Origin of the sequence: Streptomyces sp. NPDC048415 (assembly GCF_040651675.1) — a bacterium.
In the GTDB taxonomy this organism is placed as follows: Bacteria; Actinomycetota; Actinomycetes; order Streptomycetales; family Streptomycetaceae; genus Streptomyces.
This window is the reverse complement of the sequence record NZ_JBEZKJ010000057.1, coordinates 1-54347: the sequence shown is the minus strand read 5'-3', so window position 1 is coordinate 54347 and position 54347 is coordinate 1. Positions and strand designations below refer to the sequence as shown.

At 70.2% G+C, this 54347-nt stretch carries 54 protein-coding genes and 2 pseudogenes; 32 read left to right on the top strand and 24 right to left on the bottom strand.

Annotated elements, in window-relative coordinates:
• Nucleotides 1–471: 471 nt before the first annotated feature.
• Nucleotides 472–1077, bottom strand: a complete 606-nt coding sequence (locus AB0D27_RS30115; RefSeq protein WP_362515152.1) for a TetR/AcrR family transcriptional regulator — start codon at nt 1075–1077, stop codon at nt 472–474.
• A gap of 183 nt (nt 1078–1260) precedes the next feature.
• Here AB0D27_RS30115 and AB0D27_RS30110 point away from each other — a divergent pair, with 183 nt between their 5' ends.
• The 8 genes from AB0D27_RS30110 to AB0D27_RS30075 all read left to right on the top strand — a co-directional run bounded on the left by AB0D27_RS30110 (nt 1261) and on the right by AB0D27_RS30075 (nt 11175).
• Nucleotides 1261–2268, top strand: coding sequence for an alpha/beta hydrolase (locus tag AB0D27_RS30110; protein WP_362515150.1), 1008 nt, complete (start codon nt 1261–1263; stop codon nt 2266–2268).
• Between the two features lie 379 nt (nt 2269–2647).
• Entirely contained in the window at nt 2648–3580 is a 933-nt protein-coding gene (locus tag AB0D27_RS30105; protein ID WP_362515160.1) for an alpha/beta hydrolase, read from the top strand.
• A 157-nt stretch (nt 3581–3737) separates the two neighbouring features.
• Nucleotides 3738–4895 (top strand): acyltransferase, encoded by a 1158-nt coding sequence (locus AB0D27_RS30100; protein WP_362515158.1) that lies wholly within the window; start codon nt 3738–3740, stop codon nt 4893–4895.
• A gap of 247 nt (nt 4896–5142) precedes the next feature.
• Complete coding sequence (locus AB0D27_RS30095; protein WP_362515156.1) at nt 5143–6453, top strand: sensor histidine kinase; 1311 nt, start codon at nt 5143–5145, stop codon at nt 6451–6453.
• A complete protein-coding gene (locus AB0D27_RS30090) occupies nt 6450–7130 on the top strand; it encodes a response regulator transcription factor (protein WP_362515148.1) in 681 nt (226 codons plus the stop codon). The genes AB0D27_RS30095 and AB0D27_RS30090 overlap by 4 nt, the downstream gene beginning before the upstream one ends.
• Before the next feature lie 554 nt (nt 7131–7684).
• On the top strand, nt 7685–9037 hold the full coding sequence (locus AB0D27_RS30085) for a histidine kinase (RefSeq protein WP_362515146.1): 1353 nt from the start codon (nt 7685–7687) through the stop codon (nt 9035–9037).
• Nucleotides 9034–9708 carry a response regulator transcription factor gene (locus AB0D27_RS30080; protein ID WP_362515144.1) on the top strand — a complete coding sequence of 225 codons (675 nt, stop codon included), beginning with the start codon at nt 9034–9036 and terminating at the stop codon, nt 9706–9708. Before AB0D27_RS30085 ends, AB0D27_RS30080 begins: the two co-directional genes overlap by 4 nt.
• Nucleotides 9709–9954: 246 nt before the next feature.
• The gene (locus AB0D27_RS30075; RefSeq protein WP_362515142.1) at nt 9955–11175 is read left to right on the top strand and encodes a cytochrome P450; all 1221 of its coding nucleotides are present in this window, start codon (nt 9955–9957) and stop codon (nt 11173–11175) included.
• Between the two features lie 128 nt (nt 11176–11303).
• On the opposite strand, the pseudogene AB0D27_RS30070 reads toward AB0D27_RS30075, so the two are convergent.
• Nucleotides 11304–11471 (bottom strand): annotated as a pseudogene (locus tag AB0D27_RS30070) (ABC transporter permease); the annotation flags it as partial.
• 199 nt (nt 11472–11670) lie between these two features.
• A complete protein-coding gene (locus AB0D27_RS30065) occupies nt 11671–13200 on the bottom strand; it encodes an APC family permease (protein WP_362515140.1) in 1530 nt (509 codons plus the stop codon).
• A gap of 206 nt (nt 13201–13406) precedes the next feature.
• Between AB0D27_RS30065 and AB0D27_RS30060 the strand changes: the two genes are divergently transcribed.
• Together AB0D27_RS30060 and eutC are read left to right on the top strand one after the other, a co-directional pair.
• Nucleotides 13407–14801: an ethanolamine ammonia-lyase subunit EutB gene (locus tag AB0D27_RS30060; protein WP_362515138.1), complete on the top strand. Its 1395-nt coding sequence runs from the start codon at nt 13407–13409 to the stop codon at nt 14799–14801.
• Nucleotides 14798–15583, top strand: a complete 786-nt coding sequence (gene eutC, locus AB0D27_RS30055; protein WP_362515136.1) for an ethanolamine ammonia-lyase subunit EutC — start codon at nt 14798–14800, stop codon at nt 15581–15583. The genes AB0D27_RS30060 and eutC overlap by 4 nt, the downstream gene beginning before the upstream one ends.
• Before the next feature lie 108 nt (nt 15584–15691).
• Here eutC and AB0D27_RS30050 read toward each other — a convergent pair whose 3' ends face one another.
• Nucleotides 15692–16528 carry a diacylglycerol kinase family protein gene (locus tag AB0D27_RS30050; RefSeq protein ID WP_362515134.1) on the bottom strand — a complete coding sequence of 279 codons (837 nt, stop codon included), beginning with the start codon at nt 16526–16528 and terminating at the stop codon, nt 15692–15694.
• Nucleotides 16529–16728: 200 nt separating this feature from the next.
• Here AB0D27_RS30050 and AB0D27_RS30045 point away from each other — a divergent pair, with 200 nt between their 5' ends.
• Nucleotides 16729–18012, top strand: coding sequence for an adenylosuccinate synthase (locus AB0D27_RS30045; RefSeq protein ID WP_362515132.1), 1284 nt, complete (start codon nt 16729–16731; stop codon nt 18010–18012).
• A gap of 320 nt (nt 18013–18332) precedes the next feature.
• Here AB0D27_RS30045 and AB0D27_RS30040 read toward each other — a convergent pair.
• A pseudogene (locus tag AB0D27_RS30040) lies at nt 18333–18566 on the bottom strand (RICIN domain-containing protein); the annotation flags it as partial.
• A 39-nt stretch (nt 18567–18605) separates the two neighbouring features.
• Here AB0D27_RS30040 and AB0D27_RS30035 point away from each other — a divergent pair.
• Together AB0D27_RS30035 and AB0D27_RS30030 are read left to right on the top strand one after the other, a co-directional pair.
• Nucleotides 18606–18818, top strand: a complete 213-nt coding sequence (locus AB0D27_RS30035; protein ID WP_362515131.1) for a substrate-binding domain-containing protein — start codon at nt 18606–18608, stop codon at nt 18816–18818.
• A gap of 202 nt (nt 18819–19020) precedes the next feature.
• A complete protein-coding gene (locus AB0D27_RS30030) occupies nt 19021–20829 on the top strand; it encodes a 5'-nucleotidase C-terminal domain-containing protein (RefSeq protein ID WP_362515130.1) in 1809 nt (602 codons plus the stop codon).
• Here the strand turns inward: AB0D27_RS30030 and AB0D27_RS30025 are convergent.
• Nucleotides 20826–21065: a DUF397 domain-containing protein gene (locus tag AB0D27_RS30025; RefSeq protein ID WP_362515128.1), complete on the bottom strand. Its 240-nt coding sequence runs from the start codon at nt 21063–21065 to the stop codon at nt 20826–20828. The genes AB0D27_RS30030 and AB0D27_RS30025 overlap by 4 nt on opposite strands.
• Entirely contained in the window at nt 21062–21910 is an 849-nt protein-coding gene (locus AB0D27_RS30020; protein ID WP_362515127.1) for a helix-turn-helix transcriptional regulator, read from the bottom strand. The genes AB0D27_RS30025 and AB0D27_RS30020 overlap by 4 nt, the downstream gene beginning before the upstream one ends.
• Nucleotides 21911–22026: 116 nt before the next feature.
• Between AB0D27_RS30020 and AB0D27_RS30015 the strand changes: the two genes are divergently transcribed.
• The 5 genes from AB0D27_RS30015 to AB0D27_RS29995 all read left to right on the top strand — a co-directional run bounded on the left by AB0D27_RS30015 (nt 22027) and on the right by AB0D27_RS29995 (nt 24009).
• Nucleotides 22027–22431 carry a hypothetical protein gene (locus tag AB0D27_RS30015; RefSeq protein WP_362515125.1) on the top strand — a complete coding sequence of 135 codons (405 nt, stop codon included), beginning with the start codon at nt 22027–22029 and terminating at the stop codon, nt 22429–22431.
• A gap of 65 nt (nt 22432–22496) precedes the next feature.
• A complete protein-coding gene (locus tag AB0D27_RS30010; RefSeq protein WP_362515124.1) occupies nt 22497–22787 on the top strand; it encodes a hypothetical protein in 291 nt (96 codons plus the stop codon).
• A gap of 170 nt (nt 22788–22957) precedes the next feature.
• Nucleotides 22958–23167 carry a hypothetical protein gene (locus AB0D27_RS30005; RefSeq protein WP_362515123.1) on the top strand — a complete coding sequence of 70 codons (210 nt, stop codon included), beginning with the start codon at nt 22958–22960 and terminating at the stop codon, nt 23165–23167.
• A gap of 117 nt (nt 23168–23284) precedes the next feature.
• Nucleotides 23285–23551: a hypothetical protein gene (locus AB0D27_RS30000; protein WP_362515121.1), complete on the top strand. Its 267-nt coding sequence runs from the start codon at nt 23285–23287 to the stop codon at nt 23549–23551.
• Nucleotides 23548–24009: a hypothetical protein gene (locus AB0D27_RS29995; protein WP_362515120.1), complete on the top strand. Its 462-nt coding sequence runs from the start codon at nt 23548–23550 to the stop codon at nt 24007–24009. Before AB0D27_RS30000 ends, AB0D27_RS29995 begins: the two co-directional genes overlap by 4 nt.
• Before the next feature lie 63 nt (nt 24010–24072).
• Here AB0D27_RS29995 and AB0D27_RS29990 read toward each other — a convergent pair whose 3' ends face one another.
• The 3 genes from AB0D27_RS29990 to AB0D27_RS29980 form a co-directional block, all read right to left on the bottom strand.
• Nucleotides 24073–24723, bottom strand: a complete 651-nt coding sequence (locus AB0D27_RS29990; protein WP_362515118.1) for a hypothetical protein — start codon at nt 24721–24723, stop codon at nt 24073–24075.
• 168 nt (nt 24724–24891) lie between these two features.
• Entirely contained in the window at nt 24892–25605 is a 714-nt protein-coding gene (locus tag AB0D27_RS29985) for a GntR family transcriptional regulator (protein WP_362515117.1), read from the bottom strand.
• Nucleotides 25606–25861: 256 nt separating this feature from the next.
• Nucleotides 25862–27217, bottom strand: a complete 1356-nt coding sequence (locus AB0D27_RS29980) for an aspartate aminotransferase family protein (RefSeq protein ID WP_362515116.1) — start codon at nt 27215–27217, stop codon at nt 25862–25864.
• A gap of 181 nt (nt 27218–27398) precedes the next feature.
• On the opposite strand from AB0D27_RS29980, the gene AB0D27_RS29975 reads away from it, so the two are divergent.
• The 3 genes from AB0D27_RS29975 (at nt 27399) to AB0D27_RS29965 (ending at nt 30617) form a co-directional block, all read left to right on the top strand.
• Nucleotides 27399–28001, top strand: coding sequence for a type 1 glutamine amidotransferase family protein (locus AB0D27_RS29975; protein WP_362515114.1), 603 nt, complete (start codon nt 27399–27401; stop codon nt 27999–28001).
• Complete coding sequence (locus AB0D27_RS29970) at nt 27998–28447, top strand: MarR family transcriptional regulator (protein WP_362515113.1); 450 nt, start codon at nt 27998–28000, stop codon at nt 28445–28447. Before AB0D27_RS29975 ends, AB0D27_RS29970 begins: the two co-directional genes overlap by 4 nt.
• An 85-nt stretch (nt 28448–28532) precedes the next feature.
• Complete coding sequence (locus AB0D27_RS29965) at nt 28533–30617, top strand: protein kinase (RefSeq protein WP_362515111.1); 2085 nt, start codon at nt 28533–28535, stop codon at nt 30615–30617.
• Between the two features lie 153 nt (nt 30618–30770).
• On the opposite strand, the gene AB0D27_RS29960 is transcribed toward AB0D27_RS29965, so the two are convergent.
• Complete coding sequence (locus AB0D27_RS29960) at nt 30771–31514, bottom strand: SLATT domain-containing protein (RefSeq protein ID WP_362515109.1); 744 nt, start codon at nt 31512–31514, stop codon at nt 30771–30773.
• A gap of 268 nt (nt 31515–31782) precedes the next feature.
• Between AB0D27_RS29960 and AB0D27_RS29955 the strand changes: the two genes are divergently transcribed.
• The 7 genes from AB0D27_RS29955 (at nt 31783) to AB0D27_RS29925 (ending at nt 38473) form a co-directional block, all read left to right on the top strand.
• A complete protein-coding gene (locus AB0D27_RS29955) occupies nt 31783–32127 on the top strand; it encodes a YbaB/EbfC family nucleoid-associated protein (protein WP_362515108.1) in 345 nt (114 codons plus the stop codon).
• A 69-nt stretch (nt 32128–32196) separates the two neighbouring features.
• A complete protein-coding gene (gene recR, locus AB0D27_RS29950; protein WP_362515106.1) occupies nt 32197–32796 on the top strand; it encodes a recombination mediator RecR in 600 nt (199 codons plus the stop codon).
• Nucleotides 32789–33448: a DUF5063 domain-containing protein gene (locus tag AB0D27_RS29945; RefSeq protein WP_362515105.1), complete on the top strand. Its 660-nt coding sequence runs from the start codon at nt 32789–32791 to the stop codon at nt 33446–33448. The genes recR and AB0D27_RS29945 overlap by 8 nt, the downstream gene beginning before the upstream one ends.
• Before the next feature lie 428 nt (nt 33449–33876).
• Nucleotides 33877–35169, top strand: a complete 1293-nt coding sequence (locus AB0D27_RS29940) for an aspartate kinase (protein WP_362515103.1) — start codon at nt 33877–33879, stop codon at nt 35167–35169.
• The gene (locus tag AB0D27_RS29935; RefSeq protein ID WP_362515102.1) at nt 35169–36233 is read left to right on the top strand and encodes an aspartate-semialdehyde dehydrogenase; all 1065 of its coding nucleotides are present in this window, start codon (nt 35169–35171) and stop codon (nt 36231–36233) included. The genes AB0D27_RS29940 and AB0D27_RS29935 overlap by 1 nt, the downstream gene beginning before the upstream one ends.
• A 468-nt stretch (nt 36234–36701) precedes the next feature.
• The gene (locus tag AB0D27_RS29930; protein ID WP_362515100.1) at nt 36702–37277 is read left to right on the top strand and encodes a SigE family RNA polymerase sigma factor; all 576 of its coding nucleotides are present in this window, start codon (nt 36702–36704) and stop codon (nt 37275–37277) included.
• Nucleotides 37274–38473 (top strand): hypothetical protein, encoded by a 1200-nt coding sequence (locus AB0D27_RS29925; RefSeq protein ID WP_362515099.1) that lies wholly within the window; start codon nt 37274–37276, stop codon nt 38471–38473. The genes AB0D27_RS29930 and AB0D27_RS29925 overlap by 4 nt, the downstream gene beginning before the upstream one ends.
• 80 nt (nt 38474–38553) lie before the next feature.
• On the opposite strand, the gene AB0D27_RS29920 is transcribed toward AB0D27_RS29925, so the two are convergent.
• Nucleotides 38554–39468, bottom strand: a complete 915-nt coding sequence (locus AB0D27_RS29920; protein WP_362515098.1) for an SURF1 family protein — start codon at nt 39466–39468, stop codon at nt 38554–38556.
• Between the two features lie 44 nt (nt 39469–39512).
• Complete coding sequence (locus tag AB0D27_RS29915; protein WP_362515096.1) at nt 39513–39887, bottom strand: nuclear transport factor 2 family protein; 375 nt, start codon at nt 39885–39887, stop codon at nt 39513–39515.
• A gap of 153 nt (nt 39888–40040) precedes the next feature.
• Here AB0D27_RS29915 and AB0D27_RS29910 point away from each other — a divergent pair, with 153 nt between their 5' ends.
• Entirely contained in the window at nt 40041–41867 is a 1827-nt protein-coding gene (locus AB0D27_RS29910; RefSeq protein WP_362515095.1) for a prolyl oligopeptidase family serine peptidase, read from the top strand.
• 183 nt (nt 41868–42050) lie between these two features.
• On the opposite strand, the gene AB0D27_RS29905 is transcribed toward AB0D27_RS29910, so the two are convergent.
• Nucleotides 42051–43997 (bottom strand): NAD-binding protein, encoded by a 1947-nt coding sequence (locus AB0D27_RS29905; RefSeq protein WP_362515154.1) that lies wholly within the window; start codon nt 43995–43997, stop codon nt 42051–42053.
• 531 nt (nt 43998–44528) lie between these two features.
• On the opposite strand from AB0D27_RS29905, the gene AB0D27_RS29900 reads away from it, so the two are divergent.
• Together AB0D27_RS29900 and AB0D27_RS29895 are read left to right on the top strand one after the other, a co-directional pair.
• Complete coding sequence (locus AB0D27_RS29900) at nt 44529–44759, top strand: hypothetical protein (RefSeq protein ID WP_362515093.1); 231 nt, start codon at nt 44529–44531, stop codon at nt 44757–44759.
• A gap of 364 nt (nt 44760–45123) precedes the next feature.
• A complete protein-coding gene (locus AB0D27_RS29895; protein WP_362515092.1) occupies nt 45124–46251 on the top strand; it encodes a helix-turn-helix transcriptional regulator in 1128 nt (375 codons plus the stop codon).
• A 147-nt stretch (nt 46252–46398) separates the two neighbouring features.
• On the opposite strand, the gene AB0D27_RS29890 is transcribed toward AB0D27_RS29895, so the two are convergent.
• Both AB0D27_RS29890 and AB0D27_RS29885 read right to left on the bottom strand, forming a co-directional pair.
• Nucleotides 46399–46602 (bottom strand): cold-shock protein, encoded by a 204-nt coding sequence (locus tag AB0D27_RS29890; RefSeq protein WP_362515090.1) that lies wholly within the window; start codon nt 46600–46602, stop codon nt 46399–46401.
• A 247-nt stretch (nt 46603–46849) separates the two neighbouring features.
• The gene (locus AB0D27_RS29885) at nt 46850–47188 is read right to left on the bottom strand and encodes a MerR family transcriptional regulator (RefSeq protein ID WP_362515089.1); all 339 of its coding nucleotides are present in this window, start codon (nt 47186–47188) and stop codon (nt 46850–46852) included.
• A gap of 864 nt (nt 47189–48052) precedes the next feature.
• On the opposite strand from AB0D27_RS29885, the gene AB0D27_RS29880 reads away from it, so the two are divergent.
• The gene (locus AB0D27_RS29880) at nt 48053–48412 is read left to right on the top strand and encodes a hypothetical protein (protein ID WP_362515087.1); all 360 of its coding nucleotides are present in this window, start codon (nt 48053–48055) and stop codon (nt 48410–48412) included.
• A 126-nt stretch (nt 48413–48538) separates the two neighbouring features.
• On the opposite strand, the gene AB0D27_RS29875 is transcribed toward AB0D27_RS29880, so the two are convergent.
• From AB0D27_RS29875 to AB0D27_RS29840, 8 genes are all read right to left on the bottom strand, one after another.
• The gene (locus AB0D27_RS29875; RefSeq protein WP_362515086.1) at nt 48539–48868 is read right to left on the bottom strand and encodes an SCO5918 family protein; all 330 of its coding nucleotides are present in this window, start codon (nt 48866–48868) and stop codon (nt 48539–48541) included.
• Between the two features lie 51 nt (nt 48869–48919).
• Nucleotides 48920–49324, bottom strand: a complete 405-nt coding sequence (locus AB0D27_RS29870; RefSeq protein ID WP_362515085.1) for a CBS domain-containing protein — start codon at nt 49322–49324, stop codon at nt 48920–48922.
• 46 nt (nt 49325–49370) lie between these two features.
• The gene (locus tag AB0D27_RS29865; RefSeq protein ID WP_362515083.1) at nt 49371–50846 is read right to left on the bottom strand and encodes a DEAD/DEAH box helicase; all 1476 of its coding nucleotides are present in this window, start codon (nt 50844–50846) and stop codon (nt 49371–49373) included.
• 346 nt (nt 50847–51192) lie between these two features.
• Nucleotides 51193–51396, bottom strand: coding sequence for a cold-shock protein (locus tag AB0D27_RS29860; RefSeq protein WP_023586116.1), 204 nt, complete (start codon nt 51394–51396; stop codon nt 51193–51195).
• A 561-nt stretch (nt 51397–51957) separates the two neighbouring features.
• Nucleotides 51958–52533 (bottom strand): DUF5994 family protein, encoded by a 576-nt coding sequence (locus tag AB0D27_RS29855; RefSeq protein ID WP_362515081.1) that lies wholly within the window; start codon nt 52531–52533, stop codon nt 51958–51960.
• 319 nt (nt 52534–52852) lie between these two features.
• Nucleotides 52853–53134, bottom strand: a complete 282-nt coding sequence (locus AB0D27_RS29850; RefSeq protein WP_362515079.1) for a hypothetical protein — start codon at nt 53132–53134, stop codon at nt 52853–52855.
• Nucleotides 53135–53304: 170 nt separating this feature from the next.
• Nucleotides 53305–53484 (bottom strand): hypothetical protein, encoded by a 180-nt coding sequence (locus tag AB0D27_RS29845; protein WP_362515077.1) that lies wholly within the window; start codon nt 53482–53484, stop codon nt 53305–53307.
• Nucleotides 53485–53507: 23 nt separating this feature from the next.
• Nucleotides 53508–53864 carry a PRC-barrel domain-containing protein gene (locus AB0D27_RS29840; protein ID WP_362515075.1) on the bottom strand — a complete coding sequence of 119 codons (357 nt, stop codon included), beginning with the start codon at nt 53862–53864 and terminating at the stop codon, nt 53508–53510.
• Between the last annotated feature and the right edge of the window lie 483 nt (nt 53865–54347).

Below are 54347 nucleotides of genomic sequence, written 5' to 3'. Positions count from 1 at the left end.
GTGAGGAGTTCGGGGGGTTTCAGCCCGTCCGGCGCTTGAGATCTTTTAGCCCGTCCGGCGTTTGAGGACGAGCGCGAAGCGCGACAAGGGGGGTCTGGGGGCGCAGCCCCCAGGTACGGGACGGTAGGGGCGGAGGGGGCGAATTCCCTCTGCCCACACCACCGTGCAGGGCCACCTGGGACGTACATCCCGGCCAGGGGGTGGGGGCGGAGCGGTGTCTCCACCGCCCGCATCACCGAGGGGGTCGCCTGGGACGTACACCCCGGCCAGGGGGTGGGGGCGGAGGGGCGTCTCCACCGCCCGCATCACCGAGGGGGTCGCCTGGGACGTACACGCAGATCGGAGGCGTAGGGGCGGAGGGGGCGACCTCACCCGCCCGCATCACCGCGCGGGGGTCGCCCGGGACGTACTCCGGCTCGGAGCGGTAGGGGCGGAGGGGGGAAATCCCCGCCGCCACGGCGCCGCGCGGGGTCATCCGACGACGTACACCCCAGCCGCGGCAGCGGCAACCGCGGCCTCGGCCGCACGATCCGCAGCCGCGGCATCCGGCGCGACGCCGGTGGTCAGCAACGTGTAGTACAGCGGCGCCGACACCGCACGCACGACAAGCCCCGCATCCGTCCCCACCGGCAACTCCCCCCGAGCGACCCCCTGCTCCACACAAGGCGCCCACTCAGCGACCCGCACCTCATAGAACCGCCGCAACGCCTCCGCCGTACGCGAGTCGCACGCCCCCGCGGCGATGACCGCCCGGAACAACGCCCCCTGCCGAGGATCGGCCAGCGTCCGCCGCACCAGCGCGGCATTGGCCCGCAGATCCCCGAGCACGCTCCCGGTCTCCGTACGGGGCAACGACTGCTCGGCCATATCGCCGAGCAGGTCGGCGACCAGCCCCGCCACCGATCCCCACCGCCGGTACACGGTCGTCTTGCCCACCTCGGCCCGCCGAGCCACATCGGCCAGATCGAGATGCGCGAACCCCTGCTCGGCGAGTACATCCCCCGCGGCCCGCAACACGGCCGCACGGACACGCGCGGTACGCCCTCCGGGACGTACGGTGCCGGGCTCGGCGGACATGGGGGGCCTCCTTGTTCGGGTACGGGACGCTACCGCCAGCGTAACGAAACGACAGCACCGTTTACCCCTCACCGAGCGTCACAACCCCGTGTCGACGCACGTCACGGGCCTGATACCGTCCCCGCCAACGGCCGAATTCTCCCCTGGTCCGCGAAATCCGTTTCACCGCTGAGAGGTTGGAGCATGCAGGACGACGCCGCACCCCAGGACGAGGCGGCCGCGCAGCGCGACGCCGCGGAAGAGGCGTCAGCCTTCTCGCACTCACCCGTGGCCCCGGACGCCACCGCCGCGTACGGCGACCACCCCGACCAGGTGATCGACTTCTACGCCCCGCGCGACCTCGACCCCGAATCCACGGTCCCCGTCCCCGTCGTGGTCGTCCTGCACGGTGGCGCCTGGCGTGCCCCGTACGACCGCCGCCACATCACCCCGTTCGCGGACTTCCTGGCCCGCCGCGGCTTCGCGGTGGCCAACGTCGAATACCGCCGAGGCGGCGCGACGCCCACGCCGCATGGCGGCGCGACGCCCACGCCGCATGGCGGCGCGACGCCCATGCCGCATGGCGACGCGCCCCCCACGCACACTGAACCGGCAGGCCCGACCCCCGCCCCTACCGCCCCCGCCCCCATCGCAGGCCGCTGGCCGGACACCTTCGACGACATCGCGGCCGCGCTCGACGCCCTGCCCGCGCTGGTCCGGGCGGCGCTCCCGCAGGCCGATCCCCGGCGCATGGTGGTCACGGGTCACTCGGCGGGCGGCCACCTCGCTCTGTGGGCCGCCGCCCGCCACCTCCTGCCCCCGGACGCGCCCTGGCGCACCGACCGGCCCGCTCCCCTGCGCGGCGTCGTCGCCCTCGCCCCGATCGCGGACTTCCAGGTCGCGGAGGAGCTCGATGTGTGCGGTGGCGCGGCCCGTCAACTCCTCGGCGGGGAAGGCGGGTTCGCGGAGCGCCTGCCGTACGCCGACCCGGTGCGCCTGCTCCCCACCGGCATCGCCACCACCCTCGTACAGGGCCGCGCGGACATCGTGGTGCCGCAGGCGGTCGCCGAGTCGTACGCCGACGCGGCCGCGAAGGCGGGCGAGGTGGTCGGGCTGACGCTCCTGGAGGGCGTGGGTCACTTCCCCCTGATCGACCCGGCGGCGGACGCCTGCGCGGTGGTGGCCGAGGAGATCGCCCAGCTGGCCTGGTGACCTCTCAACCCGCCTCCTGCTAAGGCGACTTGACCCCAGCTTCACGCCACCCGGTCATACCCGTAATACCTGAGAGCTACCTCGCAGGTGAGCTCCTCAGCGGGACGCGGACGACACGTCACGATCCGTAACTTCCTTCCAGTGACGCCCGACGAGCGGGCGGACGGAAGGGAAGGACACCATGGGATTCCGGGCGAAGCCGAACGCGACGGGAAGAACTGACCACCCCGCGACCTCGACGCCGCCCGCGACAGAGGAACGAGGCTCGTACAAGCCCGACCCGGGAACCGGCGAAGGAACCGGAGTAGGAACTGGCGAAGGCACCGGAGTAGGAACTGGCGAAGGAGCCGGCGAAGGGGGCGGCCGATTCGCCCGGCGTCTGCGTCGCACCCTACTCGCCGCGCTCGTCATGGGCGCCGTAGTCGTCCCCGTCTCCGCCGCCGCCCGTCCCCAGATCCCCGCCCCACCGCCCGCGTCCGTCGCACCGGTGACGCCGTCGACGCTGCACAAGGCGTACGAGGCGAACCGCGCCAACGCCGCGCAGGCGTCCCGCATGGCCGCCGACCACGGCGACCGCACCCGCGCCGCCGCGGACCGCGCCATGGCCGACCCCACCCGCCACTTCCTCTTCTTCGACGGCCGGGCCTCCGGCCGGGCCGTCGAGGTCTTCGGCGACCTCGCCCACGCCAAGCACATAGCCGTCCTGGTCCCGGGCTCCGACACCACCCTGGAGACGTACGACCGCTTCCGCGCCGGCGCCGTCGCCCTGCACAACCGACTCGGCCCGCACACGGCCGTCATCGCCTGGCTGGGCTATGAGACGCCGGGCACGGTGAGCACCACGGCCCTGACGACGGGCCGCGCCCAGGACGCGGCCCCTCACCTCCAACAGTTCCTACGCGAACTGCGCGGCGTCGTCGGCCAGTCGGCGCAGATATCCCTCCTCTGCCACTCGTACGGCACGGTGGTCTGCGGCAGCGCGGCACGGGGCCTGGACGTGGACGTGGACGACATCGCCTTCGTCGGCAGCCCGGGCACCGGCGCGGACTCCGCGGCGGCGCTGCACACGTCCGCCCGCGTCTGGGCGGCCCGGGGCGCCGACGACTGGATCGCGAACGTTCCGCACGCGCGCGTCGACCTCTTCGGCGCGACCGTCGGCTTCGGCACCGACCCGGTGTCCCCGGCCTTCGGCGCCCAGGTCTTCGCGGCAGGCGACGGCGGCCACAGCGACTACTTCACACCGGGCTCGGTGTCCCTGGACAACCTCGCCCGCATCGTCCTCGGCGACACCTCGGAGATGCCCCGTGCGTGAAGTGAACGCAAAACCAACCACAGGCCTGGTGCCCCACCCCCGCTCCTCCCGCTCCTCCTCCCGCTCCTGCTCCCGCTCCTCCTGCTCCCGCTCACTCCGACCCCGCTTCGCCGGCCCCCGCTCCGCATGGAACGCCCTACGCGACGCGGCACAGCGCATCGACAGCGCGACCCCCGCCGGGCGGGACCGCGCTGTCGACGCCCTGCGGGCCCTCGCGATCCTCGGCGTCGTGCTCGGCCACTGGCTGGTGACGGCCCTGGTCACGGACGGCGGCACGCTGCACACCGCGAGCCCCTTGCAGCAGATGCCCTGGCTGGCCCCGATCTCCTGGGCCTTCCAGACACTCGCCGTGTTCTTCCTGGTGGGCGGCCATGTGGCGACGAGAAGTTACGCGTCGGCGCGGGCGCGCGGCACGACGTACGGGCAGTGGCTGCGAGCCCGTCTGGGCCGCCTGTTCAGACCGGTGGCCGCGGTGCTGGCCCTCTGGACGGCGGCCACAGCCTGCCTGCTCCTGTCGGGCACGGGCCTGGAGACGGTCCAGACGTTGGTGAAACTGGCCTTGTCCCCGCTCTGGTTCCTGGTGGTCTTCGCGGGTCTGACCGCGGCGACGCCGTTGGTGACGCGTATCAACCCGCTGTGGCCGCTGGCCGTCGTCCTTCACGTGGACCTCATTCGCTTCGGCCTCGGCGGCCCGTCCTGGCTCGGCTGGGTGAATGTCGCGGCGGGCTGGCTGGTGCCGTACACGCTGGGCGCGGCCTGGACGCGCGGTGAGCTGGAACGGCGGCGCGCGGGCTGGGTGCTGTTCACCGGCGGCGCGGCGGCGACGGCGGCGTTGGTGGCGTGGGCGGGCTATCCGGCGTCGATGGTCGGCGTTCCGGGCGCCGCGGTCTCGAACCTGAACCCGCCGACGCTGGCCGCGGTCACCTTCGGCCTGGCGCAGTGCGGCGTCGCCCTGCTGCTACGCGAACCGCTTCGCCGGGCGATGCGGCGCCGCGTGGTCTGGGCGGGGATCGCCTTCGCCAACCTCTCGGCGATGACGATATTCCTCTGGCACCAGACGTCCCTGATGGCGGTCACCGCCCTCGGCCTCCTCGGGGGGCGCCTGCCCGGCCTGCACACCACTCCCGACGGGCTGGGCTGGGTGGCCGCCCGCCTCGGCTGGCTGCCCGTCTTCGTCCTCGCCCTCACCCTCTGCTGGTGTGCCTTTCGCGCCTATGAACAGGGACCCCGCCGCCGTACCGGCCGCCCGTCCCGCGTGGTCCGTGTCCACCGCCGCCCCGGCCCGGCGGCAGCGAAGGCGGCTCCTCGTGCCTAGGGTTGACCCCGTGACCAGCGCGGAGCACCGGGACCCGAACGGCGAGCCCGCCATTCCTCCCACGTCCCATGATCCGCAGGAGACCCGGCACCACCCCAACTCGCAGGACGCCGCGCGCAACCCCAACGCGCAGAAGGCTGCGCGCAACCCCAACGCGCAGAAAGCCTTCGAGGCCGGCAGACCCCCTGTCACCCGCCCCGCCCGCCCCGCCCGCACCCACGGCGTCGGAACTCTCCTGCGCACGGTCCTGACCGATCTCGGGTCACCGTCGCCCGCGCCGCTGCCGCCGCTGTCCCGGCCGCGGTGGCTCAGGCTGCTGCCCCATGTCGTGGTGTGCTGGATCGCGCTGGGAGTCGCACTCGCGGGCGCGGACGAACTGAACTCCAACTATCACCTGGGCGCGCTGGGCACCGTCACCGGCGTCGCGCAGGGCGTGGCGATCGCCCTGGCCCTGTGGCGACCCGTCCCGGCCTGGTGGCTGTCGCTGGCCGCCACCGTGGTGGCCGCAGCGGCCACCAGCTCAGACATGATGACGGGGATCCCGTCCCTGGGCCCGCAGGGTCCCGACTGGCCGTGGAGCCCTCCCGCCCTCATCGCGCACGCCTTCGTGCTCTTCTTCCTCGCCCTGCGGGTGCCCGCGCGGGTGGCTGCAGGCGCGCTGTCCCTGACGGCCCTGGCCACCTACTTCCTTCAAGGCCTGGTCGGCGGACCGGCCTACCGTCCGACGGGGCTGCTGGCCGTCGTCGTGTTCGCCGCTGTCGTCCTTCTCGGCACCGCCCTCCGGGGCCGCCGCGAGGCCCGCACCCAGCTCGTCGAGCAGGCCTCCTTGACGGAGGAGGAGCGCGCCCGCCGCACGCTTCTGGAGGAGCGCAGCCGTATCGCCCGTGAGCTGCACGACGTGGTCGCCCATCACATGTCGGTGATTTCCATCCAGGCCCAGGTCGCCCCGCACCTGGTGGACAACCCGTCCCAGGAGCTGAAGGAGAACCTGGAGGGCATCCGGCACAACGCCCTCGAGGCGCTGACCGAACTGCGCCGCGTCCTGGGCGTGCTGCGTTCCGAGAACCCCGACGACCCTTACGGTCTCGGTGCCGGTACGGGAACCGCCCCGGATTCCCCGCAGCCCACGCTCGACCGCCTCGACAGCCTCGTCGAGAACACCCGCGCCGCGGGCCTCGACGTGACCACGGAGATCACCGGCGAGCAGCTCCCCCTCGCGCCCGGCGTGGAGCTGTCGGCGTACCGGATCATCCAGGAGGCGCTGAGCAACGCCCTGCGGCACGCGCCGGGCTCCGCGGTCCACGTCGAACTCTGGCACTTCCCCCGCGGCCTCCAGGTGCGGGTGGTCAACTCACGGCCCGAGCGCCCCGCCCCGCCGTCCCCGGGCGCCGGGCACGGCCTGCTCGGCATGCGGGAGCGCGTCGCGATGCTCGGTGGCACGCTCGTGACCTCGCAGACGTCGTGCGGCGGCTTCGCGGTGGCCGCCTTCCTGCCGCGCAACGGCACGGCTCCCGCCGACGACAACTCCACAGGCTCAACAGGAGAAGAGACCTCATGACGAGCGCGAACGGCGCCATTCGCGTACTGATCGCCGACGACCAGCAGATGGTCCGCCAGGGCTTCACCGTGCTGCTCAACACCCAGCCCGGCATCGAGGTGGTCGGTCAGGCGGTCGACGGCCTGGACGCGATCGCCAAGGTCGCCGAACTCGCCCCGGACATCGTCCTGATGGACATCCGCATGCCCGAGCTGGGCGGCATCGAGGCCACCCGCCGCATCACCGAGGACACACCCCGAATCAAGGTGCTGGTGCTCACCACCTTCGACCTCGACGAGTACGTGTACGAGGCTCTGCGCGCCGGCGCCTCCGGATTCCTCCTCAAGGACGCCTCCGCCGACCAGCTCGCCGATGCGGTACGGGTGATCGCCGCCGGTGACGCCCTCCTCGCGCCCGGCATCACCCGCCGCCTCATCGCCGAGTTCTCCCGCCTCGACTCAACCCCCCGAGCGCCCCTCAAACAGCGCATCGGCGACCTGACCGAACGCGAGACCGAGGTCCTCGCCCACATCGCCCAAGGCCTCTCCAACGCCGAGATCGCCCAGCGCCTGGTAGTCGCCGAACAAACCATCAAAACCCACGTAGGCCGCATCCTCGTCAAACTCGGCCTACGCGACCGCACCCAAGCAGCAGTCTTCGCCTACGAATCGGGCTTGGTCCGCCCTTCGGGCTACTGACCCCCACCCACCAGCACCTGCTGACACACAGAAGGCCCCACGCCGGCACCTCGCCCACCCCCACCCGCCAACGCACACAAGGGAGCCGCGCACTCCCACTGACCGGCACCCGCCGACGCACGCGAGGGGGCCGCGCACTCCCACTGACCGGCACCCGCCCCCCGGCGGAAGGGGCCGTGTCGGTACATCGAATGCGCGCATCCGGACGGATCCAAGGAAGACAGCACCTCCCAGCCCACAGCCGATCCGTCCGGATGCGGGCGGATGTACCGGCGCGGCCCCGACCCACCCACCGTGGGCAGGCGACCCCGCACTGCGGCGGGCGACCCCGCACCGAGGGCAGGCGCCCCCGCACCGAGGGCAGGCGACCCCGCGCCGTGGATAGGCGCCCCCGCACCCAGGGCAGACGCCCCCCACCGCCAGCACCCGAACCGCCAGCAGCAGCCCCCCCACAGACGACAGCTCGCCCATACCCGTAGTACCTGAGACGGACCCACAAGGACCCTCCTCACTGGTGACGCCCCAGCCCACCAACGCGGCCTACCGTTTTGAACGTGACCGAGACGACCACGACCCAGAGGCAGACGACGCCACCAGGCGGCGCCAAGCCACGCAGCCCAGAGTTCCGGCTGGCCGCAGACGCCCTGCGCGGCCTACGGCAGGACTTGTTCCACGACGCCTTCGCCTACCGCCCGCTGCCGAGGATGCGTGTCGACGGCCCCCTCACCCGACGCCTCCCCGAGGGGATAAAGGAGTACGCGGCCTGGACCCCGCACGCCACGATCGCGGCAGCCGGCCTGCTGGCAATGTCCGCGGCCTACGCCGCCGGCGACGGCAGCGGCAACATCAGGCCGCTGCTCTGCGCCCTCCTCGCCCTGCTCCCCGTCCTGGCCACCCTGATCCGCCCAGTCGGCGCTTTTTGGTTCTCGCTCGCGGCGACACCGGTAGTCGCCGTGTTCAGCAGCACCTGGAGCGACTGGCCCTGGCTCCCCGGCACGTTCGTAGCCCACGTGACGGTGCTGATGGTCGTGGCACTGCGCACCCGCCCACGCATCGCCGCGTGGATGTGGATGCTGACCGCGGCGTACGGAATGATCGCCGAGACGTTCTTCGGCTCGGGCCACTACGGCACCAACACCGTGCCGCTGCTGTTCATCTCCGCCGTCGCCCTCCTGGTCGTCACCGTCCTGCACATACGCCGCGAGGCCGAGCAGGAGGTGACCGCCCAGCAGTCGGAGACGGCGCAGGAGCGCTCCAAGCGCACGCTGCTCGAAGAGCGCACGACGATCGCCCGTGAACTCCACGACGTGGTCGCCCACCACATGTCGGTGGTCGCCATCCAGGCGGAGGCGGCCCCCTACCGCGTGGAGAACCCACCGCCGGAGCTGGAGCAGGCCTTCGTCACGATCCGGGAGAACGCGGTGGCGGCGCTGACCGAGCTGCGCCGCGTGCTCGGCGTGGTCAGGGCCGAGGACTACGAGGCTCCGGACGCCCCGCAGCCCACGCTCGCCGACCTCGACGCGCTCCTCGCCAATGTGAAGGACGCGGGCCTGACCGTGGAGAAGGCGGTCACCGGCGCCGTGCGCGAACTCCCGCAGGGGGTGGAGCTATCGGCGTACCGCATAGTCCAGGAGGCCCTGAGCAACACCCTGCGGCACGCGCCAGGCGCGGCGGCCCGCGTGGAGATCGCCTACGTCCTCGGCGGGCTCGGCCTGCGCATAGTCAACGGCCCCGCGCCGGCGACGAGCCTGACGAAGTCCACGCACGGCGCGGGGCACGGCATCACCGGCATGCGCGAGCGGGTCACGATGCTGGACGGCGAGATGACGACGGTCGGGACTGACGACGGAGGCTATGAGGTGACGGTGTTCCTGCCGGTGCAGGTGGTGGCGGAGGAGAGCGGATGACGGGCGGCATGATCCGTGTCCTGATAGCGGATGACCAGGTGATGGTTCGCGAGGGCTTCTCCGTGCTGCTGGGCGCGATGCCGGACATCGAGGTGGTCGGCGAGGCGGTCAACGGCCGGGACGCGGTCGAGCGGGTCCGTGAGCTGACCCCGGACGTCGTGCTGATGGACATCCGCATGCCGGAGATGAACGGGATCGAGGCGACCCGGGAGATCGTCGCCGCGGACGGCGCCGCGAAGGTGCTGGTGCTGACGACGTTCGACCTCGACGAGTATGTGTACCAGGCGCTGCGCGCCGGAGCCTCCGGGTTCCTGCTCAAGGACGCCTCGGCGCGCCAACTGGCCGACGGAGTAAGGGTGGTGGCGGCGGGGGAGGCGCTGCTGGCCCCCTCGGTCACCAAGCGGCTGATCACCGAGTTCTCCAAGCTCGCGGACGCGCCCCGGCTTTCCGCCACGGCGCAGGCGGCGTACGGGGATCTGACCGAGCGGGAGACGGAGGTGCTGGTCCTGATCGCCCAAGGCCTTTCGAACGCGGAGATAGCCGAGCGCCTGGTCGTCGCAGAGTCCACGATCAAGACACATGTGAGCCGCATCCTGGTGAAGCTGGGCCTGCGAGACCGGACGCAGGCGGCGGTGTTCGCGTACGAGGCACGACTGGTCACACCGAGGTGAGCTCCGAGCCGCCCCTGTTCAGACGAGACACCACACCCCGGTTGGGACGAGCCGCCCCTGTTCAGACGAGACACCCGGGTTGGGACGAGCCGCCCTTGTTAAGACGAGACACCCCGGTTGAGACAAGCCGCCCTTGTTAAGACGAGACACCCCGGTTGAGACAAGCCGCCCCTGTTAAGACAGGACACCTCTGTTCAGTCGAGACGCCCCTGGTCAGAGAGGGGCGTGCCGGGCTAGCGTCCGTTCATGGCAGCTTTGGAGACTCCGCAGGCCTTCGACCCGTGGGACCCGGCGTTCGTGGCGGACCCGTACCCGGCGTACGAGGAGCTGCGTGCGCGTGGCCGGGTGCACTACTACGAGCCGACCAACCAGTGGCTGGTGCCGCGTCACGCGGAGGTGTCGGCGCTGCTGCGGGATCGCCGGCTGGGCCGGACGTATCAGCACCGGTTCACGCATGAGGACTTCGGGAGGACGGCGCCGCCGCCCGAGCACGAGCCGTTCCACGTCCTCAATGACCACGGGATGCTGGACCTGGAGCCCCCGGACCACACGCGGATCCGGCGACTGGTGTCGAAGGCGTTCACACCGCGCACGGTGGAGCGGCTGAAGCCCTATGTCGACCGGCTGGCGGGTGAGCTGGTCGCCGGTCTGGTGGAGGCCGGCGGCGGGGATCTGCTGACCGACGTCGCCGAGCCGCTGCCGGTGGCGGTGATCGCCGAGATGCTGGGCATCCCCGAGCCGGACCGCGCGCCGCTGCGTCCGTGGTCGGCGGACATCTGCGGAATGTACGAGCTGAACCCGTCCGAGGGGACGGCGGCGAAGGCGGTGCGCGCGTCGGTCGAGTTCACCGAGTATCTGAAGGAGCTGATCGAGGCGCGCCGCAAGGAGCCCGCGGACGATCTGATCTCGGGTCTCATCGCGGCCTACGACGAGGGCGACCGTCTCACCGAGCAGGAGATGATCTCCACCTGCGTCCTCCTTCTGAACGCGGGGCACGAGGCGACGGTCAACGCCACGGTGAACGGCTGGTGGGCACTGTTCCGCCATCCCGAGCAGCTGGCCGCCCTGCGTGCGGACCACTCCCTGATCCCCACGGCGGTGGAGGAGCTGATGCGTTACGACACCCCGCTTCAGCTCTTCGAGCGTTGGGTCCTCGACGACATCGAGATCGACGGCACGACGATCCCCCGGGGCGCCGAGATCGCCATGCTCTTCGGCTCCGCCAACCACGACCCGGCGGCCTTCACGGCCCCCGGGAAACTGGACCTCACCCGCAAGGACAACCCGCACATCTCCTTCAGCGCGGGCATCCACTACTGCATCGGCGCCCCGCTGGCCCGCATCGAACTGGCCGCGTCCATGGAGGCATTGCTGACCCAGGCCCCCACCCTGACCTTGACCACCGAGCCCCAGCGCAAGCCGAACTTCGTGATCCGGGGCTTGGAGGCCCTGAAGGTGAACTTCTAGCCAGGCCCGGCAGGCCTCAGCCCGTCCGGCGTTTGAGGACGAGCGCGAAGCGCGACAGGGGGGTCTGGGGGCGCAGCCCCCAGGTACGGGGAAGGTAGGGGCGGAGGGGGCGAAAACCTCACGTGCTCCAGGTCCCGCCGTCGCAGGCCGGCCAGCCGCACCCCGGCCAGGGCGACCGCGATCGCGGTGAGGAGGACGACCGGCGTCCAGGCCAACTCGCCCCCGGGCAGCTTGGGAAGGTGGCCGGAGGGGGAGAGGTCCATGACAGCTGACGGCACGTTCAGGGCGGGGCCGATCCGAGATCGCCAAGATGATGGACCGCTGGCGCGTGCACTGCGAAAAACCTTCGGCGAAGGGTGACTCGCCGAAGGTCTGGGGTGGTGACTGTCGTCGGGGAACTGCGGACCGCCGTGGCTGGTCGCGCCCACGCGGCGGACCCGCATGTGTCAGTGCCCCGCGCCCCTGACGAGCGCTCTCCTCGACGGGGTCGGCCGGTTACCGCTCCTTCGTCTCCTCCAGCACCGTCCGGCCCAGCAGCGCGTACCGCTCCGGTGCCCGGCGCTTCAGGTACGTCGCGTACGCGAGTCCACCCACCGCGATGAGCGCGACGATCCACGGCGTGGACTTCAGGATGAGTGAGCCGGACTCCGTACCCGCCGCGGCGCCCATGTTGGACACCAGCAGGACCACCACGCCGAGCATCGCGAGGCCGCCGAGGAGCGGAGCGGTGAAGGTCTTGAACCAGTGCCTGCTCTCGGGGTGGTGGGTGCGGAAGTAGGCGAGGACCGCGAAGGAGCAGACGGCCTGGACGACCAGGATGGCCATGGTGCCGAGGATGGCGAGCAGGACGTACGTACCGGTGTACGGGTCCTTGCCGGCGATCCAGAACGCCCCGATCAGCACGGCGCTGACGACCGTCTGGACCAGGCCGGCGATGTGCGGGGAGCCGTGCCGTGGGTGGGTGCGCCCGATCGTCCTCTGCAGGGAGGGGAGTACGCCCTCGCGGCCGAGCGCGTACATGTAGCGGGCGGCGCAGTTGTGGAAGGCCATGCCGCAGGCCAGCGAGCCGGTGATCATCAGCCACTGCATGACGTCGACGGCCCAGTGGCCGACGTAGTGCTCGGTGGGGTTGAAGAAGAGGGCGAGCGGGTTGGCGGAGGAGGCGGCCTTCAGGGCCTCGCTCTCGCCGTTGCCGGTGATGGCCATCCAGGAGACGAAGACGTAGAAGACGCCGACGCCCAGGACGGAGATCATCGTCGCCTTGGGGATGATCTTCTTCGGGTCGCGGGACTCCTCGCCGTACATCGCCGTGGACTCGAAGCCGACCCATGACCAGAAGGCGAAGAAGAGACCGAGTCCGGCGCTGGTGCCCTTGAAGGCGTTGACGGGGTTGACCGGGCCGAAGGTGAAGCCGTGCGGGCCGCCGCCGTGCAGGGCCACGGAGATCGCCATCGCGGCGAGGACGGTCACCTCGGTACCCAGCAGCACGACCAGCAGCTTTTCGGCAACCGAGACGCCGAACCAGGTGCCCGTCGTGTTGACGGCCAGCATCAGGACCGCGAACGCCCACCACGGCACGTCAAGTCCCGTCTGGTCCTTGAGGGTTCCCGTGGCGAAGGTGGAGAAGATGCCGATCAGGGCCGGCTCGAAGACGACGTACGCGAAGGTGGCCAGCAGGCCCGAGGCGAGTCCGGCGGTGCGGCCGAGGCCGTAGGAGATGAAGCCGTAGAAGGCGCCGGTCGAGGTGATGTGCTTCGCCATCGAGGTGAAGCCGACGGAAAAGATCGCCAGGACGACCATTGCGACGAGATAGCTCGCCGGGGCGCCGATGCCGTTTCCGGCGGAGACCATGAAGGGCACGTTGCCCGTCATGGCGGTGATCGGGGCCGCGGTGGCGACGGCCATGAAGACCACGCCGAGCAGGCCGATCGCGTTGGGCTTCAGCCGGTGAACCGTCCCCGCGGCCTCTCCGGACACGGAATCCGTGCCCGCCGCCCCTGGGGCCACGCCCTCTTGTACTGCCATCGAGTGGCCCCTTTCCTCATGCGCTCAGTCGGTGATCGGGTGGTGTGCAACCAGCCGGAATCCTGCTGGGCGAATGAGTCGGCTTACCGGTCGCCGCGTTAAATGTTTGTCAATCAGACCTTTAGAATGGGGAGGGAGCGAACGTCTGCGTTAACTCTCGGTGCGGGCGTGGACCCGGCCCCGCGCCGCTTCGTACGGTCGCCCTCATGAGCACCTACTCCGCCACCCTCGGCGGCCGGAATCACACCTTCGCCGGCCTCGCGCCGCTGCTCGCCGCTGCGAGCCCCGAGCGGTCGGGCGACCGGCTCGCCGGGCTGGCCGCCGAGTCCGCGCAGTCGCGGGTCGCGGCCCGGTGGGCGCTGGCCGAGGTGCCGCTTGCGCGGTTCCTCGCCGAACCGGTGATCCCGTACGAGGACGACGACGTGACCCGGCTGATCGTGGACAGCCACGACACGGCGGCGTTCGCGCCGGTGGCGGCGATGACGGTCGGGGAGTTCCGGGAGTGGCTGCTGTCCGAGGCGGCGGACGCGGCGGCGCTCGCCGCGCTGGCCCCCGGGCTCACGCCCGAGATGGTGGCCGCCGTCTCCAAGCTGATGGGCAACGCGGACCTGGTGGCCGTCGCCCGCAAGGTACGGGTCGTCACGGCGTTCCGCTCCACGATCGGCCTGCCCGGCCGCCTCGCCACCCGGCTCCAGCCCAACCACCCCACCGACGACCCGGCCGGAGTCGCCGGGGCCCTCCTCGACGGACTCCTCCTCGGCTCAGGCGACGCGGTCATCGGCATCAACCCGGCGACGGACAGTCCGAAGGCGGTACGCGACCTGCTGGAGCTGCTCGACGGCGTGATCGACCGCTACTCGATCCCCACCCAGTCCTGCGTCCTGTGCCACGTCACCACCAGCGTCGACCTGATGGAACGCGGCGCCCCGGTCGACCTTGTCTTCCAGTCCATCGCCGGTACGCAGGCCGCGAACGCCTCCTTCGGCGTCACGCTGAGCCTGCTCGACGAGGCGTACGAGGCGGCGCGAGGGCTGGGCCGGGGCACCGTCGGCCACAACGCCCTGTACTTCGAGACCGGCCAGGGCAGCGCGCTGTCCGCCGACGCGCACCACGGGGTGGACCAGCAGACGGTGGAGGCACGGGCGTACGCGGTCGCCCGCCGCTACGACCCGCTCCTGGTGAACACGGTCGTCGGCTTCATCGGACCGGAGTACCTGTACGACGGCCGACAGATCCTCCGCGCGGCCCTTGAGGACCACTTCTGCGGCAAGCTGCTCGGCCTGCCCATGGGCCTGGACATCTGCTACACCAACCACGCCGACGCGGACGACGACGACATCGCCACCATGCTGACGATGCTCGGCGTCGCGGGCGCCTCCTTCGTGATCTGCACACCGGGCGGCGACGACATCATGCTCAACTACCAATCCGCCTCGTACCACGACGCGTTGTACCTGCGCGAGGTCCTCGGGCTGCGCCCGGCACCGGAGTTCGAGGCATGGCTGGAGCGGATCGGGCTGCTGGACGCCGGCGGCGGGATCAGGGATGTGTCGGGTACCGGGCACCCGTTGATGACGATCGGTAAGGAGCTCGCGGCATGACGGATCGCCAACTCGCCTCTCTGGTACGAGCTTTGGTGGCACCCGAGTCGGACGCCGCGCTGTGGGCGACCCTGCGCCGGCACACCCAGGCCCGGATCGGGCTCGGGCGGGCCGGGTCGGCGCTGCCCACCCGGCACCGGCTCGAGCTGCAGGCCGCGCACGCCGCCGCGCGGGACGCGGTGCACTCGCCGTTTCGGCCGGAGGCGGTCGCGGGGGCGTTGACGGGGGTGCCGACGGTACGGGTGCGCAGTGCGGCGGCCGATCGGCTCACCTATCTCCAGCGGCCCGATCTGGGGCGGCGGCTGGACGACGTCGACCGGGCGCATCTGCCCCGGGACGAGTGGGACGTGGTGTTCGTGGTCGCCGACGGGTTGTCCAGCCGGGCCGTGCACGAGCACGCGGCGCCGGTGATCCGGGAGACGACGGCGCTGTTGCCCTCGGGGTGGCGGGTCGCTCCCGTTGTGCTGGCCGAGCAGGCTCGGGTGGCGCTGGGGGACGATGTCGCGCATGCGCTGGGGGCCGAGCTGGTGGTGGTGCTCATCGGGGAGCGGCCCGGGATGTCCGCCGCGGACTCCCTGGGGGCGTATCTGACCCACACGCCGCGGCCCGGTCGCACCACCGACGCGGACCGCAACTGTCTCTCCAACATCCGGCCCCCGCTGGGGCTGTCCTACGCCGGGGCCGCCGCCAAGCTGGTCGCCCTGATGGGGCGGGCGCGGGAGCTGGGCGCCACGGGGGTGACCCTGAAGGACGACTCGGACCCGGCGCTGTCGGCCGGGTGAGCGTGGGGGTGTTTCGCCCCCTCCGCCCCTACCCGTCCCGTACACCTGGGGGCTGCGCCCCCAGACCCCCCTGTCGCGCTTCGCGCTCGTCCTCAAACGCCGGACGGGCTAAGGCCTGCCCGGCGGCAGTATCAACCCCCACGCCCCCTCCCGCACCGTCCACGTCCGGGTCCGTACCGGGCCGCCCACGACGGAATCCGCCCGGTACCGGAAATCCGCGCCGGACACGGTGACCCGGCGTCCGACCACCCGCAGCGGCGCGGCCTCCGCGCCCACGGACGCGGGCCGCACCTCCACCTCCGCACCCCCCGACACCCCCGGTGTCACCGACACGGCCTCGACGGGATGGTCGAGGTCCACCAGGAGCACCCCGTCGACCTCCACCCGAAGCCGCGCGGGCCCGGGCCTGGGCACGGTGGCCAGTCGGGTGGGCCGCACGGCGAGCGTCCGGACCAACGACTGGCAGGTCCGAAGCCACGGATGGGGCGGCGCCGAGGAGGCGCCGGGGGACGGCGAGGGTCGCGACGGGATCCGCAGCGTGCCCAGCACCACCCCGTCACTGTCGTCCACCAGCAGATCGAGCCGCCGCTCGGCCCCGTCGAGCACGGCCCGGGCCGCGGCCACGGCCCCCGTCGGCACGCCGAGCGAGCGGGCCAGCGACAGCGCACCCCCCACCGGCACCAGCGACAGCCCGCACACCGCGAGCTCCCGCCGCCGGTGGAGCAGGGCCACCGCCCGCAGCAGCGCCCCGTCGTCGCCGATCACGACCGGCCTGCGGGACCCCCTGCGGATCAGCGCCCGGGCAAATTCCTCGGGCCCGTCCGGCAGGCACACTTTCGTCGCCGCACCCCCGCTGAGCACGTCTTTCGCGATCCGTACGGACTCGCCGTCGGTCCGGCGGGCGACCGGGTCGATGACCACCAGAAGCTGGTCGGAAGGCGCCACCTCGGTCCTGCCTCGCTTCCTCGGGTAGCATCTTTGTGCAAGAGCCCCTTGCGCTATTGCGCCAGGGGCTTCGTCTATTCCGGGGCATCCGGTCCGACGGTCGCGGCCAAAGGAGGTCGCCGGCGTACGCAGCCGTATCGAAAACCAGCCGCGTACGTCCCCGACCTTGGACATGCCCCGCCCGGAAGGGGTGTACGCGCGTGCCCGCACTTGTGCTGCTCGGTGCTCAGTGGGGTGACGAAGGCAAGGGAAAGGCCACGGACCTGCTCGGTGGTTCAGTGGATTATGTGGTGCGCTACCAGGGCGGCAACAACGCCGGCCATACGGTAGTCGTGGGCGACCAGAAGTATGCCCTGCACCTCCTCCCTTCCGGAATCCTCTCGCCGGGGTGTACCCCGGTCATCGGTAACGGAGTCGTCGTCGACCCGTCGGTCCTGTTCTCCGAGCTGAACGGGCTGAACGAGCGAGGCGTCGACACGTCCAAGCTCCTGATCAGCGGAAACGCGCACATCATCACGCCGTACAACGTGACGGTGGACAAGGTGACGGAACGCTTCCTCGGGAAGCGGAAGATCGGTACGACAGGCCGCGGCATCGGCCCGACGTACGCGGACAAGATCAACCGCGTCGGCATCCGCATCCAGGACCTGTACGACGAGTCGATCCTGACGCAGAAGGTCGAAGCGGCCCTCGAGGTCAAGAACCAGCTGCTCACCAAGCTCTACAACCGCCGTGCCATCGAGGCGGGCCAGGTCGTGGAGGAGCTGCTGGGCTACGCGGACCGGCTGAAGCCGTACGTCGCGGACACCGTCCTGCTCCTCAACCAGGCCCTTGAGCAGGACAAGGTCGTGCTCTTCGAGGGCGGTCAAGGCACGCTCCTGGACATCGACCACGGTACGTATCCGTTCGTGACGTCCAGCAACCCGACTGCGGGCGGGGCGTGCACGGGTGCCGGTGTCGGGCCGACGAAGATCAGCCGGGTCATCGGCATCCTCAAGGCGTACACGACCCGCGTCGGCTCGGGCCCGTTCCCGACCGAGCTGTTCGACGCGGACGGCGACGCGCTGCGCCGCATCGGCGGCGAGCGGGGTGTGACGACCGGTCGCGACCGGCGCTGCGGCTGGTTCGACGCCGTCATCGCCCGCTACGCGACCCGTGTGAACGGCCTGACCGACTTCTTCCTCACCAAGCTGGACGTCCTGACCGGCTGGGAGGAGATCCCGGTCTGCGTGGCGTATGAGATCGACGGCAAGCGCGTCGAGGAGCTCCCGTACTCCCAGACCGACTTCCACCACGCGAAGCCGGTCTACGAAACGCTTCCGGGCTGGTCGGAGGACATCACCAAGGCCAAGACCTTCGCGGACCTCCCGAAGAACGCCCAGGCGTACGTCAAGGCCCTCGAGGACATGTCGGGCGCGCCGATCTCCGCGATCGGTGTCGGCCCGGGCCGCGACGAGACGATCGAGATCAACTCGTTCATCTAGAACGCGTGGTCGGATATGAGTGCGCCCCCGGCAGACATCCGGGGGCGTACTCGTCCCTGGGGGTCCGGCCTCAGCGTGCGGTCAGTTGCCGCAGGTGGTCGGCGGTGCCGTTGTCGTCCCACTGGAGAACCTGGGCGCCGGTCGTGGTGCTCATGCCGTCCACGCCGAGCAGCAGGCCGCTGTTGTAGTTGGCGATCTTGTAGTAACCGTCGCCGGTGGGGATGAGCTGCCAGAGGTGGTTGGTTCGTTCCGTTGTCGCCCCAGATGAGCGCGGTGCCGCCGTCGGCGGTGCCTGCGTCCTTGATGCCGAGGAGCAGACCGCTCGCCTTGTTCGTGATCTTGTAAAGGCCCGATCCGGCGGAGGCCAGGGTCCAGGACCGGGTGGTACCGGTGCCGGACGTCGCCTGCACGACGGACGTTCCCTGGGCCGTGCCGGCGCTCTGGGTGTCCAGGGCGAGCCCACTGTTCTTGTTGGTGATCCGGTAGGTCCCGGCGAGTGAGGTGGAACCGCCGCTGGGCGTGATCACCAGGTGGTAGCCGTCCGAGGCGTTCATCGCCACGGGGACCGTGATCGCGCCGTTCGAGAGCGGGGCGTGGACGTCCCCGGCGACATCGCGGTCGTCGGCTACGACAACTGGGACACCATGGCGCTGGCCTGCCGCCCGCCGCTGACCACCATCGACATGGACCTCGCCGAGATCGGCCGGATCGCCGCGCTGCGGCTGCTGGAGGCGATCGACTCCGACGAACCGGCGCCAGGGGTCCACACGGTTCCGTGCCGGCTGGTGGTGCGGGAGTCCAGCTGAACGGGCCCGAGCGGGAGCCCGCCGTGAGGGCGAGGACCCTTCCCGCCGGCGTCGGCGCGAACTGACCGTTAATTGACCGGGACATGGGGTGTTCCTGGTTTCGGAAGGGGTACGTCCGCGACCACGATCTACGCGTGTAGTCCCCGCACGGCTCGCACGGCCCGTTCCCCTGCCCGCGTCACCCCTCTCTCAGGAGCCCCGTATGCCCGTCAATCCCTTGAACCGCCGGGAGTTCGTGAAGAAGTCGGCCGTCACCGGTGCGGCCGTGGCCGTCGCGGGGACGGCCGCCGCGCCCGCGGCCCAGGCCGCGGACCGTAGGCCCCCGAAGGCGCCCCGCACCTGGTCGTTCTCCATCCTCGGCACCACCGACCTGCACAGCCACGTCTTCGACTGGGACTACTACACGGACGCGGCCTACAAGGACAAGGCGGGGAATTCGGTAGGCGTCGCGCGCGTCGCCACCCTCATCAAGCAGCAGCGCGCCGCCAAGGGCGAGGACCACGTACTGCTCGTCGACGCGGGCGACATCATCCAGGGCACCTCGCTGGCGTACTACTACGCCCGCGTCGACCCGATCACCGGCGACAACGCGCCGAAGCACCCGATGGCGATCGCCATGAACGCCATGCGGTACGACGCCGCCGCGCTCGGCAACCACGAGTTCAACTACGGCATCGAGACGCTCCGCAAGTTCGAGAAGCAGTGCCACTTCCCGCTGCTCGGCGCGAACGCGCTGGACGCCAAGACCCTCCGGCCCGCCTTCCAGCCGTACGCCGTGAAGCGCGTCTGCGTCCCCGGCGCCCCCGACATCAAGGTCGGCATCCTCGGTCTCACCAACCCCGGAATCGCCCTGTGGGACAAGGACAACGTGGCCGGGAAGATGTCCTTCACGGGTCTGGTCGAGCAGGCGAAGAAGTACGTGCCGCGGCTGCGCGCGCTGGGCTGTGACGTGGTGTTCCTGACGGACCACTCCGGGCTCGACGGCTCGTCCTCCTACGGCAGTGAACTCCCGTACATCGAGAACGCGTCGAACCTGGTCGCCGAGCAGGTCCCCGGCATCGACGCGATCCTCGTGGGCCACACCCACACCGAGGTCTCGTCCTACACGGTCACGAACAAGGAGACCGGCAAGGACGTCGTCCTCTCCGAGCCGTACTGCTACGGCATGCGGCTGACCGTCTTCGACTTCGAGCTCGAACTCGTCCACGGCCAGTGGAAGGTCACCAGCACCAAGGCGCAGACCCTCAACAGCAACACGGTCGAGGAGGACGCGGAGATCACCAAGCTCCTCAAGGCGGACCACGACCTGGTCGTGAAGTACGTCAACACGCCGGTGGGCACGTGTACCGCGGATCTCTCCGCGGCCGAGGCCTGCTGGAAGGACGTCCCGGTCATGGACTTCATCCACCAGGTCCAGATGGCGACGGTGGCCACCGGCCTGTCCACGGCCGACGCGGCGCTCCCGCTCATCTCGGTCGCCGCGCCCTTCAGCCGCACCGCCGACATCCCCCAGGGCGACGTCACCATCCGCGACGTCGCCGGCCTCTACATCTACGACAACACCCTGTACGGCAAGAAGCTCACCGGCGCCCAGCTCAAGGACTACCTGGAGTACGCGGCGAAGTACTACCACCAGGTGCCGAGCGGCACGAAGGCCGACACCGCGACGCTGACGAACGCCAACAACTTCTGGGACTACATGTACGACACCGCCGCGGGCGTCTCGTACGACATCGACATCGCCCAGGCCGAGGGCTCCCGGATCAAGAACCTCAGCTACAACGGCGCCGCGGTGACGGACGACCAGGTCTTCGTCGTCGCCGTCAACAACTACCGCGCCAACGGAGGCAGCGGCTACCCGCACATCGCTGCCGCCGACATCGCCTACAGCTCCACCAACGAGATCCGCCAGCTGATGATCGACTACGTCACGACCAAGGGCGCGCTGAACCCCGCTGATTTCGCCGCGACCAACTGGAAGCTGACGCAGGACGGCACGCCGGTGTTCTAACGGTTCCGGACGAAGGCGGCCCAGGCTTCACCGGTGACGGTGAGGGTTGGGCCGCCGGGGGTTTTTGAGTCGCGGATGTGGATGGAGGTGGCGTGGGGGCAGGGGGCGACCTCGACGCATTCGCCGCCGCTGTCGCTGCTGTACGACGACTTGCGCCAGGTGTAAGCGACTTCGAGGCACTGGCCGCCGCTGCTGTCGCTGTAGCTCGACTTGAACCACCGCAGTGTGCTGCTCATTTCCGTTCTTCTCCTGCCAGCCGCTCGAGCAGGCTCAGCGAGTCGTCCGGGCTCAGAGCCTGTGTGCGGATCTTCGCATAGCGGTGGGAGAGTTGGGCCACCTTGGCTGGATTGCTGACCAGGATGCTCTCGTCCTCGATCTCCAGGTAGACCACGTGGTGGTGCTCCTCCGTCTCGACCAAGACCATGTTGCCGCCAGATCCCGCGTGAGCGCCGCGCAAGCCGCGCTCCAGCGGCAGCACTTGGACGCAGACGTTGTCGCGCTGGGCATCCTGGGCGAGCGAGCGCAGCTGCCCGCTCTGCACCTCCCAGCTCCCGAACGGCCTCCGAAGCACGGCCTCGTCGAGGATCAGCTCGATCATGGCGGTCGGATCGCGGTCGAAGAGGGCCTTGCGAGCCATGCGCGCCTCGACCAGCTCCTCCGCCTTGGCCTCGGGCAGCTTGGGGAAGCCGCCCCCGATCAGCGCCCGCGCGTACGCCTCGGTCTGGAACAGACCGTCGACCACGTACGTCTGGTACGACGACAACGTCACCGCCCGCGCCTCCATCAGGGAGAAGTCCTTGAACTGCGGCGGATACTTGTCCAGCAGCACAAAGGTCCGCGCCTTCTCGAAGACCCCGAGCCCGCCCCCGATTGTCTCCTCCAGCTTGACGAGCATCTGGTCGCTCGCGGGCTGCGCGCAGGTCTCCATGGCGCTGACAGCCGAACCGGTGTAGCCGATCTTCTTGCCCAACTGGTCCTGGGAGAGCTGCTGCTGTTCACGCAGCGCCTTCGCCAGGGCGGCGACAAGATGCGCCGTACCGCCCGCCTCCGTCTTGTTCTCTGCTCGCGCCAACGCGGTCACCCCTGGACTCAACCGAACTCAACCGGCCTCAACTCACCCCCGCCCCCGCCCGACCGTGATCGACCGACGACGCAGAGTCATGGAAAACGCTAGCCCCCTCTCCGGAAACTGTCTCCATGAATACGCAAAGTGACTGGATCCCTCTCGCCGGGATCCAACTCCGCAAGGCGGGCGTCCAGTTCGACGCCGTACGGGTGGACGGCGACGAGGGCCGGGCTCTCGCGGACGTGCTCGCGCGGATGACGGGCGGGGATCCGGGGCCGGTGGTGGAGGAGGCGAACGGACGGCGGGCGGTGTACTTCCTGGTGCCGGTCGGCAGTACGTCGCACCGGGCATGGCCGGAGGGGATCACGCGGCTCACGGCGGGCCCGAACCGGGTCTCGTACGTCCCGGTGCCCGCCCTCGGAGGGCAGACGTGGCCGCTGAGTTGGCGCCACCGGCCGGCCGCCGACGGCCGCCTCGTCCACACGCTGCTCCTGCGCTCGGCGCTCCAGTCGCAGGAGTGGGCATGTGGAAGGTAAGGGACATAGCCTGAAAATGCACCTTTGATGCATATCTGTTCCCCGGTCAGGAGAAGGTGAGTGCGATGCGCGTCATGCTCAAGGCGTCCCTGGACACGGAGAAGGGCAACGAACTCATCCGCAGCGGCAAGCTGTCCGAGGTGATCAAGGAGGCGTTGGACCAGCTCAAGCCCGAGGCGGCGTACTTCGGTGCGGTGCGCGGTCGCCGTACCATTTTCCTGGTCTTCGACATGAAGGACAGCTCCGATTTGCCGCCCGCCGGCGAGCCGTTCTTCACCGAGCTCAACGCCGAGCTCGAAGTCTTCCCGATCATGAACGGCGAGGACCTCCAGAAGGGCCTGTCCCAGCTCCGCTGACGGCCGGGGCGTCCGCTTCACCCCTAGGAGTGAAGAACACGAACGTCCGCCTGGGGAAAGGTAGTTCGGCTTGCGCTCGTCGCTGTGCGTGCCCATAGAGTCACGCCAACGAAACGCCCCCGCGGTGCGCCAACACCCGGGGGCTCGACACCAGGAGCTAACGACTCCCGATGCGCATTCATCGTACGGCGCCCGGGTGCGCCATTTCAGTCTTCGTCGACACCCTCCCCCGCGACCGGAGCATCTCCCTGCGGGCGTCAGCCGTACCGACGTACCCCCTCGCCCTCCCGAACGGCGCCCGAGCCTCCCTCCGCACGCTTGCTGAGCTGAGCGGGCAACTCCTCGCCGCATGCGCGGTGTTCGGCACCGCGCCCGCCTAGGCGCACACAGACCCCCGGCTCGCATTCCGCGAGGCCGGGTCCTTCGAAAGAAACGGAGTGTCGATGACCGTCACACTCGTACGCCCGGAGACGGTATACCAGCGGTATACTGTGCTCATGGCTGACACCACGATCAAGGTCGATCCCGCCGTCCGAGACCGCCTTCAGGAGTTGGCCCGGGAGCGCGGGATCAGCATGCGGGACTTCGTGGCGGAGCTGGCCGGGGCGACGCCCACGAAAGAAGAGCTGCGCAAGCGGTACGAGGAGACCAGGGCGTACGTCGAGGAGCACTTCCTCGGCAGGCCGTACACCGAAGAGGACGAGAAGGCCGGCGAGAAGCTGTGGGCCGACCTCGAGGCCGGGCGCATCGGGGAGGTCCAGTGACGGACGACCACGGCAGGGACAGGTACCCGCTGCCGCGTGCCGTCATCTTCGACGACACCGCCGCGCTCGCGCTCGGCGCGGGGAACAGCATGGCCTCCCGGCTTGTCGTCGAGGCGGAGAAGGACCCCGCTCTACGGGTCTACATCCCGGCACTCAGCCTGGCCGCCGCCGAGCGTGAGCGAGCCGGGGTCGCCGAACATGTCGGCGCGCTGCCGTCCGTGAACATCGAGGGGCTCGACTTCGCGGCGGCGACCGCCGTGGGCAAGCGCCTGCGGACAGCGGCCTCCGGGGACGAGGATCAGACCGGCAAGGACGAGCCGGACTGGAGCGGTGCCCATGTGCTGCACCTCGCCCTGCCCACCGTCGAGTGGCCGCGCGGCCGCCCCGTGCTGACCAGGACGCCCACCCGCTACCGGGGAACGGGTATCCGGACGATCCGCATCGTCGAGCAGAGCTGACGACGAACGGTGCGGGGCCGGCGTCGGCCCGGCCTCGTACCGGCCTCGTACCGTCTCACCGTCTCAGCTGAAGATGATCATCGACCCTTGGGCCAGGCTGCGGGTCGCGGCAGCGTGCAGGCCCAGCCAGACGTGGCGTTCGCGGGCGAAGGGGCTGGCGTCGTAGGGGGCGGGGGCGGCCGGTTCCTCCAGCTCCGTGGGGGCCATGGGAGGCTCCGGGGCGGCCGGGGGGTTCGCCGGGTCGATGCCGATCGACGGGGCGACGAACTCGAGTTCGCGCAGCAGGGCGTGGGAGGAGCCCAGCGGGCCGCCGCCCGCGAGGAGTTCGTCATTGGCGAGCGGATGCGGGAAGTCGACGGGGACGTACGCCCCCGCGTGGTCGTAGTGCCAGACCAGGTGAGACTGCTGGGCGTTCGACTCGAACATCTCCAGCAACTGCTCGTAGTCCCCGCCCAGTTCGTCCACCGGCGTCACCGCGAGCCCGCACATCTGCAGAAGGTACGCGCGGCGCAGGAAGTGCAGCGCGTCGTAGTCGAACCCGGCGACCGGGGCGACGTCACCCGACAGCCCCGGCATGTACGCGTACACCGGCACCGGCGGGAGTCCGGCCTCGCCCAGCACCTTGTCGTAGAGCGCGAGTTCCTCGGCGAAGGGGTTGTCGGGGGTGTGGCACAGCACATCGACGAGCGGGACCAACCACAGGTCACAGGCCAACAGACGGCTCCTCTTACTCCTTGGAGTGCACGGTGGTCAGGGCAGCGTAATGCGCGCGGCGGTCTTGGGAAGGCCTCGGTGCGACTCGGGTTCCAGGTGATCCCCGGTGGGGGTGGCCGCCCTTGAGGGCTCCGCCCCCACACCCCCGATCGCCCGCAGGGCTCGTCCTCAAACGCCGGACGGGCTGGAACCTTTCGCCTGGCGCTCCATGAGCGCGAGAGAGTGATCGTTGTACGCCGTCACGATCGCGTGGGCCGCTTCCGGATCGCGGCGGGCGAGGGCGTCCACGAGCTCCGTGTGGCCGGACCACAGGCGGCCCTTGAGGTCGGCGACCTGGCGCAGGTGCTGGACCGTGCACACCCAGGACTGGACACGCAGCCGGTGCAGGAAGTCGGCGAGGTAGGGGTTGCCGAAGAGGCCGCTCAGCTCGCGCCAGAAGCGGAGGTCGTAGCCGATGAGGATGTTCAGCTCGCCGGCGATGGCCGCGCGCTGGGCCTCCTCGCCGCGGCGGCGGACGCCCGCGAGGGCGGCGACGGCGCGGGGATCCTTGAACTGCGGCATGCCTCCCGAGGTGAGGCGGCGGAACATGCCGTCCGTGACCAGGCTGCGGGCCTCGATCATGCCGCGGTAGTCGGCGGGGGAGTACTCGTGCACGCGGAAGCCGCGGTGCTGGTCCGCCTCCAGGAGGCCCTGGGCCGACAGGTCGACGAGGGCCTCGCGGACGGGGGTCGCGGAGACGCCGTACTGCTCGGCGATCTCCTTCACCGTGAACTCCTGGCCCGGCTGGAGGCGGCCCCCGAGCACCTCGTCGCGGAGCGCGTCCGCGATCTGCTGCCGCAGGGTGCTGCGGGTTACGGTGCCATTGCCGCCGGTGCCGGGCATGGTCTCGCTCCCCTTCGCGCGTAGGTCTTGGCGGACGTCACCTTACGCGGTGGGGCGCGGGGAGGGGGTTTTCGCCCCCTCCGCCCCTACCCGTCCCGTCCCTGGGGGCTCGCCCCCAGACCCCCGCGTCGCGCTTCGCGCTCGTCCTCAAACTCCCCCACGCTCGAGCGGGGGGACCCCCATGACGGGCTGAAATCAGCCCCTCCCGCCTTTGCGAGAGCGGGGTCTGGGGCGGAGCCCCAGGAGGGACGGACGGTCACGCGACGTGCTCGTCCGCCACCGACAGCGCCTCGTCCAGGGCGGCGAGCCCCTCCTTGGCCTCGGCCTCGGTGATGTTGCACGGCGGCACGACGTGCGTCCGGTTCATGTTGATGAACGGCCACAGGCCTTGCGCCTTGGCCGCGGCACCGAACGCGGCCATCGGCGCGTTCGCGGCACCCGCCGCGTTGTAGGGAACCAGCGGCTCCCGGGTCTCCCGGTCCTTCACCAGCTCCAGGGCCCAGAAGACACCGGTACCGCGCACCTCACCCACGCTCGGGTGGCGCTCGGCGAGCTCACGCAGACCGGGCCCGAGGACGGTCTCGCCGATACGCGCGGCCTGCTCGACGATCCCCTCCTCCTCCATCACGTTGATCGTGGCGACGGCGGCGGCACAGGCCAGCGGATGCCCGGAGTAGGTGAGCCCACCGGGGTAGGGCCGGGTGGCGAACGTCTCCGCGATCGCGCCCGAGATCGCGACGCCGCCCAGCGGCACGTACCCGGAGTTCACACCCTTCGCGAAGGTGATCAGGTCCGGCGTCACGCCGTAGTGGTCGGCGGCGAACCACGTGCCGGTCCGGCCGAACCCGGCCATGACCTCGTCGAGGACGAAGACGATCCCGTACCGGTCGCAGATCTCCCGCACACCGGCGAGATAGCCCTCCGGCGGCGTCATGATCCCCGCCGTGCCCGGGATCGTCTCGAGGATCACCGCGGCGATGGTCCCCGGCCCCTCGAAGGCGATCGTGTCCTCGAGGTGCTGGAGCGCGCGCTCGCACTCCTGCCGCTCGCTGTCGGAGTGGAAGGGCGAGCGGTAGAGGAAGGGCGCCCAGAAGTGGACGACTCCGGCCGCGCCGATGTCGTTCGGCCAGCGCCGCGGGTCACCGGTGAGGTTGATCGCGGTGGAGGTGGCACCGTGGTACGAGCGGTAGGCGGAGAGCACCTTCGGGCGCCCGGTGTGCAGCCGGGCCATCCGCGTGGCGTTCTCGACGGCCTCGGCGCCGCCATTGGTGAAGAAGATCTTGTCCAGGTCGCCGGGGGTCCGCTCGGCGATCAGCCGGGCCGCCTCCGAACGGGCCTCGATGGCGAAGGCGGGCGCGAACGTGGTCAGGGCCCCGGCCTGCTCCTGGATCGCGGCGACGACCTTCGGGTGCTGGTACCCGATGTTGGTGAAGACGAGCCCGCTGGTGAAGTCCAGATACCGCTTGCCTTCGTAGTCCCAGAAGTACGACCCCTCCGCGCCGGCGACGGCGAGCGGGTCGATGAGCTCCTGCGCGGACCAGGAGTGGAACACATGCGCACGGTCCGCGGCCTTCACGGCGGCGCCGACCTGGGGGTTGGGCTGAGGGGTCATGCGCCGAAGCGTAAATGTCCAGGGAGTGGACGCGATATCGGCGTCCTGTCTGCGGTCCGGGGCTTTCCGCGACAGTCTGTCGGGCTTGTCGCCGGGATGGCCGACATTGACAGTGTGCTGTCGAAGTGACAGCATACTTACATCGCCGACCAGGGCTTATATCTTCGGTCAAGGAGGAGCCATGAGCCGCAAGCCCGCGCATCTCGCCGTGTACGACACCTTCGCCGACTGGGAGACGGGGCACACGACGGCCCATCTCGCCCGCGCCGGGTACGGAATCCGGACGGTGGGCCCCACCCGGGAGCCGGTCACCACCATCGGCGGCGTCCGCATCCAGCCCGACCTCGCGCTCGAAGAGGTCCGCCCCGAGGACAGCTCCCTGCTGATCCTCGCGGGCGCCGACCTGTGGGACACGAGCGACGACCTGGCTCCCTTCGCCCGCGAGGCCCGCGCGTTCCTCGACGCGGGCGTGCCCGTCGCCGCGATCTGCGGGGCCACGGCCGGGCTGGCCCGCGAAGGCCTGCTCGACGACCGCGCGCACACCAGCGCCGTGTCCTTCTACCTCGCCGCCACCGGCTACCGGGGCGGCGCGCACTACGTCGACACCGACGCCGTCACCGACGGCAAGCTCGTCACCGCCGGTCCGACCGAACCCGTCGCCTTCGCCCGCGAGGTCTTCCGGCTCCTCGGGGTGTACGAGGGTGAGGTACTGGACGCCTGGTACCGGCTGTTCCACGATTCCGACGCCGAGGCGTACGCCGTACTGCAGCAGGCCGGGCAGTGAGCCGGGAACGCCAGGACCTGCTCAGCAGGAGCGCCCTCGGGGCGTTCCGCCTCAACGGTCAATTCCTCGCGGTGTCCGAGGAGTTGGCCCGGCCCGCCGGACTGACCGCCGCCTGGTGGCAGGTGCTCGGCGCGGTGCTCAGCGAACCGCTGCCCGTCTCCGGGATCGCCCGCACCATGGGCATCACCCGCCAGAGTGTGCAGCGGATCGCCGATCTGCTGGTGGACAAGGGCCTCGCGGAGTACCTCCCCAACCCCGCCCACCGCCGCGCCAAGCTCCTCACCCCGACCGACGAGGGCCGCGCCGCCGCGGCCAGGATCGGCCCCGGCCACGCGGCCCTCGCCGACCGCCTCGCGGACGCCCTCGGCGAGGACGGACTCGCCGAGACGGTACGGGTGCTGGAGCGGCTGTCCGCCGCGCTGGAGCAGACCAAGGACCGTTGCTGAACTGTGCAGAACTAACGGTTCCGCCGTCGTGGCCGCGCACTATCCTCGATCTGTTGCACACATTACGGGGGAAGGTGGCGCAGCCATGGAGAAACTGGGGGCCGGGGACCCGCATCGGATCGGGGCGTATCGGCTGCTGGCGCGGCTCGGCGCCGGCGGGATGGGGCACGTGTATCTGGCCCGGTCCGACCGGGGACGTACCGTCGCCGTCAAACTCGTACGCGAGGAACTCGCCGAACAGGAGGAGTTCAGGGCGCGTTTCCGCCAGGAGGTGCGGGCCGCACGGCGGGTCGGCGGGTACTGGACCGCACCCGTCCTCGACGCGGACACCGAGGCCGAGATCCCCTGGCTCGCCACCGGTTACGTCGCCGGACCGTCCCTGCAGACCGTCGTCGGCCACGACCACGGCGCGCTGCCCGAGCGTTCCGTCCGCATCCTCGCCGCCGGGCTCGCGCACGCGCTCCAGGACATCCACGCCGCGGGACTCATCCACCGCGACCTCAAGCCGTCGAACGTCCTCGTCACCATCGACGGTCCCCGCGTCATCGACTTCGGGATCGCGCGCGCCCTGGAGACCGTGACCGAGGGCGGCCTCACCCGCACCGGCGCACTCGTCGGCTCGCCCGGCTTCATGGCCCCCGAGCAGGTTCGCGGCGACAGGATCACGCCCGCCTGCGACGTCTTCTGCCTCGGCTCGGTCCTGTCCTACGCCGCCACCGGCGCCCTTCCCTTCGGGGCGGCGGGCAGCGGTGTGCACGCGATGATGTTCCGCATCGCTCAGGAGGACCCCGACCTCACCGACCTGCCCGAGGGCCTCGCCGACCTCGTGCGTGACTGTCTGCGCAAGAATCCCGCCGCCCGGCCCACCCTCGAACAGATCCTGGAGCGCACCGGCGCGGAGGACACCGTCTCGGACGGGCGCACCCGCGACCCGTGGCTGCCGAGCGCGCTGGTGGCCCAACTCGGGCGGCACGCCGTGCAGTTGCTGGACACGGAGAACCCCGACGAGGCGCCGGGCGCGGCTCCCGCGCCGGATGCGGCAGCCGTACCGGGTGCCCCAGCCGCCCCGGGAGCCCCAGCTGTACCGAGTGCCCCAGCCGCCCCGGGAGCCCCAGCAGTACCGGGAGCCCCAGCCGTACCGCCTGCCGTACCTTCCGCCGAACCGCTCGCCCTGCCGCCGGGAGCGGCGCCGGTCCCCGACTTGTCGAAGCCCCCGGCCACGCCCCCGTCCGCGCCGGACGCCGCCCCCGAGGTCCCCCCGGAGCACGCCCCCGCCGAGGAAGGCCCGACCCCGCCTCCACCGGGCAAGCCGGCCCCCATGAACCACCTCCCCACGATGATCGCGGGTTCGGGCCAGACGCCTCCGCCGACCGCCCCGCCCGCCGCACCGCAGCCCCACCCCGCATACGGCTATCCGCAGCAGCACCCCCAGCCCCCCGCGTACGGCTATCCCCAGCAGGGCGGCTGGAGCGGCCAGCCGGGACCGTACGGCTCGACTCCCCCGTACGGCCCGGGCGTCGCGTCTCCGTACGGCCTGGGCGGCGCGACACCCCCGTACGGTCCGGGAGTTGCCCCCCTCGGCCCCGAGCCCCCGCGTCGCAGCGGCCGTTCCACCGCCGTTCTGGTCATCGTGGCCCTGGTCGTCGCGCTCGGCGCGGGCGGCAGCGTGTACGCGCTGATGAAGGGCAGCGCGAGCGACAAGAACCACGACGACCCGAAGGCGTCGGCGGCGTCCTCCGGCGCGCCCACCACACCGGGCCCGAGCACGCCGGGGCCGTCCACGGCGTCCGAGTCGCCGAGCGCGCAGGCATCCTCGACCGGCACGGTCCCGGAGGCGTTCCTCGGCACCTGGAACATCGACAACGCGACGGGCCAGAACAGCCGCCAACTGACCATCCAGCAGGGCGAGGTCGGCGACACCGTGCTCTCGCTCGTCGCGGACGGGCCGGCCGGCAGCGGCACCTACCACTGCGTCTTCGAGGCCCCGCTGGCCGAGGCCCCGGCCGCCGACGGCCCCCTGGAGATCGGCCCCTCCGACGTCACCGTCGGCGAACCGGCAACCTCCTGCACCCCGGGCGCCGCCTCCGAGGTCACCCTCCTCTCGGACGGCCGCCTGCGCCGCGTGAGCAAGGACTCGGGCAAGGCCCTGACGTACACGAAGATCGGCTGAGCCTTTCAGCCCGTCGTGGGGGTCCCCCCGCTCGAGCGAAGCCGAGAGTGGGGGAGTTTGAGGACGAGCGCGAAGCGCGATAAGGGGGTCTGGGGGGCGGAGCCCCCCAGGTACGGGACGGGTAGGGGCGGAGGGGGCGAAAACCCCCCGCCCTCACCGAGGCTCCGGCGGCCGCTGCCGGGGCATGTTCGGCCGCGTACCCGGCGGCAACGGCGCCCGCCCCGGTGGCGCCCCCTCGATCCGCGGCGCCCCGCCCGCCAGCGACGACTGCATCCCCAACGGCGCCGCCCCCGTCCGGAACTCCACCATCCAGTCCGCCGTCTCGGCGCGGACCAGCTCCGTCACATCGTCGGAGAACCGCCGCAGCACCAAGAGACACCGCTCCGCCGCCTCACTGGCCGTCCCCTCCGCAGGCCCCAGCACCTCCCGCACACTCTCCGACGCCCAGTCGAACTGCAGCACCTGAAGCCGCCGCTGCACGGCCTGCGCGGTGGCCACATCCCTTATCCACCCGGAGGTCACCCCGAAGAACCGGTCGACTCCGACACAGGCGACCCCGAGCAGCAGGGCCAGATACCCCCACGCGGCCACCCCGCTCACCACCCCGGTGAGGTCGAGCAGCGGAAGCGCGGCCCCGCCCACCGCCCCCAGCGCCGCCCCGCACCGCAGCACCCGCGCCCCGCACCGCTTCCACACCCGGTCGGCGAGATACCAGGAAGCCGTGTCCAGCGCCCCCCGCTCCACCCACTGGTACAGCTCGTGCAGCCGTTCCGCGGGCTCACCCCAGTCCCCGAGCGGAAACGGCCGACCGGCCAGGTCACCCGGCCGCAGCCCCGGCGCCCCGTCGCCCCGCCCGTCCTGGGGCGGCCCCTCGGGCTGCATCTCCGGCTGGCTCACCCGGCACTCCCTACTGACGACGGTGATGACGTTACGTGACGCCATGTGACGCCTGGTGCGAAAGCGCCGCCCTCTTTCCTACCGCCCAATGGGTGGCGATGGCCCGGATTTCATCGCTTTTCCGCCCGGAAGGGGGCCTTGATCAGGTATAGGCGTCTCGACGGTGTCACTCGAAAGAGTGCTGGGGCGACGGGCCCGCCGACCACGTAGGCTCAAGCTGGACAGGAAAAACGGTCCACACAGCCGTACTCGAAACCAGGAGCTGATCGTGATTCCCGGTGGTGGCCAGCCCAACATGCAGCAGCTGCTCCAGCAGGCCCAGAAGATGCAACAGGACCTCGCGAACGCGCAGGAGGAGCTGGCGCGCACGGAGGTTGAAGGCCAGGCGGGCGGCGGCCTGGTGAAGGCGACCGTAACGGGTTCGGGCGAGCTCCGCGCCCTGGTGATCGACCCGAAGGCGGTCGACCCGGAGGACACCGAAACCCTCGCCGACCTGATCGTCGCGGCGGTCCAGGCGGCCAACGAGAACGCCCAGACACTCCAGCAGCAGAAGCTCGGCCCGCTCACCCAGGGCCTCGGCGGCGGCAGCGGTATCCCCGGCCTGCCTTTCTAAGACAGGCGGCGGCCAACTACCGTACGCACCAGGACGAAGCACGAATCAGGAACACGGAAAGGCAGTCCGTTGTACGAAGGCGTGGTTCAGGACCTCATCGACGAACTGGGGCGGTTGCCCGGCGTCGGTCCCAAGAGCGCGCAGCGGATCGCCTTCCACATCCTGCAGGCCGAGCCGACGGACGTCCGGCGCCTCGCGCAGTGCCTCATGGAGGTCAAGGCGAAGGTCCGCTTCTGCGCGACCTGCGGCAATGTGGCGCAGGAGGAGCTGTGCAACATCTGCCGCGACCCGCGCCGCGACCTGACGGTGATCTGCGTGGTCGAGGAGCCGAAGGACGTCGTCGCGGTCGAGCGCACCCGGGAGTTCCGCGGCAAGTACCACGTGCTGGGCGGCGCGATCAGCCCGATCGAGGGCGTGGGCCCCGACGACCTGCGCATCAGGGAACTCCTGGCCCGCCTCGCCGACGGCGTGGTCACCGAACTCATCCTGGCCACCGACCCGAACCTGGAGGGCGAGGCCACGGCCACGTACCTCGCCCGCATGATCAAGCCCATGGGCCTCAAGGTCACCCGCCTGGCCAGCGGCCTCCCGGTGGGTGGCGACCTGGAATACGCGGACGAGGTCACGCTCGGCCGCGCCTTCGAGGGGAGACGACTCCTAGATGTCTGACGCCACGCTGCACGCGACAAACCAGGACCCCGACGACTTCGTGGTCCAGATCGCGGATCAGGTAGAGAGCTTCCTGGTCGCCGTCACCGAGGTGGCCAAGGGCGACGAGCCGGACTCGGCCGTGCCCTTCCTCCTCCTGGAGGTGTCCCAGCTCCTCCTGGCCGGCGGCCGGCTCGGCGCACACGAGGACATCCTCCCCGACGAGCGCTACGAGCCCGACCCGGGCCCCGAGCCGGACGTGGACGACCTCCGCGAGCGCCTGGCGGTGATGCTGGAGCCGATCGACGTGTACTCGGAGGTCTTCGACCCCTACGAGCCGCGCAAGGCCCCGGTCCCGGCCCGTATCTCCGACGACCTCGCGGACGTCATCACCGACCTGCGCCACGGCATGGCCCACTACCGCGCGGGCCGCACCAGCGAAGCGCTGTGGTGGTGGCAGTTCTCGTACTTCTCCAACTGGGGATCCACGGCCTCCGCCACCCTCCGCGCCCTCCAGTCCGTAGTGGCTCACGTCCGCCTGAACCAGCCCCTGGAAGAGCTGGACGGCCTCGACACCGACCAGGATCTCGGCGAGGAAGCGCTCGCCGAGGAGGCCGGCAAGGTCATGGTGCAGGAGATCGCGGGACCGCTGGGGCTGCGGAAGGTCAAGTAACGCAGCGCCTCACGCACCGTGGGTCGGGCGGAAGTTGGATCAGCGCCGCACGTCCGCTGAACGGGCCCTGACCCGGGCAACGCGAGGCTGGGGGTGCTCCCACCGCAGCGGAGCATCCCCACTCGCACGGAAGTTTTCGTGAGGCCCCAGATACCTACACGTGCACGTGCACGTGCGGCGATCGTCGCCGCACCGGCCTCAGGGGGCGCTTCGTGTGACACCGGGCACTTTCCGGAGTGGCGCGGGCGAGCCGGGGCAGGGGCCGTGTCGGAGCGGCCGGACGGCCTTGCTGACCTGACGTCCCGGAGTGATCATGCCGTGAGCGGGACATCTCACGATGCGACACTTCGGAAGGGAAGTCCGGCCGCTCGTTAGACTGAGCCGACCGCAGTTGTGCGGTGCAGAGACGGACTGAGCGAGGAGCGCACGTGGGCCTTGTCGTGCAGAAGTACGGAGGCTCCTCCGTAGCCGATGCCGAGGGCATCAAGCGCGTCGCCAAGCGGATCGTGGAAGCGAAGAAGAACGGCCACCAGGTGGTCGTGGTCGTTTCCGCGATGGGCGACACGACGGACGAGCTGATCGATCTCGCCGAGCAGGTATCCCCGATGCCCAGCGGACGAGAGTTCGACATGCTGCTGACCGCCGGAGAGCGGATCTCCATGGCCCTGCTGGCGATGGCGATCAAAAACCTGGGCCACAGCGCCCAGTCGTTCACCGGCAGCCAGGCAGGTGTCATCACCGACTCGGTCCACAACAAAGCGCGGATCATCGACGTCACGCCCGGCCGTATCCGTACGGCCCTCGACGAGGGCAACATCGCCATCGTCGCCGGGTTCCAGGGCGTCTCGCAGGACAAGAAGGACATCACCACCCTCGGTCGTGGCGGGTCCGACACGACGGCTGTCGCGCTCGCGGCCGCCCTCGACGCCGAGGTCTGCGAGATCTACACCGACGTGGACGGCGTGTTCACCGCCGACCCGCGGGTGGTGAAGAAGGCGCAGAAGATCGACTGGATCGCCTTCGAGGACATGCTGGAGCTCGCCGCCTCCGGCTCCAAGGTGCTCCTCCACCGCTGTGTGGAGTACGCCCGCCGTTACAACATCCCGATCCATGTGCGCTCGTCCTTCAGTGGGCTTCAGGGCACGTGGGTCAGCAGCGAACCACGCGTTCAAAAGACACAGCAGCAAGGGGACCAGAAGGTGGAGCAGGCCATCATTTCCGGTGTCGCTCACGACACCTCCGAGGCCAAGGTCACGGTCGTCGGCGTCCCGGACAAGCCGGGCGAGGCCGCCGTCATCTTCCGCGCCATCGCCGATGCCGAGATCAACATCGACATGATCGTGCAGAACGTGTCCGCCGCCTCCACCGGTCTGACGGACATCTCCTTCACCCTCCCCAAGACCGAGGGCCGCAAGGCCATCGACGCCCTGGAGAAGGCCAAGGGCGCGGTGGGCTTCGACTCGCTGCGCTACGACGACCAGATCGGCAAGATCTCCCTGGTCGGCGCGGGCATGAAGACCAACCCGGGTGTCACGGCCGGGTTCTTCGAGGCCCTCTCGGACGCCGGCGTGAACATCGAGCTGATCTCGACCTCCGAGATCCGTATCTCGGTCGTCACCCGCGCCGACGACGTCAACGAGGCCGTGCGCGCCGTGCACACCGCGTTCGGACTGGACTCCGACAGCGACGAGGCCGTGGTCTACGGAGGCACCGGCCGCTGATGGCCAGGTCCGCGGGACCGACCCTCGCGGTCGTGGGAGCGACCGGAGCCGTCGGCACGGTCATGCTCCAGATCCTGTCCCAGCACGCGGACATCTGGGGCGAGATCCGTCTGATCGCCTCCCCGCGCTCGGCCGGCCGCAAGCTGGCCGTGCGCGGCGAGGAGGTCGAGGTCGTGGCCCTGTCGGAGGAGTCCTTCGACGGGGTCGACGTCGCCATGTTCGACGTACCGGACGAGGTGTCCGCCCAGTGGGCGCCCATCGCCGCCGCCAAGGGCGCGATCGTCGTCGACAACTCCGGCGCCTTCCGGATGGACCCGGACGTGCCGCTCGTGGTCCCCGAGGTCAATCCGCACGCGGCGCGGGTGCGCCCGCGCGGGATCATCGCCAACCCGAACTGCACGACCCTGTCCATGATCGTGGCCCTGGGCGCGCTGCACGCCGAGTTCGGCCTGCGCGAGCTGGTGGTGTCCTCGTATCAGGCGGTGAGCGGGGCGGGCCGCGCGGGCGTCGACACGCTCCGGCAGCAGCTGTCGCTCGTCGCCGGTACGGAACTGGGGACCAGCCCCGGTGACGTACGACGGGCCGTGGGCGACAACACGGGGCCGTTCCCGGAGCCGGTGGCACTGAACGTGGTGCCGTGGGCCGGCTCCCTCGCCGAGGACGGCTGGTCCTCGGAGGAGATGAAGGTACGCAACGAGTCACGCAAGATCCTCGGGCTGCCGGACCTGAAGGTCGCCGTGACCTGCGTACGCGTCCCGGTCGTCACCACGCACTCTCTGACCGTGCACGCCCGCTTCCAGGACGTGGTCACCGTCGCCAAGGCCCGCGAGATCCTCGCCACAGCGCCGGGGGTGGTCCTGTTCGACGATCCGGGCGCCGGTGAGTTCCCCACGCCCGCCGATGTGGTGGGCACCGACCCGACCTGGGTGGGGCGGGTCCGCCGGGCGCTGGACGATTCGACGGCACTCGAACTGTTTGTGTGCGGGGACAACCTGCGCAAGGGTGCTGCATTGAACACCGCCCAGATCGCGGAGTTGGTGGCGGCGGAGATCATCCGGGCGTAGGTTCTTCGTTCTGGACGTGCGAGGGTCCCGCAGGTTCTGCGCCGCGAATGTCCGGCAGCCGGAAATCTCGGTGGCCGTCGGGGGATTCGTTTGTAGGATCTGTGTGACTTCTGTGGCGCGAGTAATGGTCCGGACCACTTGTATCGGACCCACTCGGCGTTCGAAGATTTGACTCCCCGTCCTCCGCAACCGCGCGGAGGGCGGGGAGCGTCTTTGCGGTCGCCATTCAGGGGCGGCCGAGCGGTATGGCATATGGGGCGTAGGGGATGAGCTGGTGCGCATGAGGGCATTTGACGCATTGTCAATCGGGGTGCCTGACGCAAAAGCGATGCCTGATGCGTACAACCCTCACGGGGGGACGCGTGTCCAACTGGCGTGGCAGAGGTACTCGAATTCACCGCGGTCCAGACAAGGGGCACAGCCCTGCGTCCACCCCGCCGACTCCGCAGCCCCGGCACGCCCGGCGGCATGCCGGTGATCGCGCCCATGCCCGCAGCGCGGCCCGCCCGCATACCGAATCAGCGTGACGGCTCCGACGACACCGTGGCGGCGGGCACCACCGTCGACCATCTGACCGAGACCTACCGCGCCCACTACCGGTCGCTCCTGGGCCTCGCGGCACTCCTCCTCGACGACACCGCCTCCTGCGAGGACGTCGTCCAGGAGGCCTTCATCCGGGTCCACTCGGCACGCAAACGCGTCCGCGACCCGGAGAAGACCCTCGCGTACCTGCGCCAGACCGTCGTCAACCTCTCGCGTTCCGCCCTGCGCCGGCGCATCCTCGGCCTCAAGCTCCTGTCGAAGCCGATGCCCGACATGGCGAGCGCCGAGGAAGGCGCCTACGACCAGTTGGAGCGCGACGCGCTGATCAAGGCGATGAAGGGCCTCCAGCGCCGCCAGCGCGAGGTCCTCGTGCTGCGCTACTTCGCGGACATGACCGAGGCCCAGGTCGCCGAGACGCTCGGCGTATCGCTGGGCTCGGTGAAGGCCTACGGCTCGCGCGGCATCGCGGCGCTCCGCATCGCCATGGAGGCCTCGGCATGAGCGGCAACGGCGAGCGGCGTGATGCCCACCACCGACACGAGCCCTACGAGTGGCACGAGCCGACCAACCGGCACGCGCCCGAAGACGAGCACGACCAGCACGCTGGGAACAAAACTGTGAACCACGGCCCCGACGGACACGGCCCCGACACACCGGGCTCCGACAGGCAGGGCCCGGCTGGACAGGGCCCGGGCGGACAGGACTTCGACTCGCTCGGCTCGAACGAGCTGGCGCTGCGCCGGCTGCTGCACCAGGCCGTCGAGGAGATCGAACCCACCGACGGCGCCCTGGAACACCTGCGTCGCGCGGTACCGGCCCGCCGGGCCCGCAAGCGCCAGGCCGTGGTCGGCATGGCGGCCGCCGCACTCTTCATCGGCACGGCGATCCCGGCCTTCGTGCACGTCTCGAACGCTTCGGGGGCGGGCGCCGACCCGTCCATAGCGGCCAACAGCTCACAGACGCAGGGCGGCTCGGGCGCGGGCAAGGGCCCGGACGGCGGCGACGGCAAGGCCGCGGGCGGCTCCTCGGGCACCTCCAAGGGCAAGGGCAAGGACGGCCAGAAGGAAACGCCGTCCACGGGCAAGGGCAGCGGCGGCGGGGCCACCGCGGGCGGTGCAGACCCCTCGGCCTCGGCCGCGGTCGCGGTCGCGCCCGCGTGTACGGCGGCGCAGCTCGGCGGCCCCACCAGCGCCGTCGGCACCCCGGACTCCACCGGCGCGGTCTACGGCTCCTTCACCTTCACGAACGTCTCCACCACCGGCTGCACGGTCACCGGTGCGGGCACCGTGGGCGCGGCCGCCCAGGGCGCGGCGGACGGCACCAAGATCGGGGTGGCGTCCCATGTGGCGGGCGACGCGGCCACCGGGCTGCCCGACCCCTCCACGGAGGTCACCTCCCTGGTGCTCCAGCCGGGCACCTCTTACGTGGTGAAGTTCGCCTGGGTGCCCTCGGAGACCTGCCCGACCACCTCGGACCCCTCACCGGACCCGTCCCCCACGGAGGGTGCCACCGACACCGGCGGCACCACCACCGAGACCGGCGGCACCTCGACGCAGCTCGTCAGGGAGGACGGCACGGCCGACGGCAGCGTCGCCGTGTCGAACACGGCGGCGACGGGCGCGGTCACCGCGTCGACCACCGTGTCCAACGCGTGCGCGGGCACGGTGTATCACACGGGTATCTTGACGGCGTCTTGACCGCGTGGCGGGGCTGCTCCGGTGCGGGGGCCGGTGCAGTGCGGTGCGGCTCCGGTGCGGGCCGGGCGGTGAGGCCGGGTCTAGGCCGTGGGCGACGGTGACGCGGAGGCGGTTTCGTCCTCGCTCCCGCCGGTCCCCTCGGTCGCCTCTGTGGTCCGCGCCCCGGTCCCCTCGGTCGCCTCTGTGGTCCGCGCCCCGGTCCCCTCGGTCGCCTCTGTGGTCCGCGCCTCGGTCTCGTCGGGGACCAGGCCCAGCGCGGCGTCCCGGGCGAACTCCGCCTCGCGGCGCAGCAGTCGGAACCACATGAAGACGACGAAGCCGGCGAAGACGAACCACTCCCCGGTGTAGCCGAGGTTCTGGAACGCCTTCAGGTCCAGGCCGGAATTCTGCGGTGCGGTCGCGGGCACCGCCTTCATCCCGCTGTCTGCCTTGTCGAGGGTGATCCAGGCCTCGTACAGCGTGTACGGCACCAGGTTCACCAGCGACGCCGAGCTGATCGCGCCGGTCTGCCCCTCGGGAAGACCGCCGGCCGCGCTGACGCCGTTCGACCCCGGACTCTCGGACGCCTGCAGCGCACCCGTCACCGTGATCTCGCCGGTGGGCGCGGCCGGTGCCTTCGCCGGGTCCGCGGCGCCGGGCAGCCAGCCCCGGACGACGGGCAGCGCCTTGCCGCTGTCGGTGCGCAGCAGCGTCAGGACGTAATACCCGCGCTTGCCGTCCAGCTCGCGGCCGGGCACGAGCAGCTGCTTGCCGTACCGCCCGGTCGCGGTGGCCTGCTTGCCGGATGTCTCCTGGTCCACGGGGAGCAACTCGGTGAGCGGACGGGCCGCGTCCGTCTTGGCCGAGGCGGCCTGCTCGCTCGCCGTCCGTTGGTTTTGCACCCGGTCCTCGAACCGCCCCAACTGCCATGACCCCATGAAGACGCAGAACGGGATGGCCAACAGCACGAAGACGTTGATCCCCCACCAGCGGGGCGTCAGCAGGAACCGGTACACGCCTTCCACGGTACGGGGCGCGTGCGGGTGGACCGGTCGCGGGGTCAGTACCGCTCGGTGAGATGGTCCCGGCCCGCCGGGGGCTCGTACGGCTCCGGCCAGAAGTCGGTGACCGAGGCTATTCGCCCGGATCCGTCCCCTGTGAAGAACGAGATGCCGTACATCTCCTCCAGGCCCAGGGCGAAGTGGACCCAGGTGACGACCTGGCCGGGCTCGGCTATCACCCGCTCGACCGTGAGGTGCCAGTCGCCCGGATACTCGCGGTTGAACTCGACGTACCGCCCCCGGCCCCGCACCCGCTCCCGCGTCTGCGGCAGCGTGTACTCGACGTCCTCGGCCAGCGTCTCGGAGAACGCGCCCCAGTCCCGGGCCTCGGCGGCGACCCAGAACCGCTCGACTGTCTTGCGCAGATCGGTCATGCGAAGAAGTCTGCACTCCACCACTGACAACCGGCCCTGACCTGCGCGAAGGCACCTTCGCCCGGGGTGGTTGTCCCCAGGTTCTCGTGGGGGTTGTCCACAGGCTGAGGACCTCGTCGGCGCATTGTCGGGCGGGCCAGGCACTATGGGGCCATGACTGAGAGCAACAGGTCCATCGAGCAGCAGCAGGCGACCGTGCCCGACTGGGAGAAGCGCTTCCGGGCGCCCCGGGTGTCGCTGCCGGACTGGGCGGAGGACGCTCCGCACCGCTCCTTGTTCGTCTCGAACGCGACGGGGACGTACGAGCTGTACGCGTGGGACCGCGCCACGGGAAAGCAGCGCCAGGCCACGCACCGGGCGAACGGTACGACGGACGGTGTGCTCTCGCCCGACGGCGAGTGGATCTGGTGGTTCGACGACAAGGACGGCGACGAGTTCGGCATCTGGCGCCGCCGACGCTTTGATGAGGACATTGCAGCAGGGGCCGTCGACGACCCCGCGGTGCCCGGCCTCGAACCCTCCTACCCGGCCGGGCTGGCCATCGGGCGGGACGGTCGTACGGCGATCGTGGGCCGCTCGACGGACGACGACGGCTCGACGATCCATGTGGCCCGCATCGGTGAGGCCCCCGTCGAGATCTACCGGCACCGGGAGTCGGCCGGCGTCGGCGACCTCGCGCACGACGGCTCGCTGATCGCGATCGAGCACACCGAGCACGGCGACGCGATGCACTCGGCGCTGCGGGTGCTGCGCCCGGACGGTTCGCCGGTCGCGGAGCTGGACGACACCAAGGGCGGCACGGTCGAGCTGGGCCTGGAGGTGCTGGGCTTCGCACCGGTCGACGGGGACAGCCGGTTGCTCATCGGACACCAGCGGCGCGGCCGCTGGGAGCCGCTGGTGTGGGACGTGGTGACCGGCGAGGAGACGGACCTGGACCTCGAGCTGCCCGGCGATGTCGCGGCCGAGTGGTACCCGGACGGTTCGGCCCTCCTCATCGCCCACAGCTTCGAGGCGCGCGGCGACCTGTGGCGTTACGACCTCACCTCCCGCGAGCTGACCAAGGTCCCGACCCCGCCCGGCACGGTGTCGGGGGCGACGGCCCGCCCGGATGGAACGGTGGAGTATCTGTGGTCGTCCGCGGCGGAGCCGTCGGCGGTCCGCTCGACGAGCGGCGAGGTGGTCCTTGATCCCCCCGGCCTGAAGTCCCCGGGCTCGGTCCCGGTGGAGGACGCCTGGGTCGACGGCCCAGGCGGCCGCATCCACGCCCTGATCCAGAAGCCGGCGGGCGTCACGGGCCCCCTCCCAACAGTCTTCGACATTCACGGCGGCCCGACCTGGCACGACAGCGACTCGTTCGCGGCGGGCCCGGCGGCCTGGGTGGACCACGGCTATGCGGTGGTCCGGGTCAACTACCGCGGTTCCACGGGCTACGGCCGCGCCTGGACGGACGCGCTCAAGCACCGCGTCGGCCTGATCGAGCTCGAGGACATCGCGGCGGTCCGCGAATGGGCGGTGACCTCCGGGCTCGCCGACCCCGACCGCCTGATCCTCACCGGCGGCTCCTGGGGCGGCTACCTCACCCTCCTCGGCCTCGGTACGCAGCCCGACGCCTGGACCCTCGGCATCGCCGCCGTCCCGGTCGCCGACTACGTGACGGCGTACCACGACGAGATGGAGGCCCTGAAGGCGATGGACCGCACGCTCCTGGGCGGCACCCCGGAGGAGGTCCCCGAACGCTTCGAGGCGTCCTCCCCCCTCACCTACGTCGACGCGGTCAAGGCCCCCGTCTACATCTCGGCGGGCGTCAACGACCCCCGCTGTCCCATCCGCCAGATCGACAACTACGTCACCCGCCTCGCCGCCCGCGACGCCCCCCACGAGGTCTACCGCTACGACGCGGGCCACGGCTCCCTGGTAGTGGACGAACGCATCAAGCAGGTACGCCTTGAACTGGACTTCGCGAAAAGGCACCTGTCTTAGCCCGTCCGGCGTTTGAGGACGAGCGCGAAGCGCGACAGGGGGGTCTGGGGGCGCAGCCCCGGTACGGGACGGGTAGGGGCGGAGGGGGCGAACAACCGGCACCCCGCAACCCCCACCGTCCCGCACCGCCCGGAGGGCTAAGCCCCGGCTCGCTCAGGGCTACGCCCCGCACCGCCCGGAGGGCTACGCCCCGGCCCGCTCCCGAGTCCGCCGCCCGAGCAACTCCGCAAGCCCCCGCCGCGTCGCGGCAAGCACCACCCGATCCTCGGCACGCAGTACATACGTGGAGGGAAGGTCCCACACCAGCCCGGAGGGCCGCTCGGAGGAGCCCGATCCGGCCGCCGGGTCGACCTGCCGCTCACCCGCCGCCGTATCCAGCGCCAGCACCCGCCAAGCCCCCGCCCGAAACGCCTCCCCCACCGTCCGCCCCTCCAACTGCGGATGCCCGCCCACATCCACGGCGGCGAAGAGCAACACCCGCCGCTCCACGGGAATCGCGCCAAGGATCTGCCGCCCCATCATGGCCCCGGCGAACGCGGGCGCGGCCAGATGGGACACGCTGCGACTCCGGGTGAGCGCATCGGGGTACGCGGCCCGCAGGGTGCGGTACACGGCGGTCGCGAAGTCGTCGTCGTACAAACGCAGCACGACCCGCAGATCGGGCCGCACCGTACGTGCGTACAACGCGGCCTCCAGATTCATCGTGTCCGCGCTGGTCAACGCCAGCAGTGCGTGCGCCCGATGAATCTTGGCGGCCTCCAGCACGCCCTCCTGCGTCACATCACCCAGCACCACCGGCACCCGTAGCCGTCGCGCCAGCGCCAGCCCCCGCGCCTCGGGATCGGCCTCGACACACACCACGGGAATGTTCAGTTCCCGCAGCCGCGCCAGCACCCGCGTGCCGATCTTGCCGACTCCGAGCAGCACCACGTGCCCGGACAGCCCGCGCGGTGGCCGCCGCAACGCGGACCCGCTGCGGAACGTGCCGAGCGCCTCCAGCACGGCGGCCAGCAGCACCGGCAGCAGCAGCAACCCGACCAGCCCCGAGAAGAGTTGGAGGAGCTGCCGTCCGAGGGGCTGCCCGATGGCGGGGTCGTTGATGGCGAAGAGATCGAGCAGCGTCAGATACGTCGCCTGCAGCGGAGGTTCCCCGGTCACCACCATCGAAGCGACGGCGAGACCGACCACACACCCGACCAATCCTGCGAAGGACCACCGCAGCCGGCGCGACAGCAACGACCCGAACGGGACGACGCTGCGCCCGGCGGACAGCGCCGGACCGGAGTACGAGACGTTCTCGAGTACGACGGTCCCGCGTCCGGTGGCGGCGGCCACCGCCCGCTCGTCGGGCAGCAGCCTGGGCCCCTGCGCGCCGCTGCTCTCGGACCCGTCGGCGCCTGCCGGGTCGTTGGTCGTGGCGGACAGCAGCGCCAGGGTGCACAGGCCCGGATCGGCGACCTCGCCGGGGGCGGGCGGCGGCCGTTCCACCGCGCGCAGCATCAGCCCGTCCGTCTGGACGACCTTGCTGGTGCCGGCGAGGGCGGTGGCGGCCAGCGCGGGCGCGGCGGTGTCGGCGTCGGACAGCACGGTGGTGGACGCGTCGAACACCTCGCCTCCCTCGTCGGCTCCACCCGGCCCGGTACCGGCACCGGGACCGGCACCGGCTCCCGCGGCGGCCACTGCTGAGGCCTGGTCGAGGAGGGCCTCGATGTGCTGGCCGAGGCGACGGTTGTAGAGCCGCAGGACCAGCCGGATCCGCGGGTTGAGGCGCCGGGCGGTGAGCGCGGCGCGGATGTTGGTCTCGTCGTCGTCGTACACGAGCGCCAGCGCGGCGGCGCGCTCGACGCCCGCATCGGCGAGGACGGCCTCGGTGAGCTCGGCGGCCTCCACCACCCGCTCGGAACCGGGGGGTTCCAGTGTGCGCGCACCCGCCGAATCGCCGTTCCCCGAGGCCCGGTTGACCGCCGCGGACACCCGGTCGAACAGTGCGGTGGCCCGGGTCCGCCCCACCATCGGTGGTCGCACACCGCGCTGGGCGGGCGGCACGACCAGGGTCACCTGCTCGCCGTACACCCCGCGCAACTCGGCGGCCAGCCGGTGCGCCAGGGCGTCGTCCCCGACCACCACCATGTGCGCGCCGGTGTCGGTCGTGGCGCTCGACGCGCTCTGAGACGGAAGGTTCCCCACGAGAGAGAAGACTGCCGCATGGGCATCGGGGGTTCCACAGAATCGCGGCCGGACACCGTACCGGTACGGAGGCGAAAACGGGGCAACTGGCCTCAGATGAACGGAAGATGGTACACGGGATTCGAAGGCGGGCCGCACGCGTCGCGATCCGGCCCGGATGTTGCGCACTCTTTTTTCGCGCTACCTGAGGGTAACAACGACCGTCATTTGTACGGGACTTGGGGCGGTAACCCCTTCGGAAGTAAGGGCAATGACCGCTCCGTGCGCGGGAATGTCGACTCATCTACCGAACAGGCGCTTCGTATCGAGGCAGTTGCGGCCCCGGGCTCTTGACGAACCGCGGTTAACCCACATGAGCGATAAGGGATCGGGCCCCGTCACCCGGTAGTCTCTCCCTAGCTCTTCACTGTGCCGGTTCCGGTGGGCTCCGCGCGGGTTCATCCGGCCCGGACCCCAGCAGAGAGGAGCAGGTACGTGGCTAGCTCTGAGCGGCCAGGCGACCGGGACGACGCCGTCCCCCCTGACCCGGAGGATCCGGACCCCTCGGGCCCGGAGACCCAGGATCAGGACGACGGTTCCCGCTCGCGCGGCCCCGCAGAGCCGGACCGCGGTAGCGCGTCGCGCAGGCATCGGGTGCGCGTGGTCGGGGAGTGCCTCTATTGGCTCATCCGGCTGCTGCTCGACCTGTACGGCAACGGCGGATGAGGAGGGAACCTCACCCGCCGTCAGTTACCGAATAGCCGGTACGTGGGCCCGTGCTCAGGTATCCCGCCGGACACGGGTCCACGGTCACTTTCGGTAAGCCGTCGCGGAGCGACGCGCTCCAGGGGCAGTTCCCACGATAGAGATCCCCCCGGAAAGCCTCCCCGCTTGCGCACCAAGTCTCTCGCCCGCGTCGTACTCCGTGAACCCAATTCAGCTCTAAGCGGTACCGCAACACCGGGATTGAGCTGCGAAAAGTGGTCGAACCACTCTCCCGGGTGAATCGCTGAGCACGATTCCACCCCTAAACGGTACCGTAGCGGTTGTTGAAGCGATGACTGTGCGATGACGAGAGGGGTCGTTGTCAGTGGCTCGTGGTACGGCGGACTTCGACGGCGCGGCACTGCGCTTCGCGCGGCTGACCCGTCCGGTGCAGGGCAGACTGCTCAGCGCGGCGGCCGTCGCCCAGCACCTGGGCACCTCCAAGAGCCGCGTCCTCGCCTACGAGAACAACACCTCCAAGCCCGACCCCCAGCGGATCGCCGAACTCAGCGGTCTCTTCGGGATCCCGGCACGCGAGCTGCGCACCAAGCGCGCGCTGGCGGACATCCACGGCCTGCGCTGCCAGGCCGGTTTGACGGTCACCGAGACGGCGGAGCTCGTCGGCATAAGCCGAAGCAGCTACACCAACATCGAACGGGACGCGCTCCTTCCGGTACGGGACGACGGAACCGTCCGGATGAACCTCGCCCGGGTCTTCAACGTCAGCCCCGCCGTCATCGACCGCGCCCTGCTGCGCCACCCCGCGGCCGTCGCCCGGCAGGCCGAGCTGACCGAGCACCTCCGCGTCGTCTTCCAGCGCGCCCACCGGGAACACGCCCCCGCCGTGGTCGACGTGGACGAACCCCTGTTGCAGGAGATCGCCCCCCTCCTGCAACGCCCGCCCCAGGTGGCCTGCCGCCTTGTCAACGCCGAACTCGACGCGTACCGCGACCTGTTGCGCGACCGTGCCCGGGTGGAGGTCGACGAGGCATACGCCCAGAACGCGACCTCCGCCACCCGGGCACGGGCCCGTCACGCACGGCTCGACCTTCTCATCAAGGAGGCGGCACCCACCGCCGCGAAGCACCTGAGCCGGTTCCTGTCCGAGGCGATGAACGTCCGCCAGTGGCGCCTGATGGTCACGCTCGCCAACACCGGCATGGAGGGCATCTCCCTCGGCAGCACATCCCGCTACGCCCCCATCGACGACGTACACGCCCTCCAGATCCGCCAGTACGTGACACCGCTCCAGCGCGGCGACCAGACCTACCTCGCCCCCACCGAGAACGGCATCGCCACCGTCCGCGCCAACTACCTCCGCTACGGCCACCTCTACCCCCGCGTACCGGCCCCCACCCTGATCCACTACTCCGCCCAGCGCCGCCAGCCCCGTATCGCCGTACGCCCCCGCCCCGTCAGGCCGCCGAACGAGGGGCCGCCCCCGCTCGGCTGAGCGCCCCTGATTCGTGAGCGCGCTCCACGCTGCTGGGCGTGGAGGTGACGCGGTCGGAAGAGGTGGGTGGGCGGGTGGTTCTTTCCCTGGTTCTTGAAAGCACGAGGGCCGCGCAGCGTGCGCTGCGCGGGCCCGGAGGTGCACTGATCAGGCGGGGTTGATGTTCTCCGCCTGCGGGCCCTTCTGGCCCTGGGTGACGTCGAACGTCACGGCCTGCCCCTCCTGGAGCTCACGGAAGCCCGCGGAGTTGATCGCGGAGTAGTGCGCGAAGACGTCAGGACCGCCACCGTCCTGGGCGATGAAGCCGAAGCCCTTCTCCGCGTTGAACCACTTCACAGTCCCCGTAGCCATAGTCATGCCTTCCAGTCGATGAACGCCTCCCACACGATGTGGAAGGCGGAGGTGATCGCCCTGGTCCCTGCGGCACAGCACAGCAAAACGCCCACACCAAAGGCGTGGGCAAAGGGAAACTCCGAACCACGACAGCTGACGCAGACGCTACACGCCCGAACACCACGTCACCATAGGAAAGAATTCGCGCCACACCGCGGACATGCGCTGCCCGTGGTGCCCGCCGATACCGGCGGGCACGCTAACCTCAGGCCGCGGCGGATGGAGGGGACGATCCGACGGCGCGTCGGTATTCAGCGTTGATGCGCTGGGCTTCTTCGAGCTGGTCTTCGAGGATGACGATCCGGCATGCGGCCTCGATCGGGGTGCCCTGGTCGACGAGTTCACGCGCGCGGGCCGCGATCCGCAGCTGGTAGCGGGAGTAGCGGCGGTGTCCGCCCTCGGAGCGCAGCGGAGTGATCAGCCGTGCTTCACCGATGGCGCGGAGGAAGCCGGGAGTGGTGCCGAGCATCTCGGCGGCCCGGCCCATGGTGTAGGCGGGGTAATCGTCGTCATCGAGACGGCCTAGCGAGTCGTCTGCTGTCATGTGACCTCTCTGTGGGACGCGTTGAGGGGCCCTGGTGCCATACGGCACCAGGGCCCCGAAGGAACTGCAACACCATCTGCCGGCCCTAGTGCTGCGCCGGCCTTCTGTTTCCGCACAGCCGCCCGTTACGACGACGGGGGCGCGGGGATCGCGGATGCGTGACCGGAGACCACCTACCTATCGATGTCCTGCGGTACCCGGGCTCACCTCTTCCGCCCGGGCGATCCTGATGGCGCTCGACTCCTCCGTTCTTCCCTCTGAATCAATCACTTACCGAACGGGTACTGCGTACTGCTTGTACTGCATTCACTGCGGGTACTACCGATACTGCGAACTGCTGGTGGCCTCGCTCGGCGCCACCCTTCGGCAGCCAGCCCCGTCGCCCGTCCTGCATCTGCTCTGGCTTGGAACCCCACTGCCGAACCTCCCGGCACGCGCGTCCGCAGCCCGACGCCTTTACCGAGGGAACCACTCGCTACAGCACTGCTGGTACTGCCAACCGCAGCCGCGGCACTGCCGCTGCTTCAACCGCGGTCCTGCTCACGGCGGCCCCTGATCACTGCGGGCCACCCGGTCCGGTCGTCAGTCCCGTCGCCGTCCTGCGACAACCCTGGCTTCGGAACTCCACCACCGAACCGTCCTGCCAACTGCGGTACTGCTGCCCGGCAGTTCATGTCTGCCGGGCCTTGCTCGATCTCGGCTATGAGAGAAACAGTAACCAGGCGAGCGCCCAATGTCTACTCCAGCGAGGACAGATTTTCGCGTGCTCGCCGAAGAGGTAATCCAACTCTGCCGGTCCATGGAACGTGTGACGCCGCCGACTGGTGCCGTGCCCGTGCGGGTCGGTGGATAGACTCGGCTCTCATGTCGAAGCCTGATGAGCTGCTCGTCGAAGTCGCCGCCTTGGTGGAATCCGGGCAGAGCAATCAGATGTCCCTGACCGTGGTCACCGGTGGTGCTGTCATCACCGGGCGACTGGCTCCGGAAGCGGTGTGGAGCCAGCGTGTGTCGGAGGTGCTCACGGATTCGGCCCGCCTGGGAGAGTTCTCCGCCGTCTTCGCAGGGCCCGCGAAGAAGGACGGGCCGCCGACGCATCTGCACTTCCATGTCGCCCGGATCCTGCAGGGCAGGGTGGGCATACCGGAGACGGGTGGGATGTACCGGGTGGCGATCGAGGACGTCAGCGCCTGGACCATGGGCGACTTCAGCTACTCCGACCACTGAGTGACCCGCTGACCGCTGACCCGCTGTCGCGCCGAGAACGGCACGGCACGCAGCGAGGGCCCGACCGGCACACGCCGGTCGGGCCCTCGCTGCTGTTCTGGTGTCGGCCTCGCGCCTTCCCGTCGATCAGACGGATACGCCGGATACGACGGATACGGGGGTGCCGAGCATCGCGGAAGCCCGCTGGAACGGGTTCAGGATGCGCGTGGGTACGGCAGCCTCGGGGAGGGCGCGGCAGGTGAAGCCGAGCTGGGTCATGGCCCGGAGGACTTCGCCGGCGCTGAAGTCACGGCGGTCCTGGCGGGTGATGACCTGGCCGACTTGCTTGACGGGGTAGTGGCGGCGGCCGATGATCACGGACTCGCCGACGACTGGTTCGGGCTTGACGCCTTTCATCGATTCCAGCACGCCGCTTTTGGTGAGGTCGAAGGGAAAACGGGCGATGACGCAGCGCATGAGGCCTCACAGGGTGTGAAGGGGAGAACGGTCCGACCGGAGTGGGGCGCCTCAGCGGGCGAGGGCGAGGACGCCCAGGCCACTGCCGTGTTCGTCGAGGACGGGCAGTGCCGCGAGGCTGTGGTGGCGCTTCGCCCGCCCGGCTTCGGCCATCGTGATGAGGGGCGCGGTGAAGGGTTCGCCGGCGCCGGCGAGGTCGCGCAGGCGGACCCGGTCCGTGTACGTGGTGCTGTCGCGGACGGCGGTGAGCTGGGTCCGGGTGACCAGGCCGGTGCACTGGCCGTCCTCGTCGCAGACGAGCAGGTACCCGGCGCGGGCACTGGCCATGACGGACAGGGCCACCTCGACGCTCATGTCGTTCCAGACCTGCGGTCCGGCCTCGTCCGTGGTGTCGACCACCGTCGTGTGCACGGGGTTGGCGGTCACCGAGCGGGGATGCATCTGAATCAGCGTCAAAAGGTGCCTCCTGGGGTGATGGGTCAGCTTCCTGATCACGAAGGGGCTAGGCCGCCGCGTCGAAGGCGGACTGCCGTACGGGCGCGCGCCGGGTCGCCGAAGCGGGGCGGCGCCGGCCGCGGGAGGTGGCGCTGCGCCTGGAACGTTCGACCACCGGTGCGGTGATGACGACAGGGATGCCGGAGGGCGCCTGTGCGCCGGTGATGCGGTGCAGGGCCTCTTCGCCTACGCGTACCTGGGTGGTCCGCGGGATGATGCCGGCCGCCGCCATGAGGCGGGTCATCTCGCGGCGCTGGTTGGGGGTGACCAGGGTGACGACGCTGCCGGACTCGCCGGCGCGGGCGGTACGGCCACCGCGGTGGAGGTAGTCCTTGTGGTCGGTCGGCGGGTCGACGTTGACGACGAGGTCGAGGTGGTCGACGTGGATGCCGCGCGCCGCGACATTGGTCGCCACCAGCACGTTGACGTGCCCGGTCTTGAACTGGGCCAGCGTGCGCGTGCGCTGCGGCTGCGACTTTCCGCCGTGCAGGGCGGCTGCCCGTACCCCGCTGTTCAGGAGGTGCTCGGTGAGGCGGTCGACGGCGTGCTTGGTGTCGAGGAACATGATCACGCGGCCGTCGCGTGCGGCGATCTCGGTGGTGGCCGCGTGCTTGTCGGCGCCGTGGACGTGGAGTACGTGGTGCTCCATCGTCGTGACCGCGCCGGCCGAGGGATCGACGGAGTGCACGACGGGGTCGCTGAGGTAACGGCGCACGAGCAGGTCGACGTTACGGTCGAGGGTGGCGGAGAACAGCATGCGCTGGCCCTCGGGCCGGACCTGGTCGAGGAGGGCGGTGACCTGGGGCATGAAGCCCATGTCGGCCATCTGGTCGGCCTCGTCGAGGACGGTGATGGCGACCTGGTTCAGCCGGCAGTCGCCGCGGTCGATGAGGTCCTTGAGGCGCCCGGGTGTGGCGACGACGATCTCGGCGCCGCCGCGCAACGCGCCGGCCTGCTTGCCGATCGACATCCCGCCCACGACCGTGGCCAGCCGCAGCTTCACCGAGCGGGCGTACGGGGCGAGCGCGTCGGTGACCTGCTGTGCCAGCTCACGCGTCGGTACGAGGACGAGCCCCAGCGGCTGCCTGGCCTCGGCGCGCTGCCCGGCCGTACGGGCCAGCAGCGCCAGCCCGAAGGCGAGGGTCTTGCCGGAGCCGGTACGCCCGCGGCCCAGTACGTCACGTCCGGCCAGGGAGTTCGGCAGGGTCGCGGCCTGGATCGGGAACGGTTCGGACACGCCCTGCGAACCGAGCGCGGCCAGCAGCTGCCCGGGCATGTCGAGATCGGCGAAGCCCTCCACGGCGGGAAGCGCGGGGGTGATCGTCTTGGGGAGGGCGAACTCACCCTGCAACGCGGCGGGCCGGCGGCCGTGACCGCCGGAACGGCTCGGGGCCGACGAGCCGAATCGGCCAGCACCCTTTCCGGTGGCGGCGCTGCCCTTACGGGTGCGTGAGAAGCGGTCGTTTGTGCGTGCGCGGTTCATGCGGAACCTTCCTCGATACGGCGCATATCAAGGAATTCCCGCAGCAATGAGCGGCACGGGGAATTGCAAGAATGGGCCGAATGGAACGTGAAAGCGAATCTGGCCGGCGAGAAATCAGTGCGGGCGCAGGAGCTGGAATGGCTGACGCGACGGGGACGAAAAATCCGGGGCGTCGACTGGGTGCAGCCATGAGGGGGTGCGTCTGCATCCCTGAAGGAGGATCCGTGTGCGGTGAGACTGCGGATCCTCGGAGTCGTCCCGCAGGTGAGACCACTGCGGGAAAAGCGTGCAGCTGGGGTCCGCACCCCGAAGGATGCGGGCCCCAGCTACACCGTACGCGTCAGCGTCAGGCGGGAACGATGTTCTCGGCCGTCGGGCCCTTCTGGCCCTGCGCGATGTCGAAGGTGACCTTCTGGCCTTCGAGCAGCTCGCGGAAGCCCTGGGCGGCGATGTTCGAGTAGTGGGCGAACACGTCGGCGCCGCCACCGTCCTGCTCGATGAAGCCGAATCCCTTTTCCGCGTTGAACCACTTCACGGTACCAGCAGCCATGTCATATCTCCTTTGGGGCAGTGCGCCGGGATCCGCACTGTGCGGACACCGTGTCGCCGCGATGATTACCCCGCCGGGAAAAAGACCGGAAATGTAAAAGCGCTTCCAGCGGCACAGAAGCCGACTGGGGGACACTTGAAGTTTCGGGAACCACAACTGCAACTGAGATCGACAGTAGCATGCCGAAACGGCCTCTGTGTGTAAACTAATTCCACTCTGTTCGCTGCGGCAAAAACTCTGCCCGCATGGTCCGTTGAACTCTCACCTCGCGAGCACAGATATTGATTCACCCGGAGCGCAACGTTTCGTGAGCTGGTGTGCTCAAGCTCCTCAAGCTTCTCAAGGGCTACTGGCCCTTGGCGTCGAAACTGGCGCCTGCCCCGCGACGCCTGGTGTGTGAGATTACTGCTGGGCTGCCTTTCAGGGGGAGACGCCAGTTCGACAGAAGAGCGATGTGCTACGCGTGCTACGCGTGCTGCGCGTGGAGCCGGTGGATCACGCGTGTTGCCGCGACGGTAAGGATCAGCAGGCCACTGAAGGCCACAGCGGTGACGATGACGCTCACATCCCCGTGATCAGGTGGCTCGGCCTGGCCGCAGCGGCCTGGGAGAACGAGGAAGTGCCGCCTTCGTCCTCCCAGCCCACCTCGGCATCCGGCTCCCGGTCAGCCACTGAGCTGCCGTGGAGGGCTTGTTCCGTCGCCATGAGCGTGCTCGCGGTTGAAGAGCCGGTGCTGTCGCTCGCGGCCGCCATCAGGCGGGCGGCTGCCGGGGCGCTGCTCTCCGGCGGGATCACCAGCAGGTCCCAACGGCCGGCAGTGTAGGACAGCAGCATGATCTTGTGGGGGTCCAGCTCCGTCGTGAACCAACCGACGTTCACCACATGGCCGTTGACGGGCACCTTCCGCGGGATGGCCGGCCAGTACAGAGGGTTGACGGCGATCCGCGTGATCCGTCCCCACAGCGGATCCAGTACGTCGGCCAGAGCGGAGAGTTCGTGCGTCAGGTCCCGGGAGCGGGGCCACCAGGCGCCGTCCAGCAGCCCCGGGGGAGTGCTCACCGGGTTCAGCGCGAGGCGGGCGGTCGAAGCCCTGAAGGGCACCATCCGAAGTAGGGGTTGGTCGATGGTCGCGGACATCGCGCGAACCTGTCTCCGGACCGCTGCCACAGTGGGCTCGGCTCGGTGTCGTTACTCGCCGAGAACGACACCGACGTGGAGGCCGGTGTGCGAAGGACTCTCGATAGCTTGAGGCTACTCCCCCGGGGGCAGAACGGGCCGCGCCGAGGCACGGTTTCCGAACGCTGCCCCGCACACCTCCTGCGATGAGTGCCCCCCCACCCTCTGCGGGCGCAGTTGTGGGTGCGGTGGTAGCTCACTTCCGTGGGCGACGCCATGGCCGTAGCCGCCATGGCCTGCTCGTCGTGGTGCGTACCGCGCCGGTCCGCCCGGGATCACTTCAGACCTCGTCGGTCCGCCGACTGTCATCCGCCGAGGACTGACTGCTCACCAGCCACGACCGTGCCGGCTCTGCCGTGCGGGTGGTGTCCACGGTGAGGATCAGGCGCGTCCCGCCATCGCCGCCTGCGGGGTAACTGCGTTGCTCGGTGGCGGCGAAGCAACGACGGAGAACCTCAGCGACCCGACGGGCGGCCTCGGGGGACGCGGCAACGATGCGTACCTCGGCGCGGTCGGCAGAGGGGGGCGGGGTTGCCAGTGGCTCCATGGTGACCTCGTTCATCAGGACGACGTGACGGTGGATGGGGGGCCGCCGCTATACATCGGCTGCCCCCGGCGAGGGAAAGACCATATGTCGTCGGCCGCCCCGTCGCGGGAGTCACGATGACTGGAGCCGGGCGACCAGGCTCCTCACGTGTCACCGCGGGACGCCGGCGCCGCCACCTCTTGCTGTCAGCGGAGGAGACGCCGCCTGGAGCGGTGGGACAACCGGGACAACCGTACGGCGCCGACGGCCACATCGGCCACGAGGACCACGATGCCGATGATCAGCAGATAGCCCAGGCCCCCAGCTGTCGCGCCGATGATTCCCAGGACGACGCACGCGAGGGCGACCAGCAGGAAGAGCACCATCGCCTCGAACACCTCCCTATCGCTCAGCGGCGTGCGAGTTGCCGTTCGCCGCCGGCGCCCGGCCGGTAGGTCATGCCGTAGTACTGGAAGATCGCTTCTTCCTGCTCGGCGGGCAGAATATCGTCCGTGCCGATCGAAGGAGCCTTCCTCACCAGGCTCCTGGCGTAGGAGATTTTGAGGTGGTCTGGCCCGAGAGTCGCCTTGTCGAGGGGGACAAAGACCAGGCGCTGGCGAGTCGGCAGCCCGGTCCGGACGGTGGCCACGGCCGGTTCGTCGGTAGTGGTGTCCACATAGACCGCTTCGAGCACGCCGATCTTGCGCCCCTTCGCGTCCACGACATCGTGGTTGCGCCACTCACGGATGTCGGCTGCCTGGATCATGCCCTTTCCCTTCCGGGCGGTTGCACGTGAGAGTGAACCAATCAGGATCAATAGTACTGCGATCAGCGCGACTGGGACATGCTTTCAGTAGCCGGGATCACGTCTTCGGTATGGATAGATAAGTGCAGGTGGCTGCCGGATTCCCTTCGTGCATTTCGTTCGCCGCGCGGGGATTGCAGTCAGCACCATTAGGCCCATTGATCACTTCTTTGTATTCCCGATCGGTCGGTTCGTCCGCTCAGGCCAAATCGTCGCCCGAATGAATCGTAATCGGATTCCTTCCTGCGCAATATTCCGGGCGGGCAGAATCAGCTGGGTCTGCGTGGCCGGGAACCACCAAGATCATTCCCTCAAACGAGTTGGCCCCTCGATGACGCTGAATATCCCTGACGCGCCTCTACGGCCACGATGTCGGTGTGGGTTGCGCCAGTCGCGGCCGTGGTGTGGCACGGGCGGCGCGCGGCGGATCGGTGTCGATTCCGC

Bases quoted from the DNA above. Each gene is read 5' to 3' on its own strand.
- AB0D27_RS30015 (WP_362515125.1), top strand. From the start codon at position 22,027: ATGAATACGCAAAGTGACTGGATCCCTCTCGCCGGGATCCAACTCCGC.
- AB0D27_RS30010 (WP_362515124.1), top strand. From the start codon at position 22,497: ATGCGCGTCATGCTCAAGGCGTCCCTGGACACGGAGAAGGGCAACGAA.
- AB0D27_RS29840 (WP_362515075.1), bottom strand. From the start codon at position 53,864: ATGATCCAGGCAGCCGACATCCGTGAGTGGCGCAACCACGATGTCGTG.
- AB0D27_RS29945 (WP_362515105.1), top strand. From the start codon at position 32,789: ATGTCTGACGCCACGCTGCACGCGACAAACCAGGACCCCGACGACTTC.
- AB0D27_RS29985 (WP_362515117.1), bottom strand. From the start codon at position 25,605: ATGCCCGGCACCGGCGGCAATGGCACCGTAACCCGCAGCACCCTGCGG.
- AB0D27_RS30080 (WP_362515144.1), top strand. From the start codon at position 9,034: ATGACGGGCGGCATGATCCGTGTCCTGATAGCGGATGACCAGGTGATG.
- AB0D27_RS29980 (WP_362515116.1), bottom strand. From the start codon at position 27,217: ATGACCCCTCAGCCCAACCCCCAGGTCGGCGCCGCCGTGAAGGCCGCG.
- AB0D27_RS30115 (WP_362515152.1), bottom strand. From the start codon at position 1,077: ATGTCCGCCGAGCCCGGCACCGTACGTCCCGGAGGGCGTACCGCGCGT.
- AB0D27_RS29975 (WP_362515114.1), top strand. From the start codon at position 27,399: ATGAGCCGCAAGCCCGCGCATCTCGCCGTGTACGACACCTTCGCCGAC.
- AB0D27_RS29935 (WP_362515102.1), top strand. From the start codon at position 35,169: ATGGCCAGGTCCGCGGGACCGACCCTCGCGGTCGTGGGAGCGACCGGA.
- AB0D27_RS30000 (WP_362515121.1), top strand. From the start codon at position 23,285: ATGGCTGACACCACGATCAAGGTCGATCCCGCCGTCCGAGACCGCCTT.
- AB0D27_RS29915 (WP_362515096.1), bottom strand. From the start codon at position 39,887: ATGACCGATCTGCGCAAGACAGTCGAGCGGTTCTGGGTCGCCGCCGAG.
- AB0D27_RS29865 (WP_362515083.1), bottom strand. From the start codon at position 50,846: ATGAACCGCGCACGCACAAACGACCGCTTCTCACGCACCCGTAAGGGC.
- AB0D27_RS29875 (WP_362515086.1), bottom strand. From the start codon at position 48,868: ATGCGCTGCGTCATCGCCCGTTTTCCCTTCGACCTCACCAAAAGCGGC.
- AB0D27_RS29880 (WP_362515087.1), top strand. From the start codon at position 48,053: ATGTCGAAGCCTGATGAGCTGCTCGTCGAAGTCGCCGCCTTGGTGGAA.
- AB0D27_RS29855 (WP_362515081.1), bottom strand. From the start codon at position 52,533: ATGTCCGCGACCATCGACCAACCCCTACTTCGGATGGTGCCCTTCAGG.
- AB0D27_RS30065 (WP_362515140.1), bottom strand. From the start codon at position 13,200: ATGGCAGTACAAGAGGGCGTGGCCCCAGGGGCGGCGGGCACGGATTCC.
- AB0D27_RS30025 (WP_362515128.1), bottom strand. From the start codon at position 21,065: ATGAGCAGCACACTGCGGTGGTTCAAGTCGAGCTACAGCGACAGCAGC.
- AB0D27_RS30075 (WP_362515142.1), top strand. From the start codon at position 9,955: ATGGCAGCTTTGGAGACTCCGCAGGCCTTCGACCCGTGGGACCCGGCG.
- AB0D27_RS29845 (WP_362515077.1), bottom strand. From the start codon at position 53,484: ATGGTGCTCTTCCTGCTGGTCGCCCTCGCGTGCGTCGTCCTGGGAATC.
- AB0D27_RS29925 (WP_362515099.1), top strand. From the start codon at position 37,274: ATGAGCGGCAACGGCGAGCGGCGTGATGCCCACCACCGACACGAGCCC.
- AB0D27_RS29890 (WP_362515090.1), bottom strand. From the start codon at position 46,602: ATGGCTACGGGGACTGTGAAGTGGTTCAACGCGGAGAAGGGCTTCGGC.
- eutC (WP_362515136.1), top strand. From the start codon at position 14,798: ATGACGGATCGCCAACTCGCCTCTCTGGTACGAGCTTTGGTGGCACCC.
- AB0D27_RS29850 (WP_362515079.1), bottom strand. From the start codon at position 53,134: ATGAACGAGGTCACCATGGAGCCACTGGCAACCCCGCCCCCCTCTGCC.
- AB0D27_RS29965 (WP_362515111.1), top strand. From the start codon at position 28,533: ATGGAGAAACTGGGGGCCGGGGACCCGCATCGGATCGGGGCGTATCGG.
- AB0D27_RS30030 (WP_362515130.1), top strand. From the start codon at position 19,021: ATGCCCGTCAATCCCTTGAACCGCCGGGAGTTCGTGAAGAAGTCGGCC.
- AB0D27_RS29910 (WP_362515095.1), top strand. From the start codon at position 40,041: ATGACTGAGAGCAACAGGTCCATCGAGCAGCAGCAGGCGACCGTGCCC.
- AB0D27_RS29930 (WP_362515100.1), top strand. From the start codon at position 36,702: ATGCCGGTGATCGCGCCCATGCCCGCAGCGCGGCCCGCCCGCATACCG.
- AB0D27_RS30110 (WP_362515150.1), top strand. From the start codon at position 1,261: ATGCAGGACGACGCCGCACCCCAGGACGAGGCGGCCGCGCAGCGCGAC.
- AB0D27_RS30005 (WP_362515123.1), top strand. From the start codon at position 22,958: ATGCGCATTCATCGTACGGCGCCCGGGTGCGCCATTTCAGTCTTCGTC.
- AB0D27_RS30060 (WP_362515138.1), top strand. From the start codon at position 13,407: ATGAGCACCTACTCCGCCACCCTCGGCGGCCGGAATCACACCTTCGCC.
- AB0D27_RS29905 (WP_362515154.1), bottom strand. From the start codon at position 43,997: ATGGTGGTGGTCGGGGACGACGCCCTGGCGCACCGGCTGGCCGCCGAG.
- AB0D27_RS30090 (WP_362515148.1), top strand. From the start codon at position 6,450: ATGACGAGCGCGAACGGCGCCATTCGCGTACTGATCGCCGACGACCAG.
- AB0D27_RS29860 (WP_023586116.1), bottom strand. From the start codon at position 51,396: ATGGCTGCTGGTACCGTGAAGTGGTTCAACGCGGAAAAGGGATTCGGC.
- AB0D27_RS29885 (WP_362515089.1), bottom strand. From the start codon at position 47,188: ATGACAGCAGACGACTCGCTAGGCCGTCTCGATGACGACGATTACCCC.